Origin of the sequence: Anaerolinea thermolimosa (assembly GCF_001050195.2) — a bacterium.
GTDB lineage: Bacteria > Chloroflexota > Anaerolineae > Anaerolineales > Anaerolineaceae > Anaerolinea > Anaerolinea thermolimosa.
On sequence record NZ_DF967965.1, the window covers coordinates 603,771 to 661,441 of the forward strand.

General features: G+C 54.7%; 38 protein-coding genes (2 of these 38 cut by a window edge). 26 read left to right on the forward strand and 12 right to left on the reverse strand.

All coding sequences use genetic code 11. From position 1 onward, the window contains the following. From ATHL_RS02810 to ATHL_RS02850, 9 genes are all read left to right on the forward strand, one after another. Window positions 1–1,495 carry the 3' portion of a DUF2298 domain-containing protein gene (locus tag ATHL_RS02810; protein ID WP_062189547.1) on the forward strand. Its footprint begins 998 nt before the window's first position, so only the last 1,495 of its 2,493 coding nucleotides appear in the window; its start codon lies beyond the left edge, outside the window; it ends in the stop codon at window positions 1,493–1,495. A gap of 5 nt (window positions 1,496–1,500) precedes the next feature. After that, on the forward strand, window positions 1,501–3,228 hold the full coding sequence (locus ATHL_RS02815; protein ID WP_062189548.1) for a hypothetical protein: 1,728 nt from the start codon (window positions 1,501–1,503) through the stop codon (window positions 3,226–3,228). A gap of 19 nt (window positions 3,229–3,247) precedes the next feature. Next, entirely contained in the window at window positions 3,248–3,958 is a 711-nt protein-coding gene (cmk, locus tag ATHL_RS02820) for a (d)CMP kinase (protein WP_062189550.1), read from the forward strand. A 31-nt stretch (window positions 3,959–3,989) separates the two neighbouring features. Then, window positions 3,990–6,425 (forward strand): sensor histidine kinase, encoded by a 2,436-nt coding sequence (locus ATHL_RS02825; protein WP_062189552.1) that lies wholly within the window; start codon window positions 3,990–3,992, stop codon window positions 6,423–6,425. Window positions 6,426–6,428: 3 nt separating this feature from the next. Beyond that, window positions 6,429–7,511, forward strand: coding sequence for a response regulator (locus tag ATHL_RS02830; protein WP_062189554.1), 1,083 nt, complete (start codon window positions 6,429–6,431; stop codon window positions 7,509–7,511). Between the two features lie 3 nt (window positions 7,512–7,514). Continuing rightward, window positions 7,515–8,864, forward strand: coding sequence for a C69 family dipeptidase (locus ATHL_RS02835; protein ID WP_062189556.1), 1,350 nt, complete (start codon window positions 7,515–7,517; stop codon window positions 8,862–8,864). 35 nt (window positions 8,865–8,899) lie between these two features. Then, window positions 8,900–12,205 carry an ATP-binding protein gene (locus ATHL_RS02840; protein ID WP_062189558.1) on the forward strand — a complete coding sequence of 1,102 codons (3,306 nt, stop codon included), beginning with the start codon at window positions 8,900–8,902 and terminating at the stop codon, window positions 12,203–12,205. A 211-nt stretch (window positions 12,206–12,416) separates the two neighbouring features. Beyond that, window positions 12,417–16,652: a DNA-directed RNA polymerase subunit beta' gene (rpoC, locus tag ATHL_RS02845; RefSeq protein ID WP_062189560.1), complete on the forward strand. Its 4,236-nt coding sequence runs from the start codon at window positions 12,417–12,419 to the stop codon at window positions 16,650–16,652. Window positions 16,653–16,786: 134 nt separating this feature from the next. Further along, window positions 16,787–19,648 (forward strand): DNA topoisomerase (ATP-hydrolyzing), encoded by a 2,862-nt coding sequence (locus ATHL_RS02850; protein WP_062189562.1) that lies wholly within the window; start codon window positions 16,787–16,789, stop codon window positions 19,646–19,648. A 20-nt stretch (window positions 19,649–19,668) separates the two neighbouring features. On the opposite strand, the gene ATHL_RS02855 is transcribed toward ATHL_RS02850, so the two are convergent. The 4 genes from ATHL_RS02855 to ATHL_RS02870 form a co-directional block, all read right to left on the reverse strand. Beyond that, complete coding sequence (locus tag ATHL_RS02855) at window positions 19,669–20,241, reverse strand: HDIG domain-containing metalloprotein (RefSeq protein WP_062189564.1); 573 nt, start codon at window positions 20,239–20,241, stop codon at window positions 19,669–19,671. Between the two features lie 40 nt (window positions 20,242–20,281). Beyond that, window positions 20,282–20,947 (reverse strand): SanA/YdcF family protein, encoded by a 666-nt coding sequence (locus ATHL_RS02860; protein WP_062189566.1) that lies wholly within the window; start codon window positions 20,945–20,947, stop codon window positions 20,282–20,284. Window positions 20,948–20,978: 31 nt separating this feature from the next. Then, window positions 20,979–22,058, reverse strand: a complete 1,080-nt coding sequence (locus ATHL_RS02865; RefSeq protein ID WP_062189568.1) for a PhnD/SsuA/transferrin family substrate-binding protein — start codon at window positions 22,056–22,058, stop codon at window positions 20,979–20,981. Between the two features lie 63 nt (window positions 22,059–22,121). Continuing rightward, the gene (locus tag ATHL_RS02870) at window positions 22,122–22,940 is read right to left on the reverse strand and encodes a lipoate--protein ligase family protein (protein ID WP_062189571.1); all 819 of its coding nucleotides are present in this window, start codon (window positions 22,938–22,940) and stop codon (window positions 22,122–22,124) included. Window positions 22,941–23,569: 629 nt separating this feature from the next. Here ATHL_RS02870 and ATHL_RS02875 point away from each other — a divergent pair. The 10 genes from ATHL_RS02875 (at window position 23,570) to ATHL_RS02920 (ending at window position 37,722) form a co-directional block, all read left to right on the forward strand. Continuing rightward, the gene (locus ATHL_RS02875; RefSeq protein WP_062189573.1) at window positions 23,570–25,654 is read left to right on the forward strand and encodes an ABC transporter substrate-binding protein; all 2,085 of its coding nucleotides are present in this window, start codon (window positions 23,570–23,572) and stop codon (window positions 25,652–25,654) included. 76 nt (window positions 25,655–25,730) lie between these two features. Beyond that, window positions 25,731–26,717 carry an ABC transporter permease gene (locus tag ATHL_RS02880; RefSeq protein WP_062189575.1) on the forward strand — a complete coding sequence of 329 codons (987 nt, stop codon included), beginning with the start codon at window positions 25,731–25,733 and terminating at the stop codon, window positions 26,715–26,717. Between the two features lie 15 nt (window positions 26,718–26,732). After that, window positions 26,733–27,869, forward strand: a complete 1,137-nt coding sequence (locus tag ATHL_RS02885) for an ABC transporter permease (RefSeq protein ID WP_062189577.1) — start codon at window positions 26,733–26,735, stop codon at window positions 27,867–27,869. 9 nt (window positions 27,870–27,878) lie between these two features. Next, complete coding sequence (locus ATHL_RS02890; RefSeq protein ID WP_062189578.1) at window positions 27,879–28,952, forward strand: ABC transporter ATP-binding protein; 1,074 nt, start codon at window positions 27,879–27,881, stop codon at window positions 28,950–28,952. 3 nt (window positions 28,953–28,955) lie between these two features. After that, a complete protein-coding gene (locus tag ATHL_RS02895) occupies window positions 28,956–30,014 on the forward strand; it encodes an ABC transporter ATP-binding protein (RefSeq protein ID WP_062189581.1) in 1,059 nt (352 codons plus the stop codon). A 21-nt stretch (window positions 30,015–30,035) separates the two neighbouring features. After that, on the forward strand, window positions 30,036–30,380 hold the full coding sequence (locus ATHL_RS02900) for a hypothetical protein (protein ID WP_062189583.1): 345 nt from the start codon (window positions 30,036–30,038) through the stop codon (window positions 30,378–30,380). Between the two features lie 86 nt (window positions 30,381–30,466). Beyond that, complete coding sequence (locus tag ATHL_RS02905) at window positions 30,467–30,901, forward strand: cyclic nucleotide-binding domain-containing protein (RefSeq protein ID WP_062189585.1); 435 nt, start codon at window positions 30,467–30,469, stop codon at window positions 30,899–30,901. Between the two features lie 263 nt (window positions 30,902–31,164). Beyond that, window positions 31,165–34,644, forward strand: coding sequence for an ATP-binding protein (locus ATHL_RS02910; RefSeq protein ID WP_236822318.1), 3,480 nt, complete (start codon window positions 31,165–31,167; stop codon window positions 34,642–34,644). 95 nt (window positions 34,645–34,739) lie between these two features. After that, window positions 34,740–35,963, forward strand: a complete 1,224-nt coding sequence (locus ATHL_RS02915) for an ROK family transcriptional regulator (protein ID WP_062189596.1) — start codon at window positions 34,740–34,742, stop codon at window positions 35,961–35,963. A 37-nt stretch (window positions 35,964–36,000) separates the two neighbouring features. Beyond that, window positions 36,001–37,722 carry a nucleoside kinase gene (locus ATHL_RS02920; RefSeq protein WP_062189598.1) on the forward strand — a complete coding sequence of 574 codons (1,722 nt, stop codon included), beginning with the start codon at window positions 36,001–36,003 and terminating at the stop codon, window positions 37,720–37,722. 44 nt (window positions 37,723–37,766) lie between these two features. Here the strand turns inward: ATHL_RS02920 and murA are convergent, their stop codons facing one another. From murA to ATHL_RS02960, 8 genes are all read right to left on the reverse strand, one after another. Further along, window positions 37,767–39,050: a UDP-N-acetylglucosamine 1-carboxyvinyltransferase gene (gene murA / locus ATHL_RS02925; protein WP_062189600.1), complete on the reverse strand. Its 1,284-nt coding sequence runs from the start codon at window positions 39,048–39,050 to the stop codon at window positions 37,767–37,769. Between the two features lie 85 nt (window positions 39,051–39,135). After that, window positions 39,136–40,392 (reverse strand): DegT/DnrJ/EryC1/StrS family aminotransferase, encoded by a 1,257-nt coding sequence (locus ATHL_RS02930; protein ID WP_062189601.1) that lies wholly within the window; start codon window positions 40,390–40,392, stop codon window positions 39,136–39,138. Between the two features lie 50 nt (window positions 40,393–40,442). Next, the gene (locus ATHL_RS02935; RefSeq protein ID WP_062189603.1) at window positions 40,443–41,423 is read right to left on the reverse strand and encodes an N-acetylglucosamine kinase; all 981 of its coding nucleotides are present in this window, start codon (window positions 41,421–41,423) and stop codon (window positions 40,443–40,445) included. Between the two features lie 7 nt (window positions 41,424–41,430). Further along, entirely contained in the window at window positions 41,431–42,723 is a 1,293-nt protein-coding gene (locus ATHL_RS02940; RefSeq protein ID WP_062189605.1) for a 6-phospho-beta-glucosidase, read from the reverse strand. A gap of 59 nt (window positions 42,724–42,782) precedes the next feature. Continuing rightward, window positions 42,783–43,844, reverse strand: coding sequence for a LacI family DNA-binding transcriptional regulator (locus tag ATHL_RS02945; protein ID WP_062189607.1), 1,062 nt, complete (start codon window positions 43,842–43,844; stop codon window positions 42,783–42,785). A 55-nt stretch (window positions 43,845–43,899) separates the two neighbouring features. After that, complete coding sequence (locus ATHL_RS02950; protein WP_062189609.1) at window positions 43,900–45,015, reverse strand: carbohydrate ABC transporter permease; 1,116 nt, start codon at window positions 45,013–45,015, stop codon at window positions 43,900–43,902. Between the two features lie 9 nt (window positions 45,016–45,024). Further along, window positions 45,025–45,969, reverse strand: coding sequence for a carbohydrate ABC transporter permease (locus tag ATHL_RS02955; RefSeq protein ID WP_201797925.1), 945 nt, complete (start codon window positions 45,967–45,969; stop codon window positions 45,025–45,027). Between the two features lie 67 nt (window positions 45,970–46,036). Further along, the gene (locus ATHL_RS02960; RefSeq protein WP_062189617.1) at window positions 46,037–47,371 is read right to left on the reverse strand and encodes an ABC transporter substrate-binding protein; all 1,335 of its coding nucleotides are present in this window, start codon (window positions 47,369–47,371) and stop codon (window positions 46,037–46,039) included. Between the two features lie 234 nt (window positions 47,372–47,605). Between ATHL_RS02960 and gmd the strand changes: the two genes are divergently transcribed. The 7 genes from gmd to tuf all read left to right on the forward strand — a co-directional run. Continuing rightward, a complete protein-coding gene (gene gmd, locus ATHL_RS02965) occupies window positions 47,606–48,679 on the forward strand; it encodes a GDP-mannose 4,6-dehydratase (RefSeq protein ID WP_062189619.1) in 1,074 nt (357 codons plus the stop codon). A gap of 29 nt (window positions 48,680–48,708) precedes the next feature. Then, complete coding sequence (locus ATHL_RS02970; protein WP_062189621.1) at window positions 48,709–49,191, forward strand: low molecular weight protein arginine phosphatase; 483 nt, start codon at window positions 48,709–48,711, stop codon at window positions 49,189–49,191. A gap of 161 nt (window positions 49,192–49,352) precedes the next feature. Beyond that, complete coding sequence (rpoB, locus tag ATHL_RS02975) at window positions 49,353–53,282, forward strand: DNA-directed RNA polymerase subunit beta (RefSeq protein WP_062189623.1); 3,930 nt, start codon at window positions 49,353–49,355, stop codon at window positions 53,280–53,282. Between the two features lie 134 nt (window positions 53,283–53,416). Then, window positions 53,417–53,833: a 30S ribosomal protein S12 gene (rpsL, locus tag ATHL_RS02980; RefSeq protein ID WP_062189625.1), complete on the forward strand. Its 417-nt coding sequence runs from the start codon at window positions 53,417–53,419 to the stop codon at window positions 53,831–53,833. Between the two features lie 31 nt (window positions 53,834–53,864). After that, window positions 53,865–54,332, forward strand: coding sequence for a 30S ribosomal protein S7 (gene rpsG, locus ATHL_RS02985; protein ID WP_062189628.1), 468 nt, complete (start codon window positions 53,865–53,867; stop codon window positions 54,330–54,332). Window positions 54,333–54,371: 39 nt separating this feature from the next. After that, complete coding sequence (gene fusA / locus ATHL_RS02990; protein ID WP_062189630.1) at window positions 54,372–56,444, forward strand: elongation factor G; 2,073 nt, start codon at window positions 54,372–54,374, stop codon at window positions 56,442–56,444. 45 nt (window positions 56,445–56,489) lie between these two features. Then, window positions 56,490–57,671: the 5' portion of an elongation factor Tu gene (gene tuf / locus ATHL_RS02995; RefSeq protein WP_062189632.1), read on the forward strand. 21 nt of this gene lie beyond the right edge of the window; the window shows 1,182 of its 1,203 coding nt (coding positions 1–1,182); it begins with the start codon at window positions 56,490–56,492; its stop codon lies beyond the right edge, outside the window.

The window sequence follows — 57,671 nt, forward strand, 5'->3', positions numbered from 1 at the left end:
ACTGGGGCTGGCACTGAATCTGTATTTTAAAGCGCGCACCCTGCCCTATTCCAGTGTTCGGCCTTCATTTCTGGTTGTGCAGTGGGATTTCTGGCTGGGGGTCGTCGGGCTGGGGGCGCTGGCTTTTCTGAATACCTGGGATTTCCCGATTTATGTTGCCATATATGTGGCGGCATGGATTCTGGGACGCGGTTCTTCGATGGGCTGGCAGTGGCAGTATGTCCGTGAAGGGATACTCCTGGGGTTGTTAACCGGTGTGGGGGGTGTTCTATTGTATGCCCCATTCTATACCGGGTTTGCTTCACAGGCCGGGGGGGTTCTGCCCAGTCTCTCCTTCTTTACCCGTGGAGTGCATTTCTGGGTGATGTTTGGGTCGCTTTTAATTCCGGCCATGGCATGGATTGTAACGGAACTTCCAGTGGAGAGGCGTCCTTTCTTTCTCGGGCGCGGGTTAGCCTGGGCTGCTGTGGGGGTATTCGGCCTGTGGTTGTTTTCGTATCTTGTGGGCATTTTTTACTATACTCTTCCCGGCATGGCAGATTTAATCACGGCTTTACAGGGGGGTGTTTCTCCGCAGATGGCCCTTCTGGGATCGTTTGCCAAACGCCTGGCGCAACCGGGAATGTGGCTCTCGATGCTTGCGATTTTAACGCTGGCGTTGAGCGTGTTTCTGGCTTTGAGCAGACTGGTTCCCGCAGATGAAAAGCATCTTTCACCCGGCTTGCAGGATCAGGCTTCGGTGGATGCAGATTCAGGAAAACTGTTTGTTTTACTGCTTTTCCTGGCCGGGGTTGGGCTGGTGCTCTTGCCGGAATTTTTCTATCTGCGTGACCAGTTTGGCTGGCGCATGAATACTATTTTTAAGTTTTACTTCCAGGCATGGATGATCTGGGGAATTGTGGCGGGGTACGCTTCTGCCCGGTTGTTGGAGCGATTTTCTGCGGGGATTTCTGCCTGGGTGGTGAGAGCTGGCCTGGCTGTATTGCTCGTGATGGGCCTCGTTTATGGATTCTTCGGAGTGATGACACGCACCCAGGGGTTTCGCCCGGCGGAGTGGTCGTTAGACGGAGCACTGGCCCTGCGTCGGTACCAGCCGGAGGAGTATGAAGCCATTCAGTGGTTGAAAACCGCACCGGCCGGGGTGGTTGCGGAGGCTGTGGGGGGGAGTTACACGGAGTTTGCCCGGGTGGCTACTTTTAGCGGCGACCCAACTGTGCTTGGCTGGCCCGGGCACGAGAGTCAATGGCGCGGCGGTGCCAGAGAGATGGGCAGCCGGGAAAAAGATATCGAACTGCTCTATACCGTCCCCGATTGGGAAACTGCCCGGAGTATTATCGTCAGCTATAATATTCGATATATCTACGTGGGTTCGCTGGAATGGAGCAAGTATCGTGTTCGTGAAGAGAAGTTCCAGACGAACTTGCGGCTGATATTCCAAAACGCGTCGGTGCGCATTTATGAAGCACCCGCTTCCTTGTACGAGAAACTGGACTGATCTGTATGCATGTGAAGAGACCAACCCTCGAAGACGTCCTGTTTTTAAGCGCCCTGCTGTTGGGGGGGCTGGTACGTTTTGCTGCTCTGGGGTCTGCCCCGCTGGATGATAGTGAGGCCAGGCTCGGCCTGCTGGCGTGGCAGCTGGCTCAGGGAGGAGAGGCTGTTCTTCCCGGGCAGCCGGCTTACCTCTTGTTGACCCGCGGGCTGTTTGAATTATTTGGCCCTACCAATTTTTTGGCGCGGTTCTGGCCGGCGCTGGCGGGGTGTGGTCTGGCAGGGGTGGCGTGGTTCCTTCGAGATCAGCTGGGGCGGAAGAGGAGCCTGCTTCTGGCTTTCTTCCTGGCGCTGGATCCGATCCTTGTGGGGACCTCGCGTTATGCGGGAAGCCAGATGCTGGCCATTACCTGCCTGGTATGGATGCTGGCCGCTGGATGGCGTGGAAAGAGCGCTCTGGTCGGAGTATTCGCTGGCCTTGGGCTTCTTTGCGGTGCAACTTTCTGGACGGGAATCATTGCCTTTGGAGTGGTGCTCTGGCTGCTTCGAGCGGAGATAGTTATTCTCTGGCGAGAGGTATTGAACCCAAAGACCATCCTTATCTGGGGGGCAGCCAGTTTTCTTTTTCTGGGTACGGCCTTTTTAACCGAACCCCGCGGTTTGAGCGCGGCGGCCTCGGGACTGGTGGAATATTTTCGCGGGTGGGTTGTTCCAGCGGGAATTTCGGTGCCTCGCCTGATGGGAGCCTTCTTTGCGTACGACCTGCCTGCGCTTCTCTTCGGGGGAATTGGCCTGGTACAGGCGCTTCGTGAGGGGCATCGTTCCTGGCGAATGATGGGTCTGTGGGGGGCGGGTTTACTGGTGCTGATCCTGGCCTGGCCGACGCGTTCGGTGTTTGATGTCGCCTGGCTGGTTGTTCCGCTGCTGGCGTTTGGGGCTTATGCTCTGGCAGCACCCTTCCTCCTTGAAAAGGATGAGCATCTCCCGGCGCTTGGACAGGCGGCGATTACAGCGGGACTGGGATTTTATATCATTTACTCTTTCCTCCGGGTACCGCTTCAGACGGTAGCCGGTTCACCGGTTGCGGCGGAGTACGCCCTGCGCATGATGATTGCGCTGGTGATGATTTTTGCCATTTCAGCACTGGTGGCGTGGGGATGGAGCCTTCGACCGGTGTGGAGTGGCTTTCGCCGTGCAGGTGTTCTGTTCCTTGGCATTTTGTGGTTTTCGGCGTTGTTTCATGTGATGGGGGTTTCCCGTCATCCGTGGGCGGAACTTCTACGTGAAGCTCCCCGGGTTCAAGACGCCGATCTGGTAACCAAGATTATGGGGCAAATTCAACAATGGCGCCCCGATCCGCACACCCCACTGCAGGTCGCCGTGCTGGATATGGATCGTCCATCCATGCGCTGGTTACTGCGAGGATATTCTCAGGTGCTTTTTACCAGCATTCTGGAAGCGAACAGCCACCCTGAGATCATTCTCACCCCTGCTGATGTCAGTGTTGAAGTGGGCAGTGCTTACCGGGGGCAGGAACTGACCTGGACATTAACCCCTGCGTGGAGTCTGGTGGCCCCCAATGAATGGTTGCACTGGTTGTTTTTCCGCGATGTGGCGGTTGAGGGGCAGGAAGCCAGCCGTATCATCCTCTGGGTTCGTGCAGATGCCTTCCCGGGTGGACTTTCGGGAACTGCTCCGGCGGAGAGTCAACCCTCCCAGGGGTCATCTCAAAATTAAACCATGGATTGGGAAATGGATGAAAAAGAAACCCTCTACGATAGCCATTGATGGCCCGGCTGCGTCGGGCAAATCTACCATTGCTGAGAAGCTGGCCAGAGAGCTGGGGTATCTGTTTTTTGACACCGGTGTGATGTATCGCGCAGTGACCCTGGCGGCGTTGCGCAGGCTGGGAACGGTGGAAGATGAAACGGCGGTCTCTCAGCTGGCCGCAGAAGTGGATATTGATATTACCCCTCCCAGTAAAGAAGATGGGAGAAAGTACGATGTATTGCTGGATGGTGAAGATGTCACCTGGGAAATTCGCTCTCGTGAGGTAGAAGCGAGTGTGTCTCAGGTGTCGGCTTATCCCGGGGTTCGGAAGGCCATGACCGACCAACAGCGGAGGATTGGCCTGCGCGGGCATTGTGTGATGGTGGGACGTGATATTGGCACGGTGGTACTTCCCGAGGCGGATTTGAAAATCTATCTGGTGGCTTCACCCGAAGAACGGGCGCGACGACGCCACCAGGAAAATCTTCAACGGGGATTGGCGAGCGACTACTCAGCCATTCTTCAGGCTATGATTCGCCGGGACCAGATCGATTCTACACGGCAGGTTGCGCCGTTAAAACCTGCCGAAGATGCCCACATTATTGACACCGATGGCTTGAGCATTGAGGAGGTGCTCGGTCGGGTGAGATCGTTGCTCGAAGATTGTGCGCGAGCAGAGACTGACCTCAATGGGTAAACGGGCGGTTCAGCAGGGTAGAGGAGGGGGAATGGATCGCTTACGGCTGTTGCTGGTTGGGTTTCATCGGAAAGATCTCCCGGTAGTGGTGGAGAAAATCCGGCGGGTGCACCCGGGGGCGGAGTGGTTTTCGGCTCAATTAGAGGATGTGATCAGCGGTAAGGTACAGACAGGAGTTTTTGACGGGATCCTCTGGTGGGATGATCCTGCCCTGGCGAATCAAAGTGTAAATCTGGAGTGCCTGAGGGAGAAAATTGTTCTGGCCGGCTCTATCGTGCTGGGGCCGGCACCAGATAGGGCTTTCCTTCCAGCGTTTCTACCGGGGGTTGAAGGGGTATTTACGCTCCAAGATCCCTCCTTTGAAGAGGCTCTCACCCGGGTGAGGGCCTCTGAGAACCACCAGCGTGTGTTGGGGGTCCGTGACGAACAGGCCACTTATTTACCGGGGGCTGATCTTTCCGATCTGCACCACCGTATCAACCAGGTCTCGGGCACGGGGAATTTCCTCGAGGCTTTTTTTGACATTTTCGCGTTAATTGTCGTCGTTCTGGATCGAGAAGGGAAAATCCTTTTCTTCAACCGACGTGCAGAGATGGTAACCGGTTATTTGCTGGCTGAAGTACGGGGGAAGTTATTCCAGGATGTGTTTCTCCTTCCTGAAGAGGTGGATGGGGTCATGGAAGTGTTCAACCGGCTGCGCCGGGGGGATTATCCGAATCAGTACCAGAATTCATGGCTGTGCCGCGATGGTAGCACCCGGAGAATCGAATGGTCGAACACTGTGCTGGAGGATTCACAGGGAGAGGTGCGCTACATTATCGGGATGGGGGTGGACATCACGGAGGATTACCGGAAGGCCCAGGCTTTACGCGAGTCGGAGGAGCGCTTTGCCAGCGTGTTTCGGGCGAACCCGATGGGCATGGCCATTTTGAGCTATCCGGATGGCAAAATTATCGAGGTGAACCGGGCGCTGGCTGGGGTGTTGGGGCGCTCACCGATGGATCTGATTGGGAAACCCTATGATGCCTTGGGATTGTTAACCCAGGAGGATTTTTTTGTCGAACGGTTGGTCGTGGGTGGTTCAAGCAACCCGGTTTTTACCGCAGAACGAAAAGTGTTGAGCCCAGAGGGAACTATTCGTCACGTTTCTGTGAGCTTGGATGTTTTTCTGTACGGTAGTCTCCCTTCTTTTTTGCTCTCGGTGCAAGATATTACCGAAAGGATGCTGATTGAAGAACGCACTCGCCGGTTCAATGAGGAGCTTGAAGAACGTGTGCTGGAGCGCACCGCAGCCCTTGAGGCGGTCAACCGTGAATTACAGGCTGAAATCAGTTTTCGGAAGGCTATAGAGGCAACCACGCGGCGCTTAATGCAAATTATATGGGAAACAACCGATGTGGTGGCAATTTTTGACCTCGAAGGACGGGTGTTATATTTAAATAAAGCCGGCAGGCGCCTGTTTGGCATGAACGAACTGGATACAGTAACCCATCTGTGTTTCCTATCCATTTATTCCGAAGAAGTCAGGCAAACCCGACTGGAAGCGGTACTGCGTACGTTGGAACAGGAGAACCTCTGGCATGGAGAAGTGGAGATGCAGTTGCCAGATGGGCGCTTGGTGCCAGTCTCACAGGTGGTGCTGGCACACCGAAACCAGGAAGGGAAGATCGAATTTTATTCGACCATTGCGCGAGACATAACGGAACAACGAAGAGTGTTGGAGGAATTGAGGCGGGCTTACCAAAAAGAAATTGAGGTCAACCGCATGCGGGCAAATTTCTTTTCCATGACGTCACACCAGTTCCGCACACCCTTAAGTACCATTTTATCCTCGGTGGAACTGCTGGAGCATTACGGGAACCGATGGCCTGAGGAAAAGCGCGCCGCTCATTTACGGAAAATTCGGGAGAGCACCCTTGAACTGGATCAATTGCTCAAAGATATACTGGAGGTGAGTCGGCTCGATGGGCAGTTTGGTACCCTGCTGGTTGAGGCGATTGAAGTGCCACTGCTCATTGAGCGGGTCGTTGAGAAACTTCAATGGGTTGATAGGCATGCTCATCCAATCCGGGTAGATTGCGCGGCCGATTCCAGGGTGCTTTACTCCGACCGCCATGCGCTGGAACGAATTTTGGAAAATTTAATCTCGAATGCGCTGAAATATTCGCCCCCTGGAGAGCCCGTTGAGGTGGTGGCACGGCCTGCAGGAGAAGGAATGGAGGTGAGGGTGTCTGATCAGGGAATAGGCATCCCAGAGGAAGACCGCTCTTTCATATTCCAGCCATTTCACCGTGGGCGGAACGTGGTAGATATTCCCGGTTCGGGGATCGGGCTGATGATTGTTGAAAAATCACTTTCGTTGATCGGTGGAGAAATTCAAATCGATAGCCGTCTTGGGGAGGGTACGGTAGTGCATCTATTTTTGCCAAACCTGAAGCCGTCTCCAGGAGAAGATCAGCGGAGGTAGAGTGTGACTCGGATTTTGGTGATCGAGGACGAAAAGCGAGTTCTGGAAAACATTCTCGAACTTCTCAATGCCGAAGGATTCGAGACCTGCGGGGCTTGTGATGGAGAGCAAGGGTTTCAGAAAATTCTCACTGAACACCCGGATCTTATTCTATGTGATGTGCGCATGCCACGCCTTGATGGCCTGGGGTTGCTGGCGCGCATAAGTAAAATCCAGGATGTGGCACATATCCCATTCATTTTCTTAACCGCTTTATCAGAACGGGCAGACCTGCGCGTCGCCATGGAACTTGGTGCTGATGATTACATCCCCAAACCTTTTGGGAGGAAGGAATTGCTTGACGCTATTTCCAGGCGATTGCAAAAACACGATGGCTTGATTCAAAGTGTGAAGCGAAAAACTGTGCTTGAGAATGCATGGATGGCATGGAGAATGCCAATCGAAATTGAGAGTGCGTTGACGAATACCTTGAATTTTGTACAAACCATTGAGGCTCAGGTGAGTGAAGAAAGCTCGCTGGCTTTGGCAGTGCAGGGACTGCGGAGTTCAGCCCATCAACTGGCGCATGCTGTGCAAAATTATAGTTTGTGGCTTCGTTTGAGATTCCACTCCCGCGAGTCGGTGCCGGGGCCGGAATTGCTTTCAGGAACTCAACGAGTAAAGTCAATGATCGAAGAAATGGCACTGGCGTCTGCCTGGCAAAGTCATCGTAGGGATGACCTGCAATTGAGCGTGGATGAGGCTACTGTGGGAGTGAGCCTTCCGGTAGTGCAACGCATTGTGGAAGAGCTATTGACTCACGCATTCTCCCATACCATGCAGGGCGATAAGGTTAATCTCCAGGGGCGGTTGAATATCAGGAGAAACACCTACACGCTTGAGGTTACCTATACTCAGAGTTATGGGGGAGAGGAGTTGCCCTCTGTTTTTGGGGGCGACGACGAGGAGAAAATGTTACACTACGGGTTGAGCCTGGCTGTAGTGAAAGAACTGGCGGGTACATTTGCCGGACAATTTACGATCTTGCGAGATGAGGATGGGAAGATTTGTTATCAGGTGGTTTTCCCAATGAAGTTGGAGGAATGAGGGATGTGCGATACATTCGTCGTTTTCCCTGATGCGACTGCAGATGGTTCTCTTTTATTTGGTAAAAATTCAGACCGCGATCCCAATGAAGCGCATGAAGTCATTCTTGTTCCAAGAAAAAATTACCTCTCCGGAAGCCAAGTGCGTTGCACCTATATGGAAATTCCGCAGGTGGAAGCAACTCATGCTGTTTTGCTTCTCAAACCTTTCTGGATTTGGGGAGCCGAAATGGGTGCAAATGAACACGGCGTGGTGATCGGTAATGAAGCTGTCTTCACGCGGGGGTTGATTGGCAAAGAGCCGGGGCTGATCGGTATGGATCTGTTGCGCCTGGCGCTGGAAAGAGCCAGTACCGCAGAACAGGCCCTGAATACGATGATTGATCTGCTGGAAAAGTATGGGCAGGGCGGAAACTGTGGTTTCAGCCACCCCCTTTATTACAATAACAGTTTCTTGATTGCTGACCCTGGAAAGGCTTTCGTGCTGGAGACGGCTGGTCGTCAATGGGCGGTAGAAGAAATACATCGAGGAATACGCACGATTTCCAATGCGCTGATCATTGAAAATCGCTGGGACCGGGCATCCGCAGGGCTGGTAGAGACGGCGATTCGGCAGGGGTGGTGCCGGTCTGCGGATACATTTAACTTCGCCCGTGATTATTCGGACCGAATTTTTACCACCTTTGCGGCGGGTCGGCCTCGTCAATGTACCACAAACCGGCTGTTGCAATCGCAGCAGAGCAGGGTGGGGGTAGCGGAGGCGCTGGCGGTATTGCGGCATCATCAGGAGAAGCCCAACGGTAAGTGGCGGCCGGATGCCAGCCTGGTAGGCGCTGATGTATGCATGCACGCCGGGTTCGGTCCGGTACGAATCAGCCAATCGGTGGGATCGCTGGTGGCTCACCTGACCCCCGAAAGATTCACTTTCTGGGTTACGGGCACTTCTGCCCCCTGTACCAGTCTGTTTAAGCCCGTCTGGTTTGAGGGGGGGATCCCATGGTCTGGGGAGCCTGCTCCGGCGGGAAAGTATAACCCCGCATGCCTCTGGTGGCGGCATGAGCTTGTGCATCGCAGGCTGATCCACAGAAACCCGGCCTCGTGGGAGTGGTTGCGAGAAGAGCAGACTCAACTTGAGGGGGAATTTATCTCCATGGCCGGCAGGGCTGCACCGGTGGCCAGTGTAAAAGGTGAAATTTCGGAGCGATGTTTCCAGCTTGCAGAGGAAGCAGAAGGCCGCTGGCGGGAGCGCCTCGAGAAGGAGAAGAGGAAAGCCGAATCGCGTTTTTATTATCAGATAGCCTGGCGCCAGTGGAACCGTGAGGCCGGGTTACCGTTGGAAAACGAAAACCTCTGAACCGTCTGTGATGCTATAATCAGGTTAGTTTACCCATGAAGTTCATCGCTGGCCTGTTTGCTACACAACCTTACTTTTTACCCCTGTCTTTAACCGGCATGTTGGGCTGGTTGATGCTTGCCGGGCTGGTGTTATTTGGTTTAAGGCAATGGTGGGAAGAACCTTCCGGGGTGTTGCGCCGCCGCTGGGGGCTTCTGGTAGCGCTGGCACTGGCGATTCCCTTTACTTCTACTGTAGCGGGGTTGCAATTTCACGGGCAGACGCTTCCCTTACCAGGGGTGCCTTCCAATGCCAGTGAGCCAGTGCTGATGTTCCTGGCGGCATTACCCTGGGTGCTGGCGGCTGGCTTTCTGGGACCTTTACCGGCGGTGATTCTGGGTGGAGCGGCAGGGCTGATGTTGGGTTTATATACCACCCATAGCCCTTTTGCTCCTTTGGAAATTGCCGGGTTGGCTTTGCTGTTCAGCCGCGCTGTGAGACAACGTTACCGCACCTGGTTTTACCGGCTCATCCGTCATCCTCTGGGAGCGGCGGTGGTGCTTGCCGTTGCGTATAGCCCGATATTCATGCTTACGACACTGCTGGCGGTCAATGCGCCCCTGGCAGTGCGCCTGGATTATGCTCTGACCCAGACGTGGGAGATCATTCTGATGCGCGGGTTGGAGCTGATGCTTGCGAGCGTGATCGGCGAGGTTTGTTTTCTCACCATGCCGCTCTGGTGGGGGTGCCGCGGACCGTGGTTACCTTCGCCGGCCGAGTCGAATTTTCAGACCCGTGTTTTCCTTGGCACGATTCCGTTTGTGGTGGTTCTGTCTTTGACGTTGACCCTGGGCGACTGGCTTGTGGCCGGAAAGGCCGCACGACGGATGGTGGAAGAACGCCTTTCCAGTACAGCTCGGGTGGCCATGGACAGCCTGCCCTATTTTCTGGACATGGGGCAAAGTCTGGTTATTTCCATGGCCACCCCCGATTTACTTTCTCTTGCACCGGATGAAGTTGAACAGACTCTGGCCGCGCGGATGCGCTCAGTGCCTTTTTTTCGGCAATTGACTCTGTGGGATGCTGCCGGGCGGCAAGTTGGAAGTTACCCTCGCTCTGAGAGCGGCCCTGGCGCAGAACTCTCCCGTGAGGAAAAGCAGGGAATTGAACTGGCACTGGGGGGAGTGCTTTCGCAGACGTATACGATCAAACCCCCGGCCGGAGAACGCTCTGCGGTGGTCATGTTTCTTGCGGCTATTGAAGATAGTCAAGGCGAGATTTCAGGGGTGCTGATCGGATATACGGATTTACAATCGAACCCGTTTGCCAGGCCATTAATTGCGGTGGTCGATGGTTTGGCCGAAATGAACGGGCAGGGGTATCTGCTGGACGAAAATCAAACGATCGTCTACCCGGTTGATCCGACTACCCCGCAGGTGTTGGAGAATATTCCGAAGGCGCCGGTGGCGTTTTATCAGGATACTCTGCCGGATGGCACGCGAAGTTATACCTATTATTACCGTGCTGATGACCGTCCATGGGCTATTGTCATGGCGGTTCCGGCTCAGTATACCCAGCAGGTGGCTTTGAATATTGCCGTACCCCTGCTGGTGATCCTCGCGCTGCTGGCGGCGGCGGCTTTTATCCTGTTAAGGCTAACCCTGGGGCCGATATCGAGCAATTTACGTATGCTGGCATATCAGGCGGGGTTGATTGCCCGGGGTGACCTGGACCATCCTGTGCGGGTGAAGGGTGAAGACGAGATTGGACAGCTGGCGGCTTCCTTTGAACAGATGCGCGTCAGCCTCAAATTGCGCCTGGATGAACTCAACCACCTGCTGGTGGTCAGCCAGGGAGTGGCTGCCAACCTGGAAATTCAAAATGCTGTACAGCCCATTTTACGAGCTGCTGTGCAACACGAGGTGGATTCGGCACGGATTGTTTTAACGAACGAAGTGATGCTTGACCCTCACCTGGCAGAGCCGGTAGCTTTTGGCCAGGGAGAGGCAACTCAGCGGTATGCCCATCTGGATTCAGTGCTTTATCAGCTGGTGCGTCATCAGGAATCGATCATTATCCCAACGCCGATGAGGATGCGACGCATTAACCCGCCAGCTGACCGGCCTGTTCCCGGCGCATTAATCGCTTTGCCTGTGCGTCATAAAGACAGGTATTTTGGGGTGTTCTGGCTGGCCTATGAATCTGCGCATGTCTTTACGGAGGAAGAGATCCGGTTTCTGACGACGCTGGCGGGGCAAATTTCACTGGCGGCGTTCAGTGCACGCCTCTACGCGCAGGCTGAAGTGGGGCGTCAGCGTTTAGAAGCTGTGCTGGCATCAACCCCTGAGCCGGTGCTGGTTTTCGATGAACAATCTCATCTGTTACTGCTTAACCAGGCCGCGTTACAAACCAGTGACCTGGTGAAGGTGGCTGAAGAAGGGCGGCCAGTCCGGGAAGTAGTTGCCTCGCAGGAACTGGCGGATTGGTTAACTACACCGGCCGGTCGGCGAGTCAATGCCAAAGAAATTCGCCTTTCGAGCGGACGGACGTATTATGCCAGCGTTTCAGATGTGCAGGTTGAGGGCAGGGAAGTGGGATATATATGCATGTTACGAGACATTACCCACTTCAAAGAACTTGATCAATTGAAATCAGACTTTGTAGCCACAGTGTCGCATGACCTGAGGTCACCCCTCACCCTGATGCGCGGTTATGCGGCAATGCTGCAGATGATCGGGGAATTAAACGATCAGCAGAAAAGTTACATTCAAAAGATTATCGGGGGGGTGGATACGATGTCGCGGCTGGTCAACCATCTGCTCGATCTGGGGCGGATCGAAGCCGGGGTTGGCTTACAGATCGAAAAGGTCATCGTTCAACGGGTGATTGATGAAGTGATTGAGTCGTTGCAGGCACAGGCGGCACAGAAGCAGCTGACGCTGGATCAGGAAGGCTTAGCCGCGGGGGAGACGATGACCATCGAGGGAGACCGGGCATTGGTTCAGCAGGCCATTTATAACCTGGTGGAAAATGCCATTAAATACACGCCGGTTGGCGGAAAGGTAAAGGTGCGGCTGGAGCAGAGACCCTCCTCGGTGCTGATTCAGGTCATTGATACCGGGATCGGGATTGCCCCACTCGATTTACCCCGGCTGTTCGAAAAATTCTACCGCAGTGGAAGGCGGGAGGCTCATCAGCAGCGCGGCACGGGGCTGGGGTTGGCGATTGTTAAATCGATCGCGGAACGCCATAATGGGCGAGTCTGGGTGGAGAGCCAGCTTGGAAAGGGGAGTGTGTTCTCACTGGAGTTCCCCGTGCGTCAACCTCAATCCGAAGAAGCACTTCATGAAGACCGGCTCTGATTGAAGTGGAAAACAGGTGCGATCCAATCCGGGATGGAATGTACGAAAACGGTTAAAAAGGGCTGGAAATATTGTAAAATCGTGCTATAATTACAGATCGCATGCATATTGTATATGAGCCCTGATCTGTTCACCAGAGCGCAAGGGAAAGGTTCCCTGTGCGCTGGTGTTGTTTTCTTGAACTGACTGGTTCCAAACAGGAGGCGCTTTAGTGGAAACCAAAGGTCTCACCGCTCTACGTATCAGCCTGGCTTCGCCAGAGACGATCCGCAGTTGGTCTTACGGGGAGGTTCTGAAACCCGAAACGATCAATTATCGCCGTTTGCGCCCAGAAAAGGATGGCCTGTTCTGTGAAGCCATCTTTGGCCCGACTCGCGATTATCAGTGTTACTGTGGAAAATATAAAAACCCTCGATATAAGGGTATTGTTTGTGACAAGTGCGGAGTTGAAGTAACCCGCTCTTCGGTGCGCCGGGAGCGCATGGGGCACATTGAGCTGGCAACGCCTGTGGCGCACATCTGGTATACCCGGCGTATTCCCTCCTATCTGGGTCTGTTGCTGGATATCTCTCGCCGCAACCTTGACCGGGTGCTGTATTTTGCGCAGTATATCGTCACCTACGTTGATGAAGATGCCCGCCAGAAGGCCCTTAAGCGGCTGGAAGATGAGATCAGCATCTCGGAACGCGAGCAGGCCAACGAGATCAACGAAAAGATTAAGCAGGTAAAGCTTGACCGCGACCGCCGAATTGCGGAATTGAATCAACAAAAGGCCGAATTACAGGCTCGCTCAGACGAGCTGATCGCCATGAAGCTGGAGCCGGTCATGCGCGAAGGGCAGCGGCTGGAAGCTTTACTGCAGGAAAAGATGGGGCAGGTCATGCCAAAGCCACTGGTCTTTGAGGCCACCGGAGTGACGATTGTTGAGGCGGGTGAGGCCGTTAATGCCCATCACATTGCCACCATTCAACGCGCGGTCAAAGAGCGGTTGGATGAGCTGGAAGCGGAAGTGCGCAACCAGCTGCAGCTGGAATTGGAACAGATCACCATGGAAGCGCAGAAGGCACGGGCCGAGGCTGATGAGCAGATGGAAATGCTTCGCAATCAGCTGGAGGATCAGTCGGTCATTTCTCAGGGGCAAAACACCCGTCTGCGCGATGAATTGCAGGAGCTTCATCCTTTCACGTTCCTCACCGAAAGCCGCTACCGAGAGTTGAAACAGCGCTGGGGGCAGGTTTTCCGGGCAGATATGGGCGCAGAAGCCTTCTACGATATCTTACGCCGGCTTGACCTGGATAAACTGGCTTCTGAACTATGGCATGAGGTGCGCACTTCAAAGAGCAAGCAAAAACGAAAGAAGGCCACCATCCGCCTTAAGGTGGTTGAATCGTTCCGGCGTTCGGGTAACCGCCCGGAATGGATGGTGCTCACGGTTTTACCGGTGATTCCGCCCGATTTACGTCCTATGGTTCAGCTGGACGGTGGGCGTTTTGCCACATCGGATCTTAACGATCTGTACCGCCGTGTCATCAACCGCAATAACCGGCTCAAACGCTTGCTGGAGCTGGGTGCGCCAGATGTCATCGTGCGTAATGAAAAACGCATGCTTCAGGAAGCGGTGGATTCACTGATCGATAATTCTCAGCGGGGTAAGGCGCTTTCTCGCCGTGGCCGCCGTGAATTGAAGTCGTTGAGCGACATGCTCAAGGGGAAGAAAGGGCGCTTCCGCCGTAACCTGCTGGGTAAACGGGTGGATTATTCCGGGCGCTCGGTGATCGTCGTGGGTCCAAAGCTTAAATTGCACCAGTGCGGTCTGCCCAAGACGATGGCGCTTGAGCTTTACCGCCCGTTTGTGATTTCGAAACTGGTGGCGCACAATTATGCGGCCAATGTCAAGGGTGCACGCCGATTTATCGAGCGTAACCGCCCCGAGGTGTGGGAGGTGCTGGAAGAGGCGATTAAGGAACGCCCTGTGCTGCTAAACCGCGCGCCTACGCTGCACCGCCTGGGCATTCAGGCTTTCGAACCGGTGCTGATTGAAGGAAGTGCCATTCAACTTCACCCGCTGGTGACCACAGCCTTCAATGCGGACTTTGATGGTGACCAGATGGCAGTGCATGTACCTCTCTCTGAGAGGGCTGTGTGGGAAGCACGCAACCTGATGCTTTCTTCTCGCAACCTGCTTAAACCGGCGGATGGGGAGCCGATCATCAGTCCGTCGAAAGATATGGTGCTGGGTGTGTATTACCTCACCATGGATGACCATCTCAATCATCCCAATGATGGACGATATTTCGCCAGCATGGATGAGGTAGAACTGGCGTACCAGCTTGGGCAGGTGGGGGTGCATACCCACATTAACCTGATGACCGAAACCTGGTATGACGAAAATGATAAGCGGTTGCCTGCGCCTGAAAAACGGATTTTCAAGACCACTGTGGGACGGGTATTGTTCAACCGCATTCTGCCTGATCGGGTTCGTTTCCGCAATATCAAGCTCGATAAAGGCGGGGTGAAGGACCTGATTGGTGATGTGCTGGAGGTCTGCGGGCAGGAAGTCACCACCGAAGTGGCTGACCTGATCAAGGATATTGGGTTTGAATATGCCATGAAATCTGGCGCGACGCTGGCCGTCTCCGACATTACCATCCCGGAAGAAAAAGAGGAGATCATCTCCAAGGCTCAGCAATCGGTAGAACAGGTAAACCGGGCCTTCCGCCGCGGCCTGCTGACGGAACAGGAGCGCAACGAGCGAATCATCGACATCTGGCAACAGACGACCAAAGTTGTGGCCGATACAGTGCGAAAATCGATGGACCCGAACGGTAACCTTTCGACCATGGCGTTGTCTGGCGCGACCAAGGGCGGCTTTGGCCCCATTGCCCAGCTGGCTGGTATGCGCGGACTCATGGCCGACCCGGCAGGGCGCATCATCCGCCTGCCCATTACCTCGAACTTCCGCGAGGGATTGACCACCCTGGAATACTTCATCTCCACGCATGGAGCGCGCAAAGGCCTGGCGGATACTGCTCTGCGCACCGCCGATGCAGGTTACCTCACCCGCCGCCTGGTGGATGTGGCGCAGGATATTATTATCAATGAGCATGACTGCGGTACCAAAGAAGGGATTTTCATCCGTAAAGCGGATGATGTGGCCGGCCAGTCCTTCCGTGAACGCCTGTTTGGGCGGGTAGTGGCTGCCCGGGTGATAGATCCGCGCACTGGAGAGGTGCTTGCAGAGCGTGACGATATCCTCGACCATAATCTTTCGCGCAAGATCGAAGAGGCCAATGTAGATGAAGTGAAAGTGCGCTCGCCCATGACCTGTGAATTAATTCATGGCGTGTGTGCTAAATGTTATGGCATGGATCTTGGGCGTGGAAAACTGGCCGAACTCGGTTCGGCGGTGGGAATTGTGGCGGCTCAGTCAATCGGTGAACCGGGTACACAGTTGACCCTGCGCACCTTCCATACCGGTGGTGTGGCTGCGGGTGGCGATATTACTACGGGTCTTCCGCGCGTGGAAGAGCTTTTCGAAGCCCGCCGCACCCCCAAGGGTGAAGCCATCATTTCGCAAATCTCCGGCACGGTGCGGATTATGCAGTCCGATCGGTATAGCGATCAACGCCTGGTGCGGGTAGAACACAGTGAAATGATCAGCGATGAATACACCATCCCTGAAGGGTGGAATGTTATCGTCAAAGATGAAGCAGTGGTGTCTCTGGGTGATCCCATTGCCACGATGGGAGAGGCCAGCATCACCGCTCAACACACTGGACGGGTGCGCGTGGAAGAGGGAAAGGTTTTTGTTTCCTATGAACAGCGCGACAGTGCGGAATACGAAATTCCCAGCACTGCCCGGCTCACGGTGAAAGATGGTGAGCATATCGAAGCGGGCACGCCCCTCACTGAAGGTTCGTTGAACCCGCATACGATTCTGCGCATCAAAGGGCGTGATGCCTGTGCCATGTACCTGCTGACCGAGATTCAGAAAGTCTACCGGGCTCAGGGTCAGAACATCAACGACAAACACTTTGAGGTGATCATCCGTAAGATGCTCGGCAAGGTGCAGGTCATTCGCCCGGGCGATACGGAGTATCTGCCAGCGGATTATGTAGACCGCCTGGAGATCCGCCGCACGAATGAACGGATGGTGGCGAACGGGAAACAACCGGCTCGCTTTACCGAGATCCTTCTCGGTGTAACGAAGGCTTCTTTGAACACCGATTCTTTCCTCTCGGCGTCTTCCTTCCAGCACACCATCAAAGTGCTGGCAGGGGCGGCTATTGCCGGTACGAAAGATAACCTCTACGGCCTGAAGGAAAACGTCATCATCGGGAAGTTAATCCCGGCCGGTACCGGCTTTGTGCGTGGACGATTCCAGGAAGAACAGACGGGGGAGAAACCTCCTGAGGCGCCACTGGAAGCGGTCTCGGCGGGTGATTGACCCGGTTGGTAAAGGAAAAGCGCAGGCGGGTAAAGCCTGCGCTTTTTTGATTCAAAAGATAGAACAAATTTCCATTTGTGGTAAGATAAACATGCCACCGGGTGTTGAATATTGCAGTCATGAGGAGCATTCGAATGGAAGTTGGGTTGGTTAAGCGGGTGGATATTGATCAGGAGATGCAGCAGGCTTATCTCGATTACGCCATGAGCGTGATTGTGGCGCGGGCGCTGCCTGATGCACGGGACGGTCTTAAACCTGTACAACGGCGCATCCTGTACGCGATGCACGACTTGAACCTTGGCCCTGATTCGACGTTTAAAAAGTCGGCGCGCGTGGTGGGAGAAGTGCTGGGGAAATACCACCCACATGGTGATGTGGCCGTTTACGAAGCCATGGCCAGGCTGGCCCAGGATTTTACCATGCGTTACACCCTGGTGGATGGGCAGGGAAATTTTGGATCGATTGATGGTGACCCACCGGCTGCCATGCGTTACACCGAGGTGCGCCTGACGCGTTTTGCCACCGAACTGCTCATCCAGCTGGACCGGAATACGGTGGATTTTGTGGATAATTTTGATGGCACCCTGCGCGAGCCTGAGGTGCTTCCGGCGGCGATTCCAAACCTTCTGGTGAACGGAGCGTCCGGGATCGCCGTTGGTATGGCAACCAGCATTCCGCCGCACAACCTTGGCGAGGTGATTGACGCGCTTAATTTTATGCTGGAAGAGTGGGAGCGGCTGGATGATGTGGGGGTTCCAGACCTGATGCAGTTTATTAAAGGCCCCGACTTCCCCACCGGTGGGATTATTCTCCAGGAAGCCCAGGAGGCCGGGTTGCTTTCGGCTTACGGGAGTGGAAAAGGCCGGGTGACTGTGCGTGGCAGGGTGCATGTGGAAGAAGCCGGGCGTGGGCGAAGCCGTCTGATTATTACCGAATTACCTTATCAGGTGAATAAAACCAGCCTGATCGAAAGAATTGCCGAGCTGGCGAGAGATGGAAGCCTGGATGGTATTTCCGATCTGCGCGACGAATCGGATCGGCAGGGAATGCGTATTGTGATTGAACTGAAACAGGGAGTGGAGTTTGAAGATACGCTCCGCACCCTGTACCAGCGAACCCCGCTGCAAACCACACTGGGAATCACCCTGCTGGCGCTGGTGGATGGAGAACCGCGTTTACTCAATCTGAAACAGGCGTTGAGGGTTTTCCTGGAGCACCGGCTCACGGTGGTCAGGCGCCGAAGCGAGTTTGATCTGGCGCGTGCCAGGCACCGCGCTCATATCCTTGAAGGGCTGCGCATTGCCCTGAAAAATTTGGATGAGATCATCACATTGATTCGCAACTCACCCGACGCAGATCAGGCGCGAACCCGGTTGATGAAGCGTTTTTCTTTAACTGAAATTCAAGCCCAGGCCATTTTAGAAATGCAGCTTCGCCGACTGGCTTCTCTGGAGCGCAAGCGGATCGAAGAAGAGTACAAAGAAGTGATGGCGTTGATCAAAGAGCTGGAAACGCTGCTTAAATCGCCCAAGAAAATGCGCCAAGTGGTGGAGGGGGAATTGAATAATGTGCGGCAGGCTTATGCCGACCGGCGGCGTACCCAGATTGTCTCCCTGGGTGAAGGCAGTTCGGCCCGAAGCCTGCTTACGGCTACCGACCTGACCCCGGCGGAGAATCGGTGGGTGGGGATTACCGTGGACGGTAAAATTGGGTGCTCGCATGGAGATACCCCCCCTGAGGGATCACCCTGGCGGTTGGTATATGCTTCTACGCACGATACGCTTTACCTGGTCAATCGTCAGGGACAGGCCTCGGCAGTGGCTGTGCATTCTCTTCCTGAAGTTGAAACCCTGGAAGCCGGGGTGCCGTTTGAAAAAGTGAGCGCCCTGACCGCTGAAAGCGAGCTGGCTTTTCTGTTCTGCCTGCCGCAAGGGCGCACCGATGAGACGGGGTATATTCTGACGGCCACACGACAAGGGCTGGTGAAAAAGTCAGCTCTGACCGAGCTACCTGGCCCTTCATCCCAACGTTTCCTGTTGGTCAGAGTTAATCCGGATGATGAACTGGTGGACGGACTGGTCACCAGCGGAACGGATGAAGTGGGGCTCATCACGGCCCAGGGAATGGCAATTCGGTTTTCGGAAGGAGAGGTGCGCCCCATGGGGCTGGTAGCAGCCGGGGTGATGGGGATTAAACTGGGGGAGGGCGATGCCGTAACTGCGCTGGTGCGGTGGGCCGAGAAAGCGGAACTGGCTCTCCTGGCTTCTGATGGTACAGGCTGGCGGGTCAAGGCTGAGGAATTCCCGCTTCAGGGGCGTTACGGGCAAGGGGTCATTGCCTGCCGCCCGGCCAAAGGGAGCGAGGTGGTGGGCGCGGTCATGGGTTCGGCACGATCAGCCGTGATGGTGCGATTCTTCAAAGGGAGCCTGCGGAAAATGAAGATGGCGGAGTTCCCGGTTGGAAAACGAGGTGGCAAAGGCACAGCAGTAATTGCTGTACGCAGTGGTGACGAGGTGGTGGGAATGCTCCCTGCAGAAGGTCAGCAGCTGCCCTCTGAAGAGCCAGTCCGTGAGAAAAAGAGAGCTAAGCCTGCTCCCACTCAGGCTGTAAGCCGGAGGAAAAAAGAGCCGGATGGAGAAACCCCTACGGGCAGAAAGGCCAGTGGAAGAAAAACTGAGAAGACCGCCTCGAATGCCCCTGTATCCGGCGGGCAAAAGACGAGCACGTCCGTTTCGCATACGCAGGTGGCCGAAACCACTGAAAAGCCGTCGCGCCGGAGAAAAGCCTCTGCTGAAAAAAGTTCCGAGGTTGAGCCTTCTTCAACGCCATCTCGCAAAACGCGCTCATCCGGGAATGCAGAAGCGCCTTCTGGCGCCCCGGTGAGCTCCAGACGGAAAAAGCCACCTTCAACCCCTCAGGAAGCAGAGGCCAGGCCCCTCCCTGGTCTTGAACCAACCCCTCCGCGTACCCGAAAACGCAAGCAGGGTTTGCCCTGAGTGCTGCCCGCGGCGGGCGCTCAGGATTGGGTCAGAGAACCTTCCAGCCCGAGCTGGGGAGCAATCTGACGCATGGCCAGAATGACGTTATCCACATGTGCCCACAACTCGATGCCGAACTCGGCGGCTCCGTGGGCGATCTCTTCGCGGTTAGCGCCAGCCGCAAAGGCTTTATCTTTCCATTTTTTCTTGACGGACTGGGCTGTAAGGTCGTAAAGAGAGCGCGATGGACGAACGAGAGCCACAGCGGTGATTAAACCGGTAATTTCATCACAGGCGTAAAGCGCTTTTTCCATGCGTGACTCGCGCGGCACGCCGGTTTCCACGCCATGCGAGAGGATTGCCCGGACAATGACTTCAGGCACACCCCTCTCGCGCAGAATGGGAGCGCCCAGCACGGGGTGTTCTTCCAGGGTGGGATGAATCTCCCAGTCAAAATCGTGAAGCAGACCGGTAATTCCCCAGAGGTCTACATCTTCACCGAACTGGCTGGCATAAAAACGCATAGCGGCTTCAACCGAAAGCATGTGGTGAATGAGCGAAGGGTTTTTAACGTATTCGTGAATGATATCCAATGCCTGCTGGCGTTCCATGATGTAACCAAACCTCCTCTGTGATGGTTATTTTTGCTGATCAAGGTAAGCTGGCCTGTTCAGGAGGGAAGATTGGTTCGGGGTCTCCCAGTACCGGGGTGGGGTGAGAGACCCAGACGTCCCATAAGGCCACTGGCGATGCCAACCATTCGCGTAAAGCCCACATCAGGCGAGAGCGGCGCTGATATGGCCGTAAGTCTGCGGCGACTCCCCGTGCAGACACCCCGATCTGATTACAGGTGAACACGGCGCGGGGCAAATGAAAACGCTGGGTAACCAGAACCGCTTCCTGCACGCCGAAGATAGATCGGGCACGGTAGCATGTGTCATAAGTACGGCGGCCTGCGTAATCGAGGATGATGTCAGCTTCGGGTACGCCCAGTTGCATGGCGTAAGTTTTCATGGCTCCTGGCTCATTATAATACTCGAAGCGGTTATCTCCGCTCATGAGTAATTTCTGCACCTTACCGGAAAAGTACAGCTGAGCTGCGGTGGCCACACGGTCGCGCAGTACGGGGGTGGGAGAGCCGTCGCGGTACAGCCCGGCGCCAAAGACAATGGCTACCCGGCCCTGTGGAAGATCCCGGGGTGTGTAGATGCGTGTGCTGGCGTAAATTTCCAGGATTAATCGCGAAAGCCCAAGCCCGATAAGGAGGAGAGCCAGCAGAGAGATCAGGATGCGAAAGAGAATTCTGAGCAGTTTCATTGGTTTAATAGTCGTGTTTGAGGGATGGGGGTTACTTTCCGATCAGCTCGTTAAGGTTTACCTGGAGGGCATCGAGCGCCTCTCGCAGGGGATTATAAAGCGAGTCTTCGATGGGCTTCAGGGCTTCAATCTGGTATTCGCCAGCGGAACTGGAAAGCAGTGACAGACCCTCGGGTGAGGAGGCGATCTCCAGAAAAGCGTCGATCAATTGTTTTTCGGTGCTCTCCGGAAGACCAGTGATGAACGAGAGATTCATGTTTGGAATGATCGGTTCACTGCGCCAGAGGATGGGAATGCGTTCGAGGGCATCAGGTAAATCATTCAACACGGTGGTTGCAGTGCGTGGGTCGCCTGAGATGGAAAAGGTGGCACCAAAATCACAGATCCCCTGCACATATAAAGAACGTACAACCCCGGCGTGTGAGCGGGTAAAGGCTGGCTCGGTGGTGTGAATTCCATGAAGGGCCAGCAGGCCAGCCGGAACAAGGTACCCGCTGGCCGAGGTAGGATCGACCCAGCAGGGGCGGCGGCCATCGAACTGAGAGAGGGCCTCGGGAGCATCCGCAAGGTTGACGCCTCGTACAGGATCGAAATAGATGGTGAAACCGCTGGAGGCATTGGCAAGAAACTGGGTGCCATACAAATACACCCCAAAGTGGCTGGTGAGGAGGGCCGCCCTGGCCAGTCCATGCTGGCTGGCTACCAGATAGGTGAGCGGTGGTAGCCAGGCAATGTGTACATGACGTGCTCCAAATTCCTCTAACAAGACCTGGTAGGAATCTACGGGCAGGCTCTGAACCGAGAGGCCGGTTTGCTCGGCCAGCTGATCAGCCAGCCGGGCGGTTGATTCTGCAACGCCGGGTTGGTTTTCAAAGGTCACTACACCGAGAATTAACGGGTTGGTGGGGTGGCCGAGGGGTTGAGGGGTTGGAGTGGCGGTGGGAAGAGGGGTTGGTGTGGGTGTGGTGAGTGGGCCGGGAGTAAGGGTGGGGGTCGCACTGAGACAGCCCGTCAGGGCCATGGAAATGACCAACAGCATGAGAAGAAGCGACCGCCAGTTGGGGGTGCGAAGGATTAACTTGCTCAGGATTGATGCAGGCTGAGGTTCCATCCTGGGAGGATTATATCTTTTTTTCAGCGAGCAGGTTGGGTTTCCGAATAAAGGGGATGCTTTTTAAACCCGGAAGGTCCAGGAGGGATGAGCGTATTTTTCCTCCATTAACGCCTGGGCGCGGTTTGCTTCCTGCGGGGTAAGCTCCCCCGGGGTCAGGGAGATGCCGAGGGTGGTTTCGAAGGCAGAGATCATTGCCCGGGCGGCTTCTTCCCAGGATACGGTGCGATTCAACACGGCTTCAACAGTGGTGGCGTGCTGGAGCAGGCGGGTACGGGCGCTCTGAAGGCTTTCTGTATTCTCGAAGGATAGACCGCGGAGAATGCGAGTCAGGTCGCCGGTGAGGGGCAGGGTGCCATGCTGCAAGACGCCCCCCTGTTTACGAGACTGAGCACTGCCGATGAGCTTCTTCCCATTCACAGTGATCTCATAATTCGAAGGTACCTCAAAACAGACCGGGCCGTTCCGCTCTGTACCCGCTGGCAGGGGGTAAGTCTGGTCAGCGCGGGCGGGGAGCGAGAGTTGATTGAGTGCCGTGAGGAGGGCTCGGGCGATGCGCTGGTAACTTTCCAGCACACTTCCCTCTACCACAGGGTTTTCAGCGGGGGCGATGACCGCATAAGTAAGCTCGTCGGTGTGAAGGATGGCCCGCCCCCCGGTGGGGCGGCGCACCAGATGCCAGCCCTGGGCCGCCAGAGCTTCTGTGGAGACATCACTTGAGGGTTGAGCATAACCTAAAGAAAGACAGGGTGGATCCCAGGCATATAACCGAAGGGTAGGGGGAACTGCATGGGCAGAGCAGGCCTCGAGGATGGCTTCATCAACGGCCATATTCCAGGCACCATGTGCAGGGGGGTGGAGGATCAGCCGCCAAAGTTCCATGGTGATTCTAAAGACGCCATTATACCCGATCTCTCATCGGGAGGGTGTTCAGGTAATGTGTTAATTTACTTTCTTTTAAGAATAGATTGTTAAAAATGTAACGAATGGATTATATACGCATTCAAGGAGAGGCGCACAAAAGGAGGCTGGAAAAGGTTGTTTTTGGGGAAGACAGGGGTCGGGTAATGTCTATACAGGGTAAAAAACCGCCCATTTATGAAGAAAAAATTCGGTAGGGTATTTCTCGGGCTGCGTTTTGGAGCGTGAACGTTTCCGAAAAATCAAACTATTAAACCTTAATCTCTTTTGAGTTAATTATATTGACAAAAGCCATGAAATGTTGTAGGATGGGGGAAGCTTTACAGCAGCTTTCCAGTTCCTGTTCAATTCATGACTGTAATTTATTAAATCAGATGCCGGGTGGCGTCCTGCATCTTCAAGGATGAGGGGGGCATTCCTGGAGGCGGAGATGCCGCGATCGGTAAGGAGGTGAACCAGAGAAGAAGTTAGCCGCCTGTTTTTTCGTACTATCCCATCGCGATTCCGTTTCATTTGAGAGTGTCTCTCTGTAATAAGTGAGACGATCAATTGGAGTGGATCATCCAAAAAATTTTTCGGAGGAATGGAAAATGAAGAAATCTCTTAACCGACGCGATTTCATGAAAATCGCTGGGTTAACTGGTCTGGGGATAGCTGCAGTAGCCTGTCAGCCAGCTCAGAAGACTGAAGCGCCCACCGAAGCACCCAAGCCAACCAATACTGTTCCGGCCATCCAGGCACAGGAAGCGTCTCCTACGCCGGCTCCTACCCTGGCTGAAGCGAAATACAAACAGGCCCCCATGCTGGATTCAATGGATCTGCCTCCGGTTGAGGAGCGGATTTCGGCCAACCCGCTGGTGACCAAACCCCGCGAATCGATTGGAAAATACGGTGGCACGCTGCGCACCGTGACCTGGTGGCCCGAAGCCGGGAATATTCAGCTATATATTTCGGAGCCACCGATCAAATGGAAGGATGATCTGACCGGCTACGAACCTGCCCTGGCTGAAGCCTATGAATGGTCGGATGATGGCTTGAGCTTTACCTTGCATCTGCGCAAGGGTGTGCGCTGGTCAGACGGTGAGCCGTACACCACCGAGGACTGGAAGTTCTGGTGGGAAGATATGGCCAAGAACGAGGATGTGAAGTGGAACACCGTTCCGGGCTATATGCGCAAGAAAGATGGCTCGCCGATTGATATCGAATTCCCCGACGAGTACACCATGGTATGGAAGTCGGATCAGCCGCTCTGGATTGCTCCATATTACCTGGCACAGGGTTACTGGGAGTTCGCCAGCCCGAAGATGAAGCCGGCGCACTACCTGAAGAAATTCCATCCGAAATACGACTCCACGAAGAAGTATGAAGACCTTGAAAAGGCCGATAAATACTACATGAACCCGGACTTCCCGACGGTGCTTTCTTATCATTGTGTGGAAGTCTCGCAGGATGGCAAGCGTTATAAGTGGGGTCGTAACCCGTATTACTACCGGGTTGATACCGAAGGCAACCAGCTCCCCTACATTGATTATATTGACATCGAAATCGTCGAGGACGAGCAGGCGCGCATTCTGGCACTCACCTCGGGCAAGTATGATATTTCCTTCCGCGGCGGTGGCAGCCCGAATGATCTGCCGTTCTTTGACGAGAATGCTGACAAGGCCGGTTATCGCTTACTGGAAGGCTGGATGAACGGTGCGGGCGCCTGGCCTGGTTACATGGTAAATCAGTACTTTGTTGAAGGTGGGAAGTATTACGAAGATGATACTCCCGAACATGCCAAGGAAATCCGCGATCTGCTCCGCGACAAGCGTTTCCGCAAGGCCCTTTCCTGGGGTGTTGACCGCCAGCGCGTGATTGATGTGGCCTGGAATGGCATTGGCGAACCCAAAGCCGCCACCATCAGCCCGCAGTCATGGCACTTTGCCAGCCCAGAAGGGCAGGAAGTCTATAAGAAATGGGCCGCAGCCGATGCGCAGTTCGATGTGGAAGCCGCCAATAAGGCCCTGGATGAAATTGGCATGAAGAAAGGTGCCGATGGCTTCCGCACTCTGCCCAGTGGCAAACCCTTCACCATGGTGGTGATTGTCTCTGACTGGGGTGGTAGTCTCAAGGTTCAGACTGACGCAGCAGCTGAGGTCAAAGACCAGTGGGAGAAGAACCTGGGCATCAAAGTTGAGATTCAAAACCTGCAGGGTCAGCCCAACCTCGACACCCTCACCAACGAAGGCCAGTACATGCTTCGCGGTGCACACATTTCGGAGATCGATATCTGGACTTACCCGGACTGGATCTTCCCGATTGTGAATCGCTACATGTTCCCGTTGGAAGGCCGTTACTGGGCCAAGGGTAAAGAAACCTGCAAGGCTCCCGCTGATAAACCTTACGACTGCGGCGTCAAGCCCGAACCCGACAGCCCCGCTGCCAAACTGCAGGCGCTGTATGAAAAAGGAATGGCGACAAAGACCGTAGATGAACGCCACAAGGTCGTTTGGGAAGCCATCCAGGTGATCATCGACGAAGGTCCATTCGTGATCGGTATCAGCGGTGATCAGCGTATGCCCGTCATTGCCAACAAGAAGCTCAAGAACATTCTGGATTACGGCGTGGTTGGCCCGTGGGCGCCCTGCACTCCCGGAAACCAGGTGCCGGCACAGTGGTACTTCGAAGAGTAATCTGGCATAACGTGGTTTGACCTGAATGTGGCGGGCGGAATCTCCGCCCGCCACATAAGATATTAAGGAGTGGCCTATGGTCAACTATATTCTGCGAAGGCTTGGCTATGCTGTCATCATGATTGTTCTGGTTTCCTTTGTCGGGTTCTGTATTATTAAATTGCCACCGGGAGATTTCCTTACCCAGAAGCTCGAACAACTGCGCGCGCGGGGTGACCGGAGTGCTGAGAGTCAGATCGAAGCACTGCGTGCGAAATATGGCCTTGACCGCCCTTTTATGGTGCAATATACCACCTGGGCGGTGAACTTTCTTAAAGGTGATTTTGGAGAGTCTTTTCAGTATGAGCGCCCGGTCAAAGACCTGCTTGGTGAGCGGTTGACCATGACCGTTGTCCTGGCGCTGGCAACGCTCATCATTACCTGGGTCCTGGCCATTCCACTCGGGGTATATTCGGCTGTTCGGCAATATTCGCTGGGCGATCAGATCATTACGACGATCAGTTTTATCGGAATTGGCATTCCCGGGTTCCTTCTGGCGTTGATCATCTTATTCTTTGCCATTGTCGTGCTCAATCAGGATGTACTGGGATTATTCTCGAAAGAATATATCGATGCACCGTGGAGTGTTGGGAAAGTCATCGATTTATTAAAACATTTGTGGATTCCAGCGCTGATCAGTGCGGTTACGGGGACCGGTGGGTTAATCCGTATCATGCGCGGTAACCTGCTGGAGACGATGGGGCAACCTTTTGTGGAGGCCGCACGGGCGCGTGGTTTGCGCAACCGGGATGTGATCTGGAAACATGCTGTGCGTGTGGCAATTAATCCATTAATTGTGATTCTGGGCTCCGAAGCACTGCCCGGCATTATTGGGGGGAATGCACTGGTTTCCATTGTCCTCAACCTTCCTACCATTGGCCCTCTCTTTGTAGACTCGCTGCGCAGACTGGATATGTATCTGGCTGGTACGTGCATTGTGTTTTTCACAATCCTTCTGCTGGTGGGGAACCTGCTGGCAGATCTGGTGCTTGCCTGGGTTGATCCCCGGATTCGTTTAGAGTGAAAGGGAGAATGAGAGATGGCTGCAGCGACACTTGATTCAAGCCAAAAAGGAAAGCAGAAACAAGTCAGCCAGAGTTACTGGAGCCTGGTCTGGTGGAAGTTTAGAAAAAATCGCATTGCGGTGATCGGCGGATTCATCTTGCTGGTGATGTACGTTTTGATCTGTATCTTTGCTGAATTTATTGCCCCGTACGATCTGGAACACAAAACCAATTATCCTGAAGCGCGTCCTCAGACCATCCGCTTCCTCGATTCGGAGGGGAATTTCTCGATCCGACCCTTCGTCTATGGCCTGGAGAAGAAGATTGACGATAAACTGCGGAAACGTGTCTTTGTTGAAAACCCTCAGGTGAAATACCCTATTCACTTCTTTGTCAAAGGGGATCCTTATAAACTGCTCGGCTTTATCCCCGGGGATATTCACCTGTTCGGGGTGCAGTCCGATAATCCTGAGGCATATATTTTTATCATGGGCACCGACTCGAATGGCCGGGACTTCTTCAGCCGGATTATCTTCGGCGGACGGCTATCGATGTTGATCGGCCTGCTGGGGCAGTTCCTGACAATTATCTTCGGGAGTATCCTGGGGGCTATTTCAGGGTATTATGGCGGGGCAGTGGATATGTTCGTGCAGCGCTTTACTGAGTTTCTATCGGCCTTCCCGGATATTCCACTATTTATGGCGCTGGCTGCCGCGATTCCGAAATTCTGGTCTCCCATTGCAGTGTACTTTATGCTCACGATCATTCTGGCTTTTGTGCGCTGGGGCGGGTTGGCGCGTCAGGTGCGCGGGTTGATCCTTTCTTTGCGCGAGCGGGAATATGTGCTGGCAGCCCGCAGTGCAGGCGCATCAGATTCCCGGATTATGTTCCGGCATCTGCTCCCTGGCACGATGAGCCATGTCATCGTGATTGCGACCCTGTCAATCCCGGGGATGATCCTTTCAGAAACGGCCTTAAGCTGGCTTGGGCTGGGCCTGCGTCCTCCCTTGACCAGCTGGGGGGTTTTACTTCAGGAGGCCGGTACAGTGTATGCCATTCGCTTTACCCCATGGCAATTATGGACGGTGGTTTTCATCCTGATCACCATTATGGCCTACAATATGCTCGGCGATGGCCTGCGTGATGCCATGGACCCGTACAGCGCGCGATAGGAGGTTGCAATGGAAGACGGGAATAAATTTATTGAAGTACGAGACCTCCATGTTGAATTTGATGTTCGGGCGGGTATCATCAAGGCTGTGGATGGAATGTGGCTGGAAATTAACCGCGGCCAGACGGTGGGCGTCATTGGCGAAAGTGGTTGTGGAAAATCCGTCACTGCCCGGGCAATCATGAACATGGTTCCCAAACCCGGGAAGATCTCCGGTGGAGAGATTTTGTATCATCGGAAGAACAAAGATACCGGTGAAGTGACCACGATCGATATTACCAAACTCGACCCGGATGGAGAGGTGATTCGGCAGATTCGGGGAGGGGAAATCGGGATGATCTTTCAGGAGCCGATGAGTTCTCTGACACCCGTGTATACTGCCGGAACGCATATCTATGAGGCAGTTTCGTTGCACCGCCTGGTGCCGGTTAAAAAAGTGGGCGACCAGATGGTTGAAACGATTATGACGTACCGGAAAGTGACAAAGCAGGAAGCCCGCGAGATCGCCATTGATATGTTGCGCAGGGTGGGCATTCCTAAACCGGACCAGCGGGTTGATAGCTACCCCCATCAGCTTTCAGGGGGGCAGCGGCAGCGGGTGATGATCGCCATTGCCCTATCGTGTGAGCCCGAAATGCTCATCGCTGATGAACCTACTACGGCTCTGGATGTGTCGATTGAGGCGCAAATTCTCGATGTAATGCGTGAATTACAACACTCGGTAAACATGGCCATCATGTTCATCACCCACAACCTGGGTGTGATTGCCGAAATGGCAGAGGAAATCGTGGTCATGTATATGGGAAAGCAGGTAGAACGGGCCAAAGTGGTCGATCTCTTTTACGATCCCAAACACCCATACACCCAGGCTCTGTTGCGCTCTATTCCGAAGATCGGAAAGCGGGGTGAACGCCTGGCGACTATTGAAGGAATGGTGCCTGACCCATTCCATTTGCCCACCGGCTGTGTTTTTCATCCCCGTTGCCCGATGTTTATGCCCGGGAAGTGTGACCGGATTGTCCCGACCAATAAGGAAGTCGCCTCGAATCACTGGGCGAGCTGCCTGCTTTACGAGGAGGTGTAACCCATGACTGCCCCTGAAGCAACTGCAACCTCCACTCCTGCGGTGGACGAGAGTATTCTTCTCAACGTGCGTGGCCTGAAGAAATACTTCCCCATTCAAAAAGGTCTGTTGCGCCGGACGGTCGGTTACGTGAAGGCTGTGGATGATGTGACCTTTTTTGTGCGTGAGGGTGAAACGCTGGGCCTGGTCGGTGAATCAGGTTGCGGCAAGACCACTGCCGGGCGTACCATAATTCGCCTTTATGAGCCGACGGGGGGTGAAATTTACTTTAAATCTACCGTGCTGGGTAATAGCGCTCCTAAAATGGTCAACCTGTTGGAACTGGATAAGGCGCAGATGAAACTGGTACGTCAGGAAATCTCCATGATTTTTCAGGACCCGGTCAACTCTCTAAACCCGCGCATGTCGGTGGGTGACATTATTGCTGAACCGATGATGATTCATGGGAAGTACGGGCCAGATAGTGAAGGCGTGATCGTTGCCCTGTTAGAGCGGGTAGGTTTACGCGCAGATCACCTGCGCCGATACCCGCACGAATTTTCAGGCGGCCAGCGCCAGCGGATTGGGATTGCGCGTGCGCTTTCACTTAATCCGCGTCTGGTGATTTGCGATGAACCGGTCTCTGCCCTGGACGTATCCATTCAGGCCCAGACGTTGAACCTGCTGGAAGATTTGCAGCATGACTTTAACCTGGCATATATCTTCGTGGCACATGACCTGAGCGTGGTGCAACATATCTCGGATCGGGTCGCAGTGATGTATGTGGGAAAAATCGTGGAGATGGCCGACTCCGAAATGTTGTATAACAACCCTCTCCATCCCTATACTGAGGCATTGCTTTCTTCGGTGCCCAAGCCTGACCCAAAGTATAAATCTGACCGGATCATCATGCAGGGCGATGTGGCTGACCCGTCGAACCCGCCATCAGGTTGTTACTTCCACCCTCGCTGTCGGTATGCAGTAGATCTGTGCAAGCAGAAATCGCCTGAATTTCGCGAGTTGAAGAAGGATCATTTTGTGGCCTGTCACCGGGCAGAAGAATTAAAGCTGCGTGGGATTTAAGCACATCTCAAGGAGGTGAGCATGTCTCAGCAGGGGCCTTCGGGAAGGCGCTCGCGCTGGGTGCGTGGGTTACTTATTCTTCTCGGGGCAATTACGTGGCTGTTTACGGCCGGGTTGGGCCTGGTAGAAATTTACCTCAGCCGACAAATGGTGGTACGCATCTGGGGACGGTTCTCAACCGACGTACCCATGGCTACGCTTGCAGGGCACGTCATGGTTGTGATTATGGCTCTGGCGTGGTTGACTTATGTGATCTTTGCCGGAGAAATTGGGCTGAAACGCATTGCCAGTAACGGAGGTTGGACTATTTTTGCCTGGGCTGTAGCGATTGAATTGCTGATCCTGATTCTATATTTCCTTGTGTGAATTTCGTTTATACTTATCAGGAGTTAGAAGATTAAGGGACCGGCAACTTTCAATCTATCATGTGGCCAAACTAGAGGAGAGCGTTTATGACCAACCTGGAAGAAATCATTAAATTTTTAAATAATGTACCTTTGTTTAAACCTTTGAACCGACGGCAGCTCGAACTGCTGGCCAAACGTGTTCTGGACAGGGATTACCCCGCTGGAGCGACAATTGTTACTCAGGGAAAGGGTGGAGAAGGGTTTTTTGTCGTCAAATCCGGCAAGGTGGAGGTGGTCCGCGAACGGGCTGATGGAACCAAGTCGGTGGTCAACACCCTGAGCGATGGCGACTTCTTCGGCGAAATGGCCTTGCTGGATGACGGCCCGCGTACGGCAACCTGCATCGCTGTGGAACCTACCAAATGTTATGTGCTCCCGCGCTGGGATTTTGTGGCGGTTTTACGAGAAGAACCGGATATGGCGGTGGTCATTCTGGAAGAAATGGCCAAACGCTTCCGCGCCGCCCTCGACGTTCTCTAAACCTGGGTTCTGGAGGATTAAAAGGGCGCTTTGGGGATCACTGAAGCGCCCTTGATTGTGTTATGACCTGCCCAAAATGCGGATTTGAAAGCCCCCATGGCATGCGCTTCTGTGGTAAGTGCGGTGCACCCCTTACGCATCCTTGCCCGGCCTGCGGTTTTCATAACCCCCTCGACTTTGCCTTTTGCGGCATGTGCGGTATCCGTCTTCCTCGAGAGAGTCTTGAGCCTTTCCATGGCGAGGGAACGCCTGTGGGAGGGAATGTGGATGAAGGCCGGTTAAGGCCTGGCGGGGCATCGATGCCGTTGGAAGGGGAACGACGGGTGGTGACGGTGGTGGTCGCGGATATTACCGGATCGACCGACTTGATGGAGCACATTGGGAACGAAGCCTGGGTAGAGATCATGAACCGCATTCTGCTTGCCCTTGAAGCGGAGATCTACCGTTATGGGGGTGTAGTTGATCAATTCCGCGGGGATGGTCTGGTGGCTTTCTTTGGTGCAGATGTTGCCTATGAGGATGACCCTGAACGGGCAGTTCTGGCCGGCCTGGCCATGCAAGAGGCCATTGCCCGGTTTAATGCTGATCTCGCCGCGGGAGATCACGCGGGAATACGCCTGAGAGTGGGGATCAATACGGGAGAAGTGATCGTTGCCAGTATTGGAGATGCCCGCCAGCACCGGGAGGATACGGCCATGGGCGTGGCCATTGCCCTCGCTGCCCGGCTGGAGAGCGCCGCTGAGCCGGGCACGGTTCTGGTCAGTGAGAGTACATACCGACAATGTGAGCCGCAGTTCACCTGGGAAAAGCTGGGAGAAATAACCGCCAAGGGGTTTTCACAGCCAATGGCGGTGTACCGACCGCTTGCCGCACGGCTGGATTCAGAAAGTATGGTGCAGCTTGAGATTTTTGGCAACGCCATTCCTCTGGTTGGCCGTGATGAAGAGCTGGACATTCTTAAACAACACGTTGAGCTGTTGAAGCTGGGTCAGGGAGGGGTGGTTTTCCTGACGGGCGAGGTGGGGATTGGAAAGCAAGCTCTGATCAGCGAGACGCGGCAGTATTTCTTGCGGCAGGATGCTCTCATAGCCAATACCCGGGGAATGGACGAGGCGGTTCCTGAGAGTTTGCAATGGATTTTTGGGCGTTGCCGGTCGTTCAGCCAGAGCTGGCCGTTTTCTCTATGGTTTGACCTGATTCACAACTGGCTGGGGGTGTATTCGGGTCAGAACCCGGAAGAAATTTATGCCCGGCTAAAGGAACGGTGCTTTGCGTTATGGGGTGAACGTTATCATCAATTTTTCCCCTACCTCGCCGAGCTGTTACGTTTACCTCTGGAAGGAGAGTATCTGGAAAAGGTTCGTTTCCTCAGCGCCGAGGCATTACGGATCAAAATAGGCGAAACCGTACAGGAGTGGCTGGAAAGCCTGACGCAACAAAAACCGCTGGTGGTGGTACTCTCTGACCTTGAGTTCGCCGATCCATCTTCCCTTCAGCTTGCCCGAAACGTGGCGGGGCTGGCTTCGCGCCGTCCTCTTTTGTTTCTCATGCTTTATCGCAGTGGGGCCGGGCAGGAACTGGAGAGCTTCGTTGCGGCTCTGAAAGGGGCGTTGCCGGGAATCACGGAGGAGGTTTTCTTAGAACCGCTCCGAGAGGCAGATATGCACCAGTTGATTTTTTATCTGGTGGGTGAACATACACTGCCCGAGGAAACCAGGCGATTACTGGTTAAAAATTCCGAGGGGAATCCCTCATACATCGTTGAAATTCTACGTTCCCTTCTCGAAAAGAAGATATTGATTCGTGACGCTGAAAGTGGAGAATGGCGTTTAAGCCGACCGGTGAAAGCGCAGGATTTGCAGGGAAACCTGAACCGTCTGGTTCAGGCGCGCATTGATCGGTTGGACCTCAACGAGCGCCAGGTTATTCAGATGGCTTCGGTGATCGGGAATGTGTTCTGGTCTAATGTGCTCCAATGGATGGTGGGAGAACAGTTCCTGGTGAAGGAACCCCTGCAGGCATTGACGAAGGCGCAATTGATTGAACGGCGGGGGCGTCATCCTGAACTGGGGGCTGAATACAGCTTCCGCACCGATTTAATTCATGACGTGGTTTATGAGAGTCTGCTGAAACATCAACGTGAAGCCATGCATCTACGGGTGGCTTCGATCCTGGAGGAATTTGTTCAAACGGAAGGTGGCATTGAGCATCAGGCGCTGATTGCCTATCATTACCGGCAGGCTGGAGAAACGCAAAAAGAATTGTTTTATGTTACCTGGGCGGCGGAAAAAGCCCGGGAAGTCTATGCGGTGGAGGAAGCCTTCCACCATTACAACCGGGCGCTGGAACTTCTGGATCAACTGGAACAGAAAACTTCAGATGCAGATCGGCTGGAAGCTCTTCTCTCTCAACGGTTTGAGGTGTTAAACGGACGGCTGGCCCTGCGATACCTGACGGGAGACTTTGACCATGCCACGGCAGATGCCCGGGCGCTTTTGGAGATCGCAGATCGATTGCACGAGCAGCCGATCTGGAAAATTGACGCGTTGTTGAATCAACCGGCAGTTTTACAGGCCGATACCTGGGACGTTGTTCAAGAGGCGCTGGAGATGGTTGAGCAGGCACTGGTGCTCTCCCGGCAGATTGAAGACCGGTATCGCGAAATGTTTGCGCTGATGGCCAAATCACGCCTGATGTTTCTGGTCAATAATCTCGAAGCTTTCAACGTGACCCAGGAGGCTCTTGCTCTGGCCAGAGAACTGGGAGATCCCACTACCCAGCTCTCGCTATTGATCGAACTTTCCAATGCGTATGGAATGGAAAACCCGGAATTGAGCCGAAAATATCTTGACGAGGCGCTGACTCTGCGGGACAAGATCTCTGATAAACGCATTTTGCTGGATTTGCTTTCAGCCCTTGGTGAGTTGCAGGAGCGGGAAGGGAATTATTACCGCCTGCTGACGGATTTTATTGGTAAACGGTTAGAAATTTGCCGGGAAATTGGTGACCGGCTCTCGGAAGGTTTTGTCCTGATGTATCATGCGCAGGTGGAAGGTCTATACCTTGGTGACTATCAGGCGGCGCTGGAACGGGTAACCCAGGCCCTGAAGCTGACCGAGAAAGTATCCGGGAGCCTGTTCCCCATGCTGAGGATTGCTCAGCTTCAGGGATGCCTGGGGATGTTTGATGAAGGGTTTGAAGTATTACGCCGTGCTGAGCCTCTGTGCAGGCAAAGCATACTCAAGATCGGAGAGGCCGGGCGGTTGCTGGTGAGTATGATTCTTTACAACCAGCGGGGCCGGTTTGAGGATCATCAGGCTGTGCTTGAGCTGGCCGAAGAGGTTAAGCAACTGGCTGATGAACAACGGGTATCGCGTCAGTATAAAATGGCCGCGTGTTGTGAAGCATCAGAAGCGCATATTCGTTTGGGGTTGGCCCTTGATGATGAAGCCAAACGTTCCGCTCATTTGCGAAAAGCGTTGGATGAAAGCACAACTGCCCTGGAAATTTACCGCACGTATGGGTTTGTTCAAATCATCGAATGTTCTTCTGAGGAAGTACTCTTTCGGCATGGGCAGGCGCTTTCTGCCAATGGATATGAAGAAGAGGCCGGTGTATTTTTCTCACAGGCCAGGGAGGAATTACTGCGGAAATACGATTTCATCCCTCCCGACAGCCCCTATCGCCGAACCTTCCTGGAAAATATCCAGGTTCATCGGCGCATCATGCAAAAAGGAAGATGAACAGATGCTGGAAACCCCGAGCGGTTGTGTTAGAAAAGTTTCCAAAAAAAATTTATGAGTTATAATCATGATGGATACATTGAGGAGCCTGCTGTGTGAGCACGACGTTCTGGACTGTCCCGACCCAAAACCTAAAAAACCTGAACAAACACGCGATCATTGATCTGATCCGCTTCACTTCGGGTGGAATCTCTCGTGTTGAAATTGCACGAAGGATGGGGCTGACGCGTGCCGCGGTCAGCGCGATTGTGGATGATTTAATGAGCATTGGGTTGGTGCGGGAGACCGAAGGCAGTTATCCGAGTGGCAGACGCCCGATTGTCCTGGAAATTAACCCCGATCTCGGGCATGTGATTGGCATCGATATGGGGGCCTCGCATGTCATGCTGATCCTGGCTGATTTTTCGGGTCGGCAACTGCATGAGATCGAAGTTCCCCTGGATATCAACGAAGGGCCGTCGATTTGCCTGGCGCGGGTGGCCGAACTGGTTGACCAGCTTTTAAAAGAAGCGGGGATGAGCATGTCGCAGATCAGCGCGGTGGGGGTTGGGGTTCCGGGGCCGATTGTTCAGAAAGAGGGGATGGTCAGCGGCCCGCCAATCATGCCGGGGTGGGACAGGTATCCCATTCGTGACCATTTGCAAGAATTGTGGAAGGTGCCGGTTTCTCTCAACAATGATGCTGAACTTGGAGCGGTGGGAGAATGGGCGTATGGTGCCGGACGTGGTGAACATAACCTGGCGTATATCAAAGTGGGCACGGGCATTGGCGCGGGTTTACTGCTGGAAGGGCAAATTTACCGCGGTTCGACGGGCTGTGCGGGGGAAATTGGGCACATTACCATTGATGAGAATGGGCCACTGTGCACCTGCGGTAACCGCGGTTGCCTGGAGGCGATTGCGGGGGGCGCAGCGATTGCGCGCAAGGCCATGGAGGCGGTCAGGATGGGTCAGCGCACCCAGCTAGCAGAAATGGTTCACAACGGGAAGTTGACCGTTGCCGATGTGATGAATGCGGCGCGGCACGGAGATCATCTGGCTCAACGGATTACGGCGGAGGCGGGCATGCACCTGGGAACCGCCATAGCAAATATTGTCAATTTATTTAACCCCAGTATGGTTGTGATCGGCGGATCGGTGGGGCAGATTGGCGATCTGCTGCTTGAGCCTATTCGTCTGACGGTGCAACGGCGGAGCCTGCTGGTGGCTTCACGGAATGTACGGATCACCGCCGCCTTGCTGGGCAAGCATTCTGTGGCTATCGGAGCGGTTGTTGTTGCCCTCTCGATTGCTTTGCATCAGATCGCCGATAAGAATTAGGGGTAAGTTTAACTTTTCTTTCTCTGTAAGGTGTCCATTGGTAGAAAATGCATTTGAACTGGTTCAACCCCGACCGAAGGTGGAAATTCATCTGCCGGATGGGCGGATATTGTCCGGGCCGCGGGGAGCCTCGCTGGAGCAATTTCTCCGTAGCCTGCCGGAGTGGCAGGATACCCCCATTGTGGGGGCGGTGGTCAACCATGAACTGCGCGAGTTAACCTACCCGGTTATGATGGAAGCGCGGGTGATACCCGTCACCACTGCAGATGCCGATGGGGCACGCATTTACCGACGTTCATTAGTCTTTTTGCTTGAAGTGGCTTTTGAGGAACTGTTCGGTGAGGCGGTGCTCTCGGTGGATCATTCGGTTTCTTCAGGGGGATTTTTTTGCCAGGTGCACGGTCGCCCCGGATTGAGCGATGATGAGCTGGACAGGTTAAAGCGGCACATGCAGAAGCTGGTTGAGGAAGATATTCCTTTTGAGCGCTCCGTAGTGCCGTTGAGTGAGGCGATTGACCTGTTTACGGCAAAGAAGATGACCGAAAAGGCTCATCTGTTAAAATTTCGCCAGAAAGAAAGCCTGGTATTGTATTCGATCAACGGCCACCGCGATTATCATCATGGGTATATGGTGCCATCGACGGGGTATTTACGCTGGTTTGATCTGCGCCGGCTCAACCATGAGGGATTTGTTTTGCAATTCCCGCGGCGGCATGCCCCGCGCGAGTTGCTTCCGATGCCTGATTATCCCAAGCTGTTGACGAGCTTCCGCCAGTATGGGAGCTGGTTGAAGCGCCTGGGCATTGAGAATGTGGGAGCACTCAATGAGGCAATTGCTTCAGGGCGTATTCGCGAAATTATTCTGGTGGCAGAAGCCCTTCACGAACAGCAGGTGGCGGAAATTGCCCGGATGATCATGGAAAGAAGCCGTTCGGCGCGGATTGTGCTTATAGCGGGGCCATCATCTTCTGCCAAGACCACCACCTTGAAGCGCCTGGCAGTTCAACTGCTGGCTCAGGGAATCTCCCCCCTGCCCCTAGAGATGGACAATTACTTTGTGGATCGGGAGATGACCCCGAAGGATGAGAATGGACAGTATGATTTTGAGCGGTTGGAGGCTTTGAATACCAAACTTTTGCAGGAACATCTCAAACGGTTGATTGCCGGGGAAGAGGTGCAATTGCCCCACTATGATTTCAAGCTTGGGCGGAGCAGGCCGGGAGAGGTAGTTCGGCTCGAGAAAGATCAAATGATCATTCTGGAAGGCATCCATGGCATGAACCCCCGTTTGCTGCCCGATTTTGCTCCGGAGGAAACCTTCCGCATTTATGTTTCGTGCTTAACCCAGTTAAATCTTGACCGCCACAACCGAATTTCCACCACCGATAGCCGGTTGTTACGGCGGATTGTGCGTGACGCACGTGAGCGGGGCTATTCAGCCCAGGCCACCATCAGCCGGTGGGAATCGGTGCGGCGCGGTGAGAAACGTCATATTTTCCCCTATCAGGAAAATGCGGATGTCTTTTTTAACTCGGCGCTGGTTTATGAGCTTTCGGCATTAAAAAAATTTGCCGAACCTCTTTTACGGCAGGTGCCTTTTGGCAACCCGGAGTATATCGAAGCCAAACGTCTGCTGGCTTTTTTAGACTGGTTCTTACCGGTTGATGTTGACCTTATCCCTGATAATTCTCTGTTGAGAGAGTTTATTGGCGGCTCGATTTTACAGGAATTCCGTCTCTGGGAGAAACCTTTAGATTAAACAATAAGGCGGCTTTTCGCCGCCCTTGTTTCTTCGTCAATGGATTATTGCTCGCGCTGGCGCTGGATGACCGCTCCCAGCGCGGCTAATTTTTTATCCACCTGTTCATAACCGCGGTCGATTTGCCCGACGTTGCGAATTACCGAGGTGCCGCGAGCTGAGAGAGCGGCCAGTACCAGCGCCATACCGGCGCGGATGTCGGGGCTTTCCATCTTTTCGCCATACAGTTGACTGGGGCCCTGGACGATGCAGCGATGAGGATCGCACAGGACGATATTGGCTCCCATTCCGACCAGTTTATCGGTGAAAAACATTCTTCCGGGGTACATCCAATCGTGGAAGAGCATGGAGCCTTTGGATTGGGTAGCCACGACGATGGCGATGCTCATCAGGTCGGTGGGGAAGGAGGGCCAGGGCATGACGCCGATTTCAGGGATTGCCCCACCCAGGTCTGGTTCCACCTCTAACCGCTGTTCAGCCGGGACGATGATGTCTTCGCCTTCCACTTCCCAGCTCACGCCCATCCTGCCGAAGACATAACGGATCATGTCCAGGTGTTTGGGGGCGGCGTTGCGAATCCGGATTGACCCGTGAGTGACCACTGCGGCGCCGATGAAGCTTACCACTTCCAGATAATCCGGCCCGATGGTAAATTCACCCCCCTTAAGCTCACTTACTCCCTCGATTACCAGCGTGTTCGAGCCGATGTTTTCGATGTGCCCCCCCAGAAGGTTGAGGAAGTGGCAGAGCTCCTGAATATGTGGCTCGGAGGCGGCGTTGCGAATGATGGTGCGTCCCCTGGCCGTGACTGCGGCCATGATGGCGTTTTCGGTGGCGGTCACACTTACCTGATCGAGGAGGATATCCGCTCCCTGCAATCGTTCGGCCTGGAAATGGAAGGTGCGGTCGTAGCTCACCCTGGCTCCCAGGCTGGAGAGGGCGAGGAGGTGGGTATCCACCCGGCGGCGACCGATGACATCACCGCCGGGTGGAGGCAGGTGCAATTCTCCGGCGCGGGCGGTCATGGGGCCGGCAAGCATTATGGAAGCACGAATTTTTCGGCAGAGGTCGGGGTCGAGGTCCGCCGGGCGTACCTCACGCGCCTGGACCTTCCAGGTGTGGTCGTCAATATCCGTAAATTCGACGCCAAGGCTTTCAAGGAGACGGCGCATGTTTTGCACGTCAAGAATGGCGGGCACATTTTTCAGGATGACTTCTTCACGGGTTAAAAGGCAGGCTGCCAGGAGGGGCAGAGCGGCATTTTTATTACCCGAGGGAGTGACTTCTCCATGTAATGGATGGCCACCTTCAATGATGAATTTATCCATGAGAATCCTCTCTCAATCAGGGCAGATGGATAATCCTTTTATACCCTGAATGCATGTCAACCGTCAATTCCTGGCCGGGGCCGCCTTATTTTTCGAGCCGTCTGGCGGCCGCGCGGGCTAATTCCTCTCCGTGTTCAACCACTTTTTTCAATGCCGTTACCACATCGTCGATTCCCTTCTGCCCGTCACGGAAAACCGACTCATCCAGCCAGACCGATTCTCGCTCTCCGGCTCGTTCAGCTTCAGGCAGGGAGAGCCTGGAAAAGTCAAAACGGTCGGGGAAGGCGCTCGGAACAGGCAACCTGGAAAGCCGCGGCTGGAAAAGATCGTATCGATGCATGGGAGGGTAACCTGTGTCGCAGGGTATGCCTTCGGCTTCTAGGGCAGCACAGACTACCTCGTGGGTGTTGTGAAATACCTGGGGATCGATGGCGAAACCATAAATGTAAATTGCCCGCGTGGTGTGGCGGGGATCGCGGCGCAAGAGACGGACGCCGGGAACTTCACTGAGGGCCTCTTCCAGATAGCTGGCAGCCTCGTTACGCTGTTTCATCTGCTCGGGGAAACGCTGAAGTGCCACTACGCCCAGAGCCGCATGTAATTCACCGAGGCGATAATTGGCCCCCATCGTGTAATGAATTTTCCCCTGGTATTCATAAGGACGCCCACAATTGATGATGCTCTCGGCTTTCTTCTGGAGTTCTTCGGTCTGGCATAAGAGAATGCCACCTTCGCCTGTGGTGAGGATCTTGCTCGATTGCAGGCTGAATGACCCAAAATGACCGATCGTGCCAGCACCTCTTCCACGCCACCGTGCCCCGTGAGCATGGGCGCAGTCTTCGATGACGATGAGATGGTGCCGTTCGGCTATGTCCATGATAGCATCCATATCAGTCATCTGCGCACCGAGGTGCACAGGGATGATCGCACGGGTGCGGGGAGTGATAGCCTCTTCAACTTTCCGGGGGTCCATGCAGTAGTTCTCCGGATCAACATCGACGATCACCGGAATGGCGCCTGCAGCCATGGGAGCGGCGGCAGTGGCCTGGAAGGTGAGGGCTGGCACGATGACTTCGTCACCCCATCCTATATCTGCAGCACGCAGAGCCACTTCCATGGTAACCGTGCCGTTGACCATCAGAACGGGGTACCCGCCTCCCTGCATTTCAACGAAGCGCTCCAGAAATTCGCGCGTCTGTGGGCCAGGGTAGGGGAACCCACCCCAGCGTCCCGATTGAACGACTGAGGTAACGGCTTCAATATCTCGCTCGTCAAAGACAGGCCAATGCGGGTAAGGGGTGGAGCGTGTCTTTTCGCCTCCGAGGATTGCCAGTTGAGACATCGTGAACCTCCATTACGAAAAAAAGATGAACAGATGGTAATAGCCGTAGCTCACTTCCAGAGCACTTGATATGCGTGGGTTGATTCGATGAGGTGACTGCGCCGTTCATCGGTACAAAGGCCGGCGACCTCCATTCCGAGTAAAACCCCTCCGACCACCGGGGGAGTCGTAAGCCGGGTGAAGGTAGCCCCCGGAGCAAAGGAGAGGATGGTTTCTTGAAGGGGACGGGTGAAAAGCGGTCCGCCGTTGAACACGCTGCCAATAAGCACCACTTCAAAGGTCTGGTTTTGAATATCGATCTGACGGATGACGGCGTTGGTGGTCTCGCCCAGTTCTGTGGCTATCCAACGAATGACCTCCTGCGCAACGGCATCTCCGCTGGATGCCACTTCAAATACAAGCCGGGCGTATTCTCCGTGTATATGATATTTCTGGAGAGCCAGCCCTTCAATGAGGTCGGTCAGACTCGAAGCCCCTACTTTACGAATAAATGCCTCCGAAAGCGCAGTCGCCGGTCCGCGGCGTGACCAGTGATGTGAAATCGCCTGCACTGCCCTGAAAACGATGTCACCTGCGCCACCGTATTCCCCGAACAGGCTTCCGCAACCGGTCACCCAACCCTCGCGGCCATCGGCGGTGCGCCCGCGCACATTACACCCGGTTCCAGCATCCACTACCACGCCCCAGCCATGAGAGGCACCGGCAATGAGCCCGATGACCACATCGTTGACGGCTTCAACGGGGCAATCCAATCCCAGGGTGGCAATCGCGTCGAGGGTAGGCTGGCGTTCAGAGGGAAAGTCGTACCCGGCGATCCCGAAACCCGCTCCGGCGATTTCTGAAAGGGAGATGTGTGCCTGTGCCAAAGCAGCCTGAAGGGAGGCCTGCATGGCGGTGGCGAGTCCATCGTATCCCACGCCTTCGTGGTTTCCGGGCCCGGCTGCACCAAAGCCCCGGACTGTTCCGTGTTCATCGGCAATGAGAGCATGGGTTTTCGTTCCGCCGACATCGATTCCTAGATAATATTTCATAGTCATTTTACGCAAAGAATTGAGGAAGATAGGGTCGGTTGGTATGAAGCAGGTCATCAAGAACGGCCTGTATCTCCGGAACTTCGGGCCCCAGTGGATGAGCAAGCAGGGCCTGATATGCAGCCTTTCGATCACCGTGTACGGCGGCTTCTACAGTAAGCAGTTCATACGCTTTAACCTGGGCCACCAGGCCAAAACAGGCCAGCGGTAAGGGCTGGGCTGGCAGAGGATGAATGCCTGCCCGGTCAATGCGGCAGGGTAATTCCATGACCCAATCAGAAGGATAATCGGAAACTGCACCATTCTGGCGCACATTGACAATTTCCACCTGACCGAGGTCATTGTAATGGGCATTAATCACGCGGGTGGCCAGGGTAGAATACCAGGCACCCCCACGTTTCATAATATCGGGCGGCACACTCACAAGCGCCGGATCGGCATATTGTCGGAGCAGTTCTGCCTCAATTGCCAGAACCTGTTCTGCTCTTGAAGGCGGCCAGTTCTCCTGAGCGCGCAATTTTTCAGAGGTTTTGTAATAGTACTGGAGGTATGAGTTGGGCAACATTCCCAGCGTTTCGATCAATTCGGGAGGCCATTCAGGGTGGGGATCGGAGCGCAGGGATTGGAGGTAAGCTGAGAGAATCTGCGGCCAGTAATCTTCTCCGTCAACCCGGAAACCGCGATACCAGGTGAGGTGGTTGAGGCCGAGAGAGTCGAGTTCTGCTCGCGCCGGGTCGATAGACTGGCCGATGGCTTTCTCCAGTTCGGCCAGGATGCCCATTTTGGTGGTGATGGGAGAATTGCATAACCCCACCGCGGGCACGCCGGGGGCATAGCGGGTGAGGGCTTCAGTGACCAGGCCGGAAGGGTTGGTGAAGTTGACCAGCATGGCCCCGGGGGCCAGGGCTTGCATGTCGGCAGTGATTTCGAGCAGGACAGGAATGGTGCGCAGGGCTTTTGCCATCCCTCCAATACCGGTGGTCTCCTGGCCGATCAGACCATGGCGTTTGCCAAGATACTCGTCTTCCCGGCGGGCCGGGATGAAACCAACTCGAAGCTGGGTGATCACATAAGATGCTCCACGAATGGCTTCGCGCCGGTTGTCGGTGAGGGTGATGCGAAACGGCGCACCGGCATGTTCCACAATTCGTTCGCAGAAATCGCCCACAATCTCCAAACGTTGAGGTTGGATGTCCATCAGGGCCAGCTCACTCAGGGGCAACTGTCCCTGAAGTTCGAGAAACCCTTTGACCAGTTCGGGGGTGTAGGTAGACCCTCCACCAATGACAGCAATTTTCATCACGATTTCCTTTCTATTCCTTGAACGGTTTTCATCGTATAACGGGCTGGCCCTACCCGCTAGGTTCTGGGGGAGCGGCCACAACCGCAGGATTGCCGGATGACAAGTTCAGTGGGTAGAGATGTGACCATCTCGGCAGTGCCCGTGCGGATGAGGGAAATGAGTTGACGGGCGGCCTGGTACCCGGTTTCATAAATGGGGGCTCGCACGGTGGTTAATGGAACCGGAAGGTAGGGTGCGAGGTAGTCATCATCGAAACCAACTACGGCAATTTCATCCGGAACGCGGACGCCCATTTCAAGGAGAGCGGTCATCACGCCCGCAGCCGATTCATCATCTCCAGCAAATATGGCGTCTGGTCTGGTGCCACTGGCGAGCATATCTCGAGCGGCCTGAGCGGCAATGACTCCTTCAAACTCGCCCACTCCGAGGAGAGCAGGATCGACCGGCAGTCCGTGGCGGGCTAACGAGGCCAGGTAACCGGCTTCTCTTTGATGTGAATCTTCGTTGTCCTTTGGGCCAGCGAGAAAGGCTATTTTCCGGTAGCCGTGGTGTTCAATGAGATGGTCAATTAATTGCTCTGTGCCGGCTTTATTTTCAAACGTGATGGATGGAATTGAAAGCCCGGCAGGAGCAGAACGATACATCAGCACGAGGGGAAAATGACGCCGGTAGAGTCGTTCAATTTCGGCATCATCGAGGCTGTTGGTGAAAATAAGCACTCCATCGGTGTTATGCTCGCCGATGGGGATAATGCGTGAAAATTCATGGCGTTCGAGTTTGGGCGAGGCAAAGATGAGCAAATCATAATTGTTCTCGGCCAGGCACTCACCGATGCCTGCAAGCATCGGTTGGAAAAATGCCCCGCTGACCTCAGGGAGCAAGAGGCCAATGGTATTGGTACGCTTCCCCGCCAGATTGCGGGCAGAGAGATTGGGGCTGAATTGAAGCCGTTCGATGGCTTCACGAACCCGCCGGGCGGTTTCTTCAGCCACAGGCATGGATTTATTCATCACCCGGCTCACCGTGGAAATAGATACTCCAGCCTCACGGGCGATGTCGATGATGGTGGGCCGTTTCGGATTGAGGGGTGGGGGCTTTCCTGATTCTACTGGCTCCATGAATATTCCTTCAGCATCACACAACAATGGATTGGCTCCCTTTCTGGAGGATGTTTCACTCTTTCAGGCCGGTCAGTTTAATCCCCTGGATGAAGGTGCGCTGGGCGAAGAAGAAGGCGATGATGATGGGCACCGTAAAAACTACAGAAGCCGCCATGAGCAGGTTCCAGGCAACAATGCGCTGACCTTTGAAGTCTTGCAGGCCGAGGGACATGGTGAAGTTCTGCGGGCTGGTGAGGTAAAGGAGAGGTCCCTGAAAATCATTCCAGGCGTAGAGGAAGGTAAACACTGTGACTGTGGCAAGTACAGGAACAGAAAGCGGTAACATGATGCGGAGAAAGATGTCCAGTTCTGAGGCGCCATCTACCCGGGCGGCATCGGCAAGCTCTTCGGGAATGGTTTTGAAAAACTGGCGAAGCAGAAAAACATCATAAGCGTTGGCAAAGAAGGCAGGAACGATCAGTGGCAGGAAGGAATCGCCCCAGTGCAGGGTTTCATTGAAAAACAGGTACAGCGGGATCATGGTGACCTGGTAGGGCAACATCATGGTGGCAAGGACAAAGATAAAGAATGCCTGCCGGCCCGGAAAGTTAATCCGGGCGAAGGCATAGGCCACCGGGCTGTTGGAAAGGAGTGTGCCAATAATGGTGAAGAAGGCAATGATGAGGCTGTTTTTAAAATAGGTCCAAAAGTTAACTCCCAGGCCGGGGCGCGTAGCGCGTGACATGGCATCGATGTAATTTCTCCAACGCAGACCTACTTTCAGGATGGGTTCGGCAAAACGCATGCGTACCTGAGAGTAAACCATCTCAGGATTTTGCGGGTCGACAAAATCTCCCAACCCTTCAGCCACTTTTAACAGGGCCAGCTCTTTGGTTTCGCCTTCGATCTGAACATGGTAAAGGAGCAACTCCTGGCCTTGAATTTTCACGGTGACGTTGTCGTAGGGCAGCCAGGTTGGTGGAGTGCGGAATACATCCCGGTCTGACTTGAAAGAGGTGATTAACATCCAGAGAAAGGGGATCAGGAAGAACAACCCGACCAGAAGAATAAGCAGGTGGCTGAGGAGCTGGGTGAATGTACGCCTGATTTGCGCCCATTGGTGCTGGCGGAGATGAAGGCGTTCAAATTCTTCGGCAGAAAGGGGTTTGGAGAGCGCGGATTGACCCATCGGGCACCTCTAACCTGAATAATAGGTATAACGATTGGATACGCGGAACAGGAGTATCGTGCAGCCCAGGATGATGAAGAAGAGAATCCAGGCCATGGCCGAGGCGTATCCCATTTTGAGGAAGAGAAAGCCAGTCTGGTAGAGGTAAACGCTGTAGAAGAGCGTGGAGTTAAGGGGAGATCCAATGGAACCGGCCGTATTGCCAAAGACATAGGCCTGGGCAAAGTATTGAAACATCCCGATGACGCCGGTGATCAGGTTAAACAGGGTGATCGGTGAAACCATGGGAATCGTAATGTGAATCAGGCGTTGCCACCAGCTGGCGCCATCGAGCTGAGCGGCTTCAATGAGGCTGAGGGGTACATCCTGCAATCCGGAAAGGTAGATGATGATCGTGCCGCCCATGCCCCATAACGCCAGAAGAATGAGAGAAGGTTTGGCCCACAGCGGATCTTTGAGCCAGTTGGGTCCTTGAATGCCGAACAGGCCAAGGAGGGTGTTCATGAGCCCGGAGCTCGGATTTAAAATCCAGAGCCAGAGCATGGTGCTGGCAATGGTAGGAACGATGCTGGGCAAATAGTAAATGACACGATAAATGGATTGCCCTGGCACTTTGAGGTTCAGGAGGATAGCACAGAAAAAGGAAAGCAACAACGTAAGCGGCACACCGATGACAACCATGTAGGCGGTGTTGCCGAGAGCGGTGTAGAAAAGTTTATCCTGGAAGAGGTTAATGTAATTGGTCAGGCCAATCCACTTGAGCGGAGCACGCAGATGGTACTCGCTGAAACTGTAGATCAGAGAAGCTCCCATAGGATACATGGTGAAGAGGAGAAAACCGATGCTCCATGGGGCCAGAAAAGCCATCCCCAGCCAGAAATTATGGCGGGTCTTCTTCGACCAGCGAACTGGCTTTCCGTGAGATTGTGAAACTACAGAGTCCATTTTTTGCATGGTCCAATTTCCCATCAAGGAGCCAGAAGCCAGGGGGCGGCTCAACACTGCCGCCCCCTGGAAGGTTTTATTTCCCTTTGAGGGCTTCTTCGAGCATAGGGGCAAACTTACTCTGGGCTTCTTTTAGCAAAGGTTCGGGCTCTTCGCCAGCATGAAGCACTTTTTCTTCGATGAGCCCGAGCTCGTTGGAAAGCTCCTGGTTGATGGGGGTGGTGATGGCGCCCGTGGCGTTTGGACTCGCCATCAGGTTGATGAAGATGTCAAAGTTCTTGATTTGTTTGAAGCGGGGGTCTTGAGAAGCCTTCCGACTGGTGGGAAGGTTAGAGTTGGCGTACATCTCTTCAGCAATGATCTCAGGAGACATCATCCAGGCAAAGAGCTTGCCTGCGGCCTCTTTATCCTTGACGCCCGCGGGGATGAAAGCCACCGTGCCCTGTACCACGCCCGTGTTGGCGCGCTCTGGATGAGACGCAGGCGGCGGGAAGGGTGTTACACCATAATTCAGTTCTGGCTTGAATTTAGAGATGAAGTTGGGGCCAACCTGCCATTCGCCATCGACCATCATGGCGATCTTCCCGGCATAGAAACCCTGATCGGGCGACATGTACTCACCGAGGGCAGAGGTGAACTTGAGCACATTGTCCACACCGTATTTGGTGTAGAACTGCTGCTGCCATTTCAGGGCGTCGATCATGGGCTGGCTGTCGAGGGTGACCTGTGTGCCATCGTCGTTGTACCAGAATCCTCCGAACATGCGCACATAAAGGTCGGTATGGCTCCAGGAGAAATCAGGGATGAAACCGACCTGGATCAGATTGCCTTTGTCATCGACTTTGGTCAGTTTGTCGGCGAATTCGACCAGCTCTTCCATGGTTTTCGGCGGGGTGTTAGGGTCGAGGCCGGCGTCCTCAAAGAGGTCTTTGTTCCAGAAGAGGGCGTAGATATCCGTTCCCCAGGGCAGGCACCAAATTTTGTCTCCCTGCTTGCATTGAATCATAGGGGCGGGAAAGATATCGTTGAGATCAATGCCGCTGCTGTTGATGATGTCATTCAGCTGGAGCACTACATTCTCTTTGGCCAGGGATTTGATCTGATCACCCCCTGAAAGGACGATGACATCTGGCGGTTCGGAGCCGGAAAGGGCGGCCAGAATTTTATCAATCTCCACCGGGGCATTGACTTCTACTTTGATGCCGGTTTTTTCGGTGTATTTATCGAACAGCCCCTGAAGCTGAGCCGGGTTATCGCCCCACTCGATCCATACGCGCAATTTTTCGGGGCCACTGGCAGGTGGTTGGGCACCACCGGTATCTGGCGCCTGGGTGGCAGCCGGGGCGCAGGCTGCCAGCAACGCGATCACGATCATCACGGTTACCAGCGTTGAGAAGCGTTTGATGAGCATCTTTTCTCCTTTCTGAAAGGCATGAGGGGGAACCAAAACAGGGAACCAGCGTTACGAAAACGCTTTCATAACGTAAAGTATAGAGATTAAAAGAGTCTGAGTCAACAGGTTGAGAAGGGGAAATCTTCGGAGGAAGGGCTTTTCCCTGAATGAGATCTGGCCTTGCCAGAAGGGGGTGCTCTGGGTATACTTATTTTTTGCTATTCTTGCTTTTATTTTAAGGAGCGCAATCGTTTGAAAAAGGCATTGATCACCGGCATCACCGGGCAAGACGGCTCGTACCTGGCCGAATTACTCCTTTCTAAAGGGTATGAAGTCCACGGGATGATCCGCCGCGCCAGTACCTTTAATACACGGCGGCTGGATCACATTTACCACGACCCTCACGGGAACGGAGAGGAAGTTCACCTCTACCTTCACTACGGGGATCTTACGGCTTCAGACACCCTGCTGGACATTATTTACAATATCCGCCCGGATGAAATTTATCATCTGGGTGCTCAAAGCCATGTGCGGGTGAGTTTCGATATGCCGGAGTTCACCGGCGACGTCACCGGGCTGGGTACCGTGCGTATTCTGGAGGCCATCCGCAAGAGCGGGGTCAAAGCGCGCTATTATCAGGCGTCCTCCAGTGAAATGTTCGGTGGGGCCAAACCGCCTCAAAATGAGCAAACTCCCTTTGAGCCACGCAGCCCTTACGCGGCGGCCAAGTTGTATGCTTACTGGCTGACGCGCAATTATCGCGAGGGGTATTCGATTTTTGCGGTTAATGGAATTCTGTTTAACCACGAAAGCCCACGGCGTGGTGAAACGTTTGTAACGCGGAAAATCACCCGTGCTGTAGCAGCCATCATGGCGGGGCAGCAACGTTATCTTTACCTTGGTAACCTGGATTCGCGCCGGGACTGGGGGTACGCCCCTGAATATGTGGAGGCGATGTGGATGATGCTCAACCGCGACCAGCCGGACGATTTTGTCATCGGCACTGGAGAGGCGCACACCATTCGCGAGTTTCTCGACGAGGCTTTTGGATACGTCAATTTAGACTGGCACGATTACGTCCGGATCGATGCCCGCTATTTCAGACCGACCGAGGTTGATTATTTGCTGGCCGATGCGGCGAAAGCCCGGCGTGAGCTGGGCTGGGAACCGCGGGTACGCTTCCGCGAGCTGGTGCGGATTATGGTAGACGCTGATCTGGAACTCATAGGCCTGCCATGCCCCGGAGAGGGAAAGCGGATCGTAGAAGAACGCTTTGGGCAGTGGCATCGGTGGGATCAGCAGGTGGTTTCCATGGATAACCATTGATAGGATAGGGAGGCGAGGGGGTAACGCACATGCAGGGGAAAACACCAGCTGTGTTGTTTGTGTGTACTGCCAATGTGTGCCGTTCTCCCATGGCGGCGGGGCTATTCCAGGCGCTTTTATCCAGCCGCCTGCCGGGAGGGGGAGACTGGCTGGTAGATTCCGCCGGAACGTGGGCGTCGGAAGGGCAACGCGCCTCAGAAAATGCCGTTCGCGTCATGCAGAAGAGAGGGATCGATCTCAGCCAGCATCGTTCGAAGGTGGTCTCCAGAGCCCTGCTTAACCTTTTCGACCTGATCCTGGTCATGGAACCAGGGCATAAGGAGGCGTTGAGGGTGGAATTTCCTGAGGTGGCAGGGAGGGTCTGGTTGTTGAGTGAGTTAAGTGGCCCACCGTTACCCATTGAAGACCCTTACGGGCTTTCTCTGGAGCATTATGAAAAGACCGCCAGCGAAATTGAAGCTTATCTTCAGGCCGGGTTCCCCGAAATTCTGGCCCGGGTGGGATGGGTTTGAAGAGTATTCTGGATGAAAATCTAAAAATTGGCCTCAAAACCGCTTGACCTCAGGGGAGGCGTTCGGTATAATTACCTTTTGCTTATCATACCCCAAGTGCGCTTTTGGGTCGGTCTACGTTTGGGGTCGGGTGTACTGGATTTTAGGAGCAGGAGAAAAGCATGGCTTCCGATATGCCAACCAAGAAGTCTTACGCGCGCATCCCGGTTGTGTTTAATCTACCAGATTTGATTGAAGTGCAGGTTGAGTCCTTCCAGCGGTTGAAAAAAGAAGGACTGATTGACCTTTTTGATGAGATTTCCCCTATCGAATCGTACAACAAGGGCATGAAGTTGTACTTTCCGGGGCGTTCTCCGGAAGCGCAGCAATTTGGTTTGCGATACTGGTTCGACAAGCCCAAGCATACCATTGAAGAATGTGTTGAAAAAGACCTCACGTATGCGAGCCCGTTGAATGTGTCGGTGCTGCTGGCCGGGCCTGAAGTGCCAGAGCCCATTCGCCAGGATATTTACCTGGGTGATTTCCCGGAAATGACCGAAAAAGGCACCTTTATCATTAACGGCACCGAACGGGTGGTGGTCTCGCAGTTGATCCGGTCACCTGGAGTGTACTTTGAGGCGCCGATTGACCGCTCCACGGGTCGCCCGCTGGCGATGGCCAAGCTGATCCCTGACCGCGGAGCGTGGATGGAATTTGAGACCCGCAAGAATGATTATTTGATCCTCAAGTTCAATCGCAAGCGCACCGTGCCGATTACAATCTTCCTGCGGGCTTTAGCCGCGGTCAATGATGGGCTCCCGGACTCGCCTTTGAAGGAAGGCACTGATGAAGAACTGCTTTCTCTGTTTCAGGATGTAGACACCAGCACCGATCGCCAATTCATTGCGTCTACCCTGCGTCAGGAACCGGTCTGGGATCTGACGGGCGGGGTGAGCATTGCAGAGGCGGCACTGCTCGAATTCTTCAAGCGTATGCGCCCGGGCGACCCGGCCACACTGGAGAATGCCCGTCAATTCCTGGAAGAGCAGCTCTTCGATCAGCGGCATTATGATCTGGAGCGGGTGGGGCGCTATAAATTAAACCAGAAGCTGGATCTTTCGGATCGTATTCCCGTCTCGCATCGCACGATTACCAAATGGGATATTGTCAACCTTACCCGCCGTATGATTCTGATCAATAACCAGGTGCTGGAGCGGGATGACATTGACCATCTGGGAAATCGCCGTGTTAAGACGGTAGGGGAGCTGATCCAGAATAAATTACGCATTGGCCTGCGCCGTATGGAGCGGGTGATCAAAGAGCGTATGTCGATCCGCGATCAGGATCAGGTTACACCGGTCAGTCTGGTGAATATCCGGCCTGTGGTGGCGGCGTTACGAGAGTTCTTTGGCTCCAGTCAGCTTTCGCAATTCATGGATCAGACCAACCCCCTGGCTGAGTTGCGCCATAAGCGCACCCTTTCGGCACTGGGGCCGGGCGGTCTGCGCCGTGAACGCGCAGGGTTCGATGTGCGAGACGTGCACCACTCTCACTACGGGCGTATCTGTCCTATCGAAACGCCCGAAGGGCCGAACATCGGGTTGATTGGCCGGTTGGCGTCTTTCGCGCGGGTCAATGAGTATGGTTTTATTGAAACCCCCTACCGGCGGGTGATTAAACAGCTCAGTTCGACCGATCCGCGGCTGGTGAACCGAAAACTGCGTGAAACCCTCACCGACGAGGCTGGAAACGTCATTGCGCGCGAGGGTGAACGGATTACAGAAGAGATGCTTCCGGCGATCGCCCGCCAGGCGAAAAAGGTCATTTTTGTGGTGCCTTTCGTCTCGGATGACGTGGAATATCTCTCTGCCGATGCAGAAGATAAATACGTAATCGCCCAGGCAAACTCACCGTTGAATGAATACAACGAATTTTCCGATGATCGCATTTCCTGCCGCCAGCACTCCGATTTTACCGTGACCACACCGGATAACATCAACTTTATCGATGTGGCGCCCAATCAGGTGGTGGGAATCAGCGCGGCGTTGATCCCCTTCCTGGAGCATGATGACGCCAACCGCGCGTTGATGGGCTCGAACATGCAGGCGCAGGCAGTGCCGTTGATTCAACCCGAGGTGCCGTTGATCTCCACAGGGATGGAGGCTTTTGCGGCGCGCGATTCCGGGCAGGTGCTGGTTGCCGAAGAAGATGGCGAGGTGATCTCGGTTACAGGCCGGCAGGTGGTGGTGCGTGGAACGAGTGGGAACGTCAGGGCGTATACACTGCGCAAATATCAGCGCTCTAACCAGAGCACCTGCATTGATCAGCGGCCCGCCGTTACCAAGGGGCAACTCATTCGCAAGGGCGATGTTCTGGCCGACTCATCCTCGACGGTTAACGGTAACCTTGCGCTGGGGCAAAACGTGGTGGTTGCCTTCCTTTCCTGGGAAGGTGGCAACTTTGAAGACGCGATTTTGATCTCTGAAAAGCTGGTGCAGGACGATAAATTTACCTCGGTGCATATCGAAAAATACGAGGTGGAAGCGCGCGACACCAAACTTGGACCTGAGGAAATTACCCGCGACATTCCCAATGTGGGTGAAGATGCCATTAAAGACCTCGATGAGCATGGCATCATCCGAATCGGGGCAGAGGTTGGCCCGAACGACATCCTGGTTGGGAAGATTACGCCCAAAGGCGAGAAAGAGTTGACCCCGGAGGAACGTCTGTTGCGGGCAATCTTCGGTGAAAAATCGCGGGATGTGAAGGATACGTCCCTGCGCATGCCCCACGGCGAACGGGGGAAAGTGGTGGATGTAAAGGTCTTCACCCGCGAGGACAACTCAGACCTGGCGGCCGGGGTTGATATGATGGTTCGGGTTTCGGTGGCTCAACGGCGGAAGATCACCGCAGGTGACAAGATGGCCGGGCGACACGGGAATAAAGGTGTGGTGTCGCGGGTTGTTCCGATAGCCGACATGCCCTTCCTGGAAGATGGAACACCGGTGGATATTATCCTTAACCCGTTGGGTGTGCCGGGCCGTATGAACATCGGTCAGGTGCTGGAGACTCACCTGGGATGGGCGGCCAGCCGGCTCGGGTTCCGGGCGATCACCCCGGTATTCGATGGTGCAAATGAGACGGAGATCGAAGCTGAACTGGCGCGGGCTTATTTGATGGACCTGGCCTGGAGCAAGACGGTTGAGCGCGCCTGGGAGTGGATTAAATCCTTCGACTACACCCCGGATAGCATCGAGAGTGATGACGAGGTGCGCCTGCTTTATCTGGAAGAGTGGCTTGGCCCGAAAGGATACCGGGTAGAAAACCTTAAAGCCGACCCGGTCTATGCGCGGCGTGTCACCTTAATGGAATGGCTGCGCGAAAAAGGCTTCCACCCTGAAGGGCTGCTCAACTTTGAGGATGTGGAAATGAACGCCCCGCAATTTTCTCGCGAAGATCAGGATGCAATCAACGCCTGTCTGCGCATCTGGCTTGAAGAAGAAGGGGTGGATGTGCGGGGTGTGTCGGATGCTGAGCTGCGTGCAGTAGCAGAGAAGCACATGGACGAGACGGGGCACCCCATGCCGATTCTGGGAAAACAACGCCTGCGTGACGGAAAGACCGGCGAATATTACGACCAGCCGGTGACGGTGGGGGTGATGACCATGATGAAATTGCACCACCTGGTGGAAGACAAAGTCCACGCCCGTTCAACCGGTCCTTACAGCCTGGTGACACAACAACCTCTGGGCGGTAAGGCGCAATTTGGCGGTCAGCGCTTCGGCGAAATGGAAGTCTGGGCGCTGGAGGCCTACGGGGCGGCTTATACCCTGCAGGAAATGCTGACGGTAAAGTCGGATGATGTTCAGGGGCGCGTCTCGACCTACGAGGCCATTGTAAAGGGTGAACCGATCGAAGAACCGAGCATCCCGGCTTCTTTCCGTGTGCTGGTGAAGGAACTGCAGAGCCTGGGTGTAGCGGTGGAAGCAATCATGGACAATGGCGAAACTGTGCGCTTTGGCAAGGATGAAGAACGGGTTCGTCCGCCTCGAATCGAGACCGGCCTGCTCGGTCTTGGAGAAGAGTTAGACGGCCTGGATGACTTGATGTAAATTACGAGTCATGGTATACTTCAAGGCCGTTGTCTGTTTACGGTGGTAGTCATGGAGAGGCCATCTTTGTGCGCGATGATGGCCTCCCTTTATGAAAAACAAAGAAGATTTTAGTTCTTTTTGGAGGCAAAAACGTGCCAACCATCAACCAATTGATCCGCAAAGGCCGGGAATCGAAGAAGGTGAAGAGCAAGGCGCCTGCACTTCAGTATATTCTGAACACGTACAAGCAGCGCCGCATCCGCGAGGATAAAGGCTCTCCCCAGAAGCGTGGGGTGTGTACTGTCGTCCGCACGATGACCCCCAAGAAACCGAATTCGGCGCTGCGCAAAATTGCCCGTGTTCGCCTGACCAACGGCATCGAAGTGACGGCCTACATTCCTGGCGAGGGGCATCAGCTCCAGGAGCACTCGGTGGTGCTGGTGCGCGGTGGTCGTGTCAAAGACCTGCCGGGTGTTCGCTATCACATCGTGCGCGGTACGCTTGATACGACGGGCGTTGCCAAGCGGCGACAGGGGCGCTCGAAGTATGGCGCCAAGCGGCCGAAGTAAACAATCATTTTGAAGGATGGAGTAAGAAAGCATGCGGCGTACCAAACCTGAAAAGCGGGAATTGATCCCCGATGTGCGCTATAACAGCACGGTGGTGCAGAATCTGATCCATCACATCATGAGACGGGGCAAGATGAGCCTGGCGACCCGTCTGGTGTATGATGCTTTGGATATGGCTTCGCAGAAATCCGGTCGGCCGGCGATGGATATTCTGGAGCAGGCTCTGAAAAACGTTGGGCCGGTCATGGAAGTCCGCCCGCGCCGGGTGGGTGGGGCGACTTATCAGGTGCCTCTGGAAGTGCCCTCTTCCCGTCGAATGACGCTGGCCATGCGCTGGATCATCAATGCGGCCAAGGCGCGGTCGGGTAAATCTTTCTCTGAAAAATTGGCAGCTGAGCTTCTGGATGCTTTGAACAACCAGGGCGCGGCAGTGCGAAAGCGCGAAGAAACGCATAAGATGGCTGAAGCCAACCGTGCATTTTCACATTACCGTGTCTAGGAGCGCGGAAGGCAGGATTTATCTGGTATAGGTGATTTCATGGCACGAACATTTCCGTTAGAGCGGTGCCGTAACATAGGAATAATTGCCCACATCGACGCCGGTAAGACTACGACGACCGAGCGTATTCTGTTCTACACCGGTAAGACTTACCGCATCGGCTCGGTAGATGAAGGTACCACTGTAACGGATTGGATGGTGCAGGAGCGTGAACGGGGGATCACGATCGTCTCCGCCGCTGTAACCGCCGAGTGGAAAAATCATCAAATCAATATCATTGACACTCCGGGGCACATCGACTTCACTGCCGAGGTGCAGCGATCGCTGCGCGTGCTGGATGGGGGAGTGGTGGTTTTTGACGCCACTCAGGGAGTGGAGCCGCAAAGTGAGACTGTCTGGCGGCAGGCCGACCGTTATCACGTTCCGCGAATTTGCTTTATCAACAAGATGGATCGCGTGGGGGCCTCTTACGAATACTGCATCCAGAGCATCCGCGAGCGACTGGGTGCGAACCCCATTGCCATGCAATTGCCGATCGGGGTTGAATCCAGTTTCGTGGGGGTGGTGGACTTACTCACCCGTCAGGCCATTTACTGGACGGATGAACTCGGTCGAGAACCCGAGGTGCGAGAAGTGCCTCCGGACATGGTAGATGAGGTGGAGGCCGCCCGCGAAACCCTGGTTGAGCGCATTTGTGAGCTGGATGACGACCTGACGGTTAAATTCCTGGAGGGTGAACCGATCTCCGTGGAGGAGCTGAAAGCCGGACTGCGTAAGGCGGTGATCGCCAACAAAGCGGCGCCGGTATTCTGTGGTAGCTCTTTGCGAAACAAAGGGGTGCAGCCGCTCCTTGATGCTGTGGTTGATTATCTACCCTCTCCGGCGGATATTCCCCCGGTCAAAGGAACACACCCCGATACGGGAGAAGAGATTACCCGTCCTGCGGACGATCAGGCCCCGGTAAGCGCTCTGGTTTTCAAGATTGTGACCGACCCTTATGTGGGACGTCTGGCGTATTTCCGCGTTTACTCGGGAACCATTTCGACCAATCAGACGGTGTTGAATGTGGTGAAGGGGCGGCGTGAACGCATCGGGCGTTTGCTGCGCATGTATGCCGATCGCCGGGAAGACGTCACCGAAATTCCCGCGGGAGATATCGGTGCGGTACTGGGGTTGAAGGACAGTTTCACCGGAGATACCCTTTGCGACCCGCAATTCCCGATTGTGCTGGAAAGTATATCCTTCCCTGAGCCGGTCATTTACGTGGCGATTGAGCCGAAAACCACTGCCGATCAGGATAAGATGGCGGAAGCTCTGCGCAAGCTCTCGGAAGAAGACCCAACCTTCAGGGTGCGCACCGACGAAAATACCGGGCAGACGATCATTGCCGGTATGGGTGAATTACACCTGGATGTACTGGTGGATCGAATGCTGCGGGAGTTCCGCGTGCAGGCTAACATTGGCAAGCCGCGTGTTTCTTACCGCGAGACGATCACGGTGCCGGTGCAAAAAGTGGACTATCGCTACGTCAAGCAGACGGGCGGCAAGGGTATGTATGGCCACGTCGTAATCAATATGGAGCCTCTGGAAACAGGCAGCGGCGTGGTGTTCGAGAATAAGATTTTCGGTGGTGCCATTCCCAACGAGTTTATCCCGGCTGTCCAGAAAGGGGTTATGGAGGCAGCGGAAAGTGGTGTGCTTGCCGGTTATCCCGTGACGGACATCAAGGTGACCCTGATTGATGGCTCGTACCATGAGGTGGACTCGAACGAGATGGCATTCCGGATGGCGGCCATCCTGGCCTTCAAGGAAGCTTTCCAGAAGGGTTCCCCTGTATTGCTGGAGCCCATTATGAAAGTGGAAGTTGTGGTACCGGAGGAATTTCTTGGGGATGTGCTCGGGCAACTTAACGCCCGCCGGGGTATGATCCTGGGCATGGAAATGCGCCCCGGCAACGCGCAGGCCGCCCGCGCGATGGTTCCTCTGGCAGAAATGTTTGGATATGCAACCGAATTGCGCTCGGCGACGCAGGGGCGCGGGGTTTTCTCGATGGAATTTGACCATTACGCCCCGGTGAGTGCTTCGGTAGCACAGAAAATTCTCAACAGTTAATCCCGTTTTCAAACCATACGGACTTTTTTGAAGGAGTGTTATTTCATGGCCAAGCAGAAGTATGAGCGAACGAAGCCGCACCTGAACGTAGGGACGATGGGGCACATCGACCACGGGAAGACGACGCTGACGGCGGCGATCACGAAGTACTGCTCGTTTTTAGGGAAAGCGGAGTACCGGGCGTACGATCAGATTGACAACGCGCCGGAAGAGAAAGCGCGTGGGATCACGATCAACATTGCGCATGTGGAATACGAGACCGAGAAGCGGCACTATGCGCATGTGGACATGCCTGGGCACCGGGACTACATCAAGAACATGATCACCGGGGCGGCGCAGGTAGACGGGGCGATTCTGGTGGTAGCGGCGCCGGACGGGCCGATGCCGCAGACGCGGGAGCACGTATTGCTGGCGCGGCAGGTAGAGGTGCCGTCGATCGTGGTCTTTTTGAACAAAGTGGACATGATGGATGACCCGGAGCTGTTGGAGCTGGTGGAGCTGGAGCTGCGGGAGATGCTGAACGGGTACGGGTTCCCCGGGGACACGACGCCGATTGTGCGCGGGAGTGCGCTGAAGGCGCTGGAGAGCCCGTCGCGGGATCCGAACGCGCCGGAGTATGCGTGCATCAAAGAGCTGCTGCGGGTGGTGGACGAGTACATACCGGAGCCGCCGCGGGCGACGGACAAGCCGTTCATGATGCCGATTGAGGACGTGTTCTCGATCAAAGGGCGCGGGACGGTGGTGACGGGGCGCGTGGAGCGCGGACGGATCAAGGTGGGCGACCCGGTGGAGATTGTTGGGTTGCGGGAGAAGAGCCTGAGCTCGGTGGTGACCGGGGTGGAGATGTTCCACAAGATGCTGGATGAAGGCATTGCGGGAGACAACCTGGGGCTGCTGCTGCGCGGGATTGAGCGCACCGACGTAGAGCGGGGCATGGTGGTGGCCAAACCGGGCTCGATCACTCCGCACACGCGCTTCCTGTGTGAGGTATACGTGCTGAAGAAGGAAGAGGGTGGGCGGCACAAGGCCTTCTTCAACGGCTATCGCCCGCAGTTCTACATCCGCACCATGGACGTGACCGGGACGATCAAACTGCCCGAAGGGGTGGAGATGGTCATGCCGGGAGACAACGTCAACATGGAAGTCGAGCTGATCGTGCCGGTGGCCCTCGAACAGGGTTCCAAGTTCGCCATCCGCGAAGGCGGCCTCACCGTCGGCGCTGGCGTC

Excerpts from the sequence above, each read along its gene's own strand:
- ATHL_RS02815 (WP_062189548.1), top strand. The coding sequence starts at position 1,501 with ATGCATGTGAAGAGACCAACCCTCGAAGACGTCCTGTTTTTAAGCGCC.
- cmk (WP_062189550.1), top strand. The coding sequence starts at position 3,248 with ATGAAAAAGAAACCCTCTACGATAGCCATTGATGGCCCGGCTGCGTCG.
- ATHL_RS02825 (WP_062189552.1), top strand. The coding sequence starts at position 3,990 with ATGGATCGCTTACGGCTGTTGCTGGTTGGGTTTCATCGGAAAGATCTC.
- ATHL_RS02835 (WP_062189556.1), top strand. The coding sequence starts at position 7,515 with ATGTGCGATACATTCGTCGTTTTCCCTGATGCGACTGCAGATGGTTCT.
- ATHL_RS02840 (WP_062189558.1), top strand. The coding sequence starts at position 8,900 with ATGAAGTTCATCGCTGGCCTGTTTGCTACACAACCTTACTTTTTACCC.
- ATHL_RS02850 (WP_062189562.1), top strand. The coding sequence starts at position 16,787 with ATGGAAGTTGGGTTGGTTAAGCGGGTGGATATTGATCAGGAGATGCAG.
- ATHL_RS02855 (WP_062189564.1), bottom strand. The coding sequence starts at position 20,241 with ATGGAACGCCAGCAGGCATTGGATATCATTCACGAATACGTTAAAAAC.
- ATHL_RS02860 (WP_062189566.1), bottom strand. The coding sequence starts at position 20,947 with ATGAAACTGCTCAGAATTCTCTTTCGCATCCTGATCTCTCTGCTGGCT.
- ATHL_RS02865 (WP_062189568.1), bottom strand. The coding sequence starts at position 22,058 with ATGGAACCTCAGCCTGCATCAATCCTGAGCAAGTTAATCCTTCGCACC.
- ATHL_RS02870 (WP_062189571.1), bottom strand. The coding sequence starts at position 22,940 with ATGGAACTTTGGCGGCTGATCCTCCACCCCCCTGCACATGGTGCCTGG.
- ATHL_RS02875 (WP_062189573.1), top strand. The coding sequence starts at position 23,570 with ATGAAGAAATCTCTTAACCGACGCGATTTCATGAAAATCGCTGGGTTA.
- ATHL_RS02880 (WP_062189575.1), top strand. The coding sequence starts at position 25,731 with ATGGTCAACTATATTCTGCGAAGGCTTGGCTATGCTGTCATCATGATT.
- ATHL_RS02885 (WP_062189577.1), top strand. The coding sequence starts at position 26,733 with ATGGCTGCAGCGACACTTGATTCAAGCCAAAAAGGAAAGCAGAAACAA.
- ATHL_RS02890 (WP_062189578.1), top strand. The coding sequence starts at position 27,879 with ATGGAAGACGGGAATAAATTTATTGAAGTACGAGACCTCCATGTTGAA.
- ATHL_RS02895 (WP_062189581.1), top strand. The coding sequence starts at position 28,956 with ATGACTGCCCCTGAAGCAACTGCAACCTCCACTCCTGCGGTGGACGAG.
- ATHL_RS02900 (WP_062189583.1), top strand. The coding sequence starts at position 30,036 with ATGTCTCAGCAGGGGCCTTCGGGAAGGCGCTCGCGCTGGGTGCGTGGG.
- ATHL_RS02905 (WP_062189585.1), top strand. The coding sequence starts at position 30,467 with ATGACCAACCTGGAAGAAATCATTAAATTTTTAAATAATGTACCTTTG.
- murA (WP_062189600.1), bottom strand. The coding sequence starts at position 39,050 with ATGGATAAATTCATCATTGAAGGTGGCCATCCATTACATGGAGAAGTC.
- ATHL_RS02930 (WP_062189601.1), bottom strand. The coding sequence starts at position 40,392 with ATGTCTCAACTGGCAATCCTCGGAGGCGAAAAGACACGCTCCACCCCT.
- ATHL_RS02935 (WP_062189603.1), bottom strand. The coding sequence starts at position 41,423 with ATGAAATATTATCTAGGAATCGATGTCGGCGGAACGAAAACCCATGCT.
- ATHL_RS02940 (WP_062189605.1), bottom strand. The coding sequence starts at position 42,723 with ATGAAAATTGCTGTCATTGGTGGAGGGTCTACCTACACCCCCGAACTG.
- ATHL_RS02945 (WP_062189607.1), bottom strand. The coding sequence starts at position 43,844 with ATGGAGCCAGTAGAATCAGGAAAGCCCCCACCCCTCAATCCGAAACGG.
- ATHL_RS02950 (WP_062189609.1), bottom strand. The coding sequence starts at position 45,015 with ATGGGTCAATCCGCGCTCTCCAAACCCCTTTCTGCCGAAGAATTTGAA.
- ATHL_RS02955 (WP_201797925.1), bottom strand. The coding sequence starts at position 45,969 with ATGCAAAAAATGGACTCTGTAGTTTCACAATCTCACGGAAAGCCAGTT.
- ATHL_RS02960 (WP_062189617.1), bottom strand. The coding sequence starts at position 47,371 with ATGCTCATCAAACGCTTCTCAACGCTGGTAACCGTGATGATCGTGATC.
- ATHL_RS02970 (WP_062189621.1), top strand. The coding sequence starts at position 48,709 with ATGCAGGGGAAAACACCAGCTGTGTTGTTTGTGTGTACTGCCAATGTG.
- rpoB (WP_062189623.1), top strand. The coding sequence starts at position 49,353 with ATGGCTTCCGATATGCCAACCAAGAAGTCTTACGCGCGCATCCCGGTT.
- rpsG (WP_062189628.1), top strand. The coding sequence starts at position 53,865 with ATGCGGCGTACCAAACCTGAAAAGCGGGAATTGATCCCCGATGTGCGC.
- fusA (WP_062189630.1), top strand. The coding sequence starts at position 54,372 with ATGGCACGAACATTTCCGTTAGAGCGGTGCCGTAACATAGGAATAATT.